Here is a 57277-nt window from a genome sequence, read left to right on the forward strand (position 1 = left end):
CAGCGTGATCAGGCAGGTCAGATAGCACAGCATGGCCGCTGTGTTCACCAGCACGGCGCGGTGCGTGAGAACGGCGCGCCATTCCTTCGGCACTTCTCGCGAGTCGGGCGCCGCGCGTTTCGGATCGCGCAGCACGCGCGCCATGACCACGGCGAGCAACAGGCCCGGCAGCGCGACTGCCGCGAACACGTAATGCCAGCTGGGCATCACCTTGAGCAGGCCGATGGCGATCACGGGACCGAGCCCCAGGCCGACAAGCGGCTGCGCCGTCTGCTGCAGGCCCACGTTCAGTCCGACGCGAGCCGGCTTCGACGCATTCACCGTCGCGACAATGCTGGCCGGCATATACGCGCCTTCCGCGAGCCCCATGACGGAACGGATGACGAGCAGGCTCACGAGGCCCGTCGCGAAGCCTGTCGTCGCGACCAGCAGCGAAAAGATCACCATGGCGGGCACCAGCACCCGTGCGGGACCTACGCGATCCGTGAGCCGGCCGCTGAGAATCGACGCCAGTCCCCAGGTTAGTGCAAGCGCCGCGGAGATCAGGCCCAGGTCCTGGTAACCGAGCCCGAGTTCCTTCTGCATCACCGGGAACAGCGGATTGATGATGAAGCGGTCGAGTCCGACCATTCCCAGGCCGAGTGCGAGCACGCTGACGGCCTTGAATTCGTATTTCGGATCGGGAACTGCGGCGGTTTGCGGTTGCATCGGGGCGTCTCTCCAGTGTCATGCAGGATGGTTGTTGTCGGATTGCGGGCAAAGTTCGCCCCTGCCGCGTCTTGCGCAGCATGTGGATCGTGGTGAGGAAAGGGCGGAGCTGCGCCCTGCGGACTTAGCGCTCCCGCATCACGGGCTTTGCTTCTTGCGGACGCCGCGGCGTCCCGCACCGCCAGACGTCGCGTCGTCGTTGAAGGCGGCCTTCAGGATGATTCCCGTGGTCGCCCAGAAATGCTCGCCGAGCAGCCGGGTCGCGAGTTCGGCGTCGCGGGCCATCGCCGCATCCATCAACTCGCGATGTTCCTTCATCGCGTCACGGTTTTTCTCCGACGTGTGTTGCTCCGCCAGGTTGCGATAGCGCTCCGACTGGTCGTGTAGCAGGCGGCACAGGCGCAGCGTCCAGGGCGACGCGCATCCCGCCACGAGCGCCTCGTGAAACTGCCGGTGCACCGTCGCCCACGCTTCGTGCAGTTCTGGCGAGCTGGGCGGTGGCGTCCTCTGAAGACGGTGGAAGGCGGAGAGCACGTTGGATTCCCAGTCGACACTGCCGCGCGCGAGCGCCAGACGCAATGCGCCGCATTCCACCTCGACGCGCGTCTGCGTGAGGTCCATGAGGTCTTCGCGCGAAACCGGCGTGACGCAGAAGCCGCGCTGATCCTCGGAGTCGACGAGGCCGTCCGTCACAAGGCGCGAGAGCGCCTCACGGATGGCGGTCGCGCCAATGTCGTAGCGCTCGCTGAGCACCTGGATGCGCAGCCGTTCCGCCGGGCGCAATTGTCCGGAAAGGATATCCCCGCGTAAGCGGTCAACGGCAAGCGACGTCAGGCTTTTCCCGCCAGGAGATGACACGGTGTTTTGCATGAAATGAACGATTCCAGGGTGATGAGGCTTGCGACGATTCTCGCCTCGGCAATCCATGTTCGTCAAGATTATGGAATTCCCTATGTTTTATCGATTTTATTTTAGATAATCTTCGATTGTAGATTTTGTAGATTTTATCGGGTGCCGCGGCGCGACGCCGAAGCGGACGTCCCGGTTGACAGAAGAAGGAGACTCTTTCGTGATTACAGTGCAAGACATTGCCTTCGTGCGTTATCAGGTCACCGACCTCGATCGCATGGAGGGCTTTCTGCTCGACTTCGGCCTGCATCGGGCCGCGCGCACCGAAGGCGCGCTCTACATGCGTGCTGCGGGCACCGCCCATCACGCGCATGTGAGCGAACTGGGGGCGGGAAATGCGACCGTCGGCTTCGGACTTTATGCACGCGACGCGGCGGACCTGCAGCGTCTTGCTGCGCATCTCGGCGTGCCGGTGGAAGACAACCCCGAGCCGGGCGGCGGCTGTCGCGTGCGTTTTCGCGACCCGGACGGCTTCGTCATCGACGTTCTGCATGGCGATGCGCGGCACGCGCCTTTGCCCGTGCGTGAGCCGGTCGCGATGAACTTCGGCGGCACGCGGCAGCGTCTGGGGGAGACCGTGCGTCTGACGCCGCGCCCCAGCGCTGTCATGAGGCTCGGGCACGTTGCGCTTCAGGTCCGCGACTTTCCGGCAATGCTGGCGTTCTATCGCGACGTGCTGGGCTTTCGCGTTTCGGACACGTATTGGGCCGGCGCCGAGCAGAACACGATCGCCGCGTTCATGCACTGCGGACTCGGCGGCCAGTGGACGGACCACCATACGGTCGCCCTGATCGCCGCGCAGGACGGCCGCGCCCGCTTCGACCACGCCGCCTTCGAGGTGATGGATATCGACGACGTCATGCTCGGCGGCGAGTACCTGAGGTCGCGCGGTTACCAGCATTCCTGGGGCGTGGGCCGCCATGTCCAGGGCAGCCAGATCTTCGACTACTGGCGCGATCCGTTCGGAAACAAGATCGAGCATTGGACTGACGGCGACCTCGTCAACGACAGCACGCCGGTCGGGCATGCCCCGATGTCTCCCGACGAGTTGCGTCAATGGGCGCCGCCCTTGACGCCCGAATTCTTCGCATGAACCCCATTCCACGACTTTTTCCGTAGGAGCGCTCTGTATGAAACTTGCCCGCTACACCCTTGGCGGTGTCACTACCATCGGCGCCGTTGCCGGCGACCGCGTTGTCGCGTTGACGGAGCTCGACCCCTCGGCCCCCGGCACGATCCGCGAAGTGCTGGCAGCTGGGCCCGCATTGCTGGACCGTCTCGAGCGGGCGCTTGCCGATGCGCGCAGCGGTGTACCGCTTGCGGACGTGAAGCTCGAAGCGCCGATTCCCGATGCCCAGAAGTACCTCGCCATCGGCATGAACTATCACGATCACGCTGAAGAGGCCGCGCGTGCCGGCATACCGGTTCCGGCGCACCAGTTGTGGTTCAACAAGCAGGTGACCTGCATCAACGGGCCGTTCGATCCGATCTGCAAGCCCAAGGTGTCGGACAAGATGGACTACGAGGCGGAACTGGGCGTCGTGATCGGCAGGCGTTGCCGCTATGTGAGCGTCCAGGATGCCGCCAGCGTGGTGGGCGGCTACTTCGTCGCGAACGATGTGACCGCGCGCGACTGGCAGTTCAAAAGCCCGACCTTCACGCTGGGCAAGTCGTTCGACACTCACGGCCCGATCGGACCGTGGATCACCACCGCAGACGAGATTGCCGATCCTCACGCGTTGCAAATGAAGCTGTGGGTGAATGGCGAACTGCGCCAGAGCGCGAGCACGGGCGGCATGATCTACAACATCTGGGAGCAGATTCACGAGCTCTCGCAGGTGATGACGCTCGAGCCCGGCGATCTCATCGCCACGGGCACCTGCGCGAACGTGGGCATTGCGCTTGGCAAGTTTCTCCAGCCCGGCGATGTGGTTCGGGTCGAAATTGACCGGCTCGGTCATATCGAGAACACAGTCGCCGCCGAATCCGTTTGAACAGCAGATACGGCGCATTCCTTAAAAGACAGGAATCCATATAAATGGCATACGAAGTCAATTTGCTGATAGACGGAAGGGTGGTGCCGGCTTCGTCCGGCGCGACCTTTGAGCGCCGCAGTCCGCTTTCCGGCATAGCGGTATCGCATGCCGCCGCGGCCAGCGCGGAAGATGCAACGGCGGCGGTCGCCTCTGCGGCAACAGCGTTTCCGGGGTGGTCCGCTCTCGGTCCCGGCACACGACGAACCCTGCTGACGGCTGCGGCCGCCGCACTGGAGGCGAGGACCGCGCAGTTCGTCGCGGCGATGGCCGCCGAGACGGGCGCGAGCGCCGCATGGGCTGGCTTTAACGTGCAGGTCGCCACGGCCGCGTTGCTCGAAGCCGCGGCGCTCACTACCCAGGTGAGTGGCGAGGTGATCCCATCCGACGTGCCCGGCTGCCTTGCGCTGGCCATACGGCAGCCGGCCGGCGTGGTGCTTGGCATGGCGCCCTGGAACGCCCCCGTGATTCTCGGCGTGCGCGCGATCGCGGTGCCGCTTGCATGCGGCAACACGGTGGTGCTTAAAGGCTCAGAGCTCTGTCCGCACACGCATTGGCTGATCGCCGATGCGTTCCGGGACGCGGGCTTTCCGGCCGGTGCGGTCAATTTCGTCACTCATGCGGCTGCCGACGCAGCGGCAGTAGTTGAAGCGATGATCGGCCACGCGGCGGTGCGCCGCGTGAACTTCACCGGTTCGACGCGAGTGGGGCGCATCGTTGCGTCCACGTGCGCCAGATATCTGAAGCCGGTGGTGCTGGAACTTGGTGGCAAGGCGCCGCTCGTCGTGCTGGACGACGCGGATCTCGACGCCGCGGTGAACGGCGCGGCATTCGGCGCATTCGCCAACTCGGGACAGATTTGCATGTCGACCGAACGCATCATCGTCGACGAAACGATCGCCGATGAGTTCGCCGCACGGCTCGCGACGAAGGCTCGCGCGCTGCCGGTCGGCGATCCGCGCGGCGAGGAGCCCGTGGTGCTGGGATCGGTCATCGACATGAGCACCGTCGAGCGCTGCAACGAGCTCATCGACGATGCGCTGGCGAAGGGCGCAACTTTACTGTGCGGAGGCAAGGCCGAGAACACGCTGATGCCCGCGACGCTGCTCGATCATGTCACACCCGCAATGCGGATCTACAGCGAGGAATCCTTCGGCCCCGTCAAACCCATCGTGCGTGTACGGGGCGTGGAAGATGCAATCGCCTGCGCCAACGACAACGAGTACGGCTTGTCGGCAGCGGTATTCGGCCGCGACGTGGCCCGTGCTTTCGACGTGGCGAGGCGCATCGAGTCGGGCATCTGCCATGTCAACGGACCCACGGTGCACGACGAAGCGCAGATGCCTTTCGGCGGCGTGAAGGCAAGCGGCATGGGGCGCTTCGGCGGCCGGGCCGGCGCGCACGAGTTCACCGAGTTGCGCTGGATCACCATGCAGACCACCCCGCGTCACTACCCATTCTGACCTTTCGATCAAACAGAAGGAGCTATCCGATGACAGTTGAGTTCAAGCCCGGTGTGCGCTATCGCATGCCCGCAGTGTTCGGTCCCGCCCCCGGACCTCGCCAGAAAGCGGACGGCACGCCCTGGAAACCCGAGGAAACGGGCACCATGCACGCGCAATGGATGACGGTGAGCTACCTCACGCACCGCGCACAACTCGAGCGCATTCTGCCTCCGGGCTTCGAGCTGCGCGGCGAGCCTCACGTGCATGTTTCGCTCGCGTATTTCGACAACCTGTATTGGCTGGCGGGCAGAGGTTACGGCATTGCCATGGTCGAAGTGCCGGCCGTCTATGCAGGCAAAGACGAAACGATCGACGGCGCATTCTGCCCCGTCTTGTGGGAAGGCGTACCGGACGCGATTCTGACCGGGCGCGAGGAGTTGGGCTTTCCAAAGCTGTTCGCCGACATTCCCATGCTGCGTGTCGATCACGACGCGGGCGTGGCGGGCGGCGAGGCTTCATGGTTCGACTTCAGGTTCTTCGAGATCGAGCTCGAAGGTCTGACTGAGACCGGCGGCGAAAAAAAGCTTCCCGGACCGGGCGGTGCAGCGCTTTTCTACAAGTACATGCCGCGCACCGGAAGCTTCGGAAGCGGCGGCTGCGATATCGCCTACACGACGACGTCGCAGCCCGTGCAGCAGGCAGCGGGCGACGCCTCGCCGGTTAAATTCAGCGACGCGAACTTCAAGAGATGGAAGGGCAAGACCGGTGCCGTGAAATGGCACCGCGCGACGTTCGAACAACTGCCCACCACGTTTCATGTTGTCAATGGACTCGCGGACCTCGAAATTCTCGATTATGTGGGTGTCGAGATGGTCGAGTTCAGCGCACCGGGCACTGCGGTATCGGCCAATGTGATTCGCCCCGTCGAGCCGATACGCTGAAGCACGGGTTTGCTAGCGCGCCGATGCGCCGCGGTTTGGCGAAGAAACCCGGCGCACGGTTCGTCGCGCGAGCATTGTAGTTGGATCAATACTATTACTACGTTGGAGATAAAGATGCGTCGACGGATTTATGGTTTTCCATTAGGTATCCTGATGTGTTCGGCAGCGTATGCGCAAAGCAGTGTCACGATCTACGGCCTCATTGACGGTGGCATTTCGTACGTATCGAATCAGGGTGGGCATTCGGTCACGAAATTCGATGACGCGATCTATACACCGAACCTGCTCGGCATCGAGGGCACAGAGGATCTCGGCGGAGGAACCAGGGCCATCTTCAAGCTCGAGGATCAGTTCCAGCTCGGTACGGGGGGAATGCTTCAGCAGGGGATCTTCGGCCGCAATGCTTATGTCGGGCTGAAGAACGAGCGATTCGGCCAGTTGACTTTGGGGAACGTGTACGACTTCATGTCCATTTCGCTGACGCAGAAAGGAGACAGTCCGAGTGTGTTCTCTGGCGGGCTGTACAGTTTCGCCGCCGGGCCCTTTCAAAAACTCGGTATTCCGCAGAACGCGACCGGCTGGTTCGACTGGAGTAGAACCAGCGGCATTCCGATGAATAACTCCGTGAAATACGAGTCACCGGTTTTTGCAGGGGTTTCCTTCGGTGCGTTGTATGCGCCGGGCGGCGTGGCGGGATCGTTTGGTTCGAATTCGGCCATGAGTTTTGGCGTGAATTATGGGGCCGGGCCGTTCGGCCTTGGCGCGGCCTACACGGAGAAAAAATATCCCGGCTCGTCCGGCGGGTCGCCGCAGATCCCGATCCGGAACTGGGGAATCGGCGCGCACTACGTTCTTGGCGCGATCTACATGGTTGCAGACATCGTAACCGTCCGCAATCTGTTGTCCGGCGCCGGCGCGTGGGCCGCACAGGCCGGCGCCAGTTGGCATATCACGCCCGCATGGTCGCTCGGCGCGAGCTATATGTATATGAAAGGCAACGAGGTCCTCGACGACAACCACGCGCATCAGATAGGTGCAACGATGAATTACTCATTGTCCAAGCGAACGATGGTGTATGTCGAAGGCATCTATCAACGCGCCAACTCGGGAGCACAGGCTGCGATCAACGGGATCATGGAGTCCTCGGGATCTTCGAGCAACGCTTCTCAGGCGATTGCGCGAATTGGGGTCCATACTGTGTTCTGACATGCGGGGCAGGCGGGCGCTCGTGGCGATTTGCAACCGCCGTTGCCCGCGATAGCTCGCTAACTTCGCATTGGAGAGTAGCTATGGCCAAGCAGGCAGTCTTCATACTCAACAAATTGCTGCTGAGGATACCGACATTTACTCCTCGGACGGCCTTGTCTGATACCGTCAAATCAGTCTGACGGTATCGGCTAAATGGTCGCCCCCGCCGCGAGACTCTGGTCATCCGCCGATCCGATGCTGCCGTTGCTTAAGCCCTGCGACGCCTGGCACCTCTTCCTTCGATGTCGATAGAATTGGACACCTGATCTCGCTACCGCCCTCATCGACGCTTCAGAACTGATCGCCTCAGTCTGACCGCTCAACGCCCTCTAGAACGCCTGAACGATTCCAACCTGTAAGCCCTTGGCAGCCGCACCCGGGTAGGCAAGCGCAAGCCCCGCATTGGCGGCGCCAGCCAGACGATATTGCGCGCGGCGTCGATTGTCCAGCCACGAGAGCGCCGTGTAAACGCTCGTGCGTTTGGACAGCGAGTAGTTGAACATTGCGCTGTACTGGGCGGCTTCATTGCTGCCGTTGCGATCCTGCAAGAATGTATAGCCCAGCGCAACATAGGCGAACGGCGAGAAACTCCAGCGGCCCGAGACTTCGTAGCTGCGGATGTCGATACGTAGATCGTCCCAACTGGCCGAAGCGTAGCCTGCGTAAAGCCGCACCGCGCCGAAGTCGTACGAGCCGCCGGCGAAGGTAGAGCGTTCGGTACTGGTTGCAGTGGCATTGCGAACGCCCTGCATGGCGTACACAGCGGAGATCGCCTGGTTGTCATAGGTCAGCGCGAACTGGTAATTCGATCCGCCTGAGCGAAAGCCGCCAGCATCGCCGAGACCAATATAGCCACTCGCCTGAAAGCCAGCAATTTTCGGCGAAAAGTATGAGACGGTGTTGCTCGTGCGGTAGGTGTACACACTCAGGTTATTGATACCCGAGGCCTGAGTCGCGCCGCCGAACGCGTCGAGCCGGCCCTCATTGAGGAACAGCAGTGAATTCTGCCGCCCTGCGCGCACGCTCCCCCAGTTTCCCGAAGCGCCGATCCACGCCTGGCGGTTGAACATCGAACCAGGCGTGGCGAACGTGCCATCGTTCGAATTGAAGCCATTCTCCAGCGTGAAGTCGATCTTGTTGCCGCCACCCATGTCTTCCGATCCGCGAAAACCAATGCGTGTGCCGTACTGGCCACTGCTGTTCATCGCGGCAGTGTAGCCGTTGCCCGTATTCACGTATTGAACGAAGGTATCGACAATGCCGTACATCGTGACGGACGATTGCGCGTGTGCGGTAGACGCAATCAGGAATGGTAGCGCGAGTAGTGGGGAAAAGTGTTTCAAGTTGTCTCCAGCGATTTTTTAGTATAGGAATGCGAAATATAAAAAACCATGACATCCATAGTGGGCCATGGCGTGGATCAGCGGTGAATCAGTCGGTGGTGGGCGAGAATTGCGTCCAATGTCCTGGGCGGCTCGTTTGTTGCTGATAGGTTTCGACGCAATCGGCCGCAAGTCCAAGCACCTGCTCGGCGCGCTGTCCGCGCCCGCCGAGGTAGGCGTCGAGTTCGGCGATGGCATCGCTCAGTGCTGCGTAGCCGCGGGTGAGTACCGCAGAGGTCATTTCGGTCGCGGCCGCGCCGGCTAGCAGGAAGCGTGCGACATCGAGCCCGTTGCGCGCGCCATTCGTCGCGATGAGAGGAAACGTCGTGCCCACGCGGCGCCGCGTGAGCGAGATCCAGCGTGCCGTGAGCGGCAGCGCCCAGCCGCCGCCGACTGCGGCGTTCGTGCCGAGCACAGGACGTTGCGTGTCGAGATCGGGCAGGAAACCCATGAAGCGGCCCATCAGAATGACGGCGTCCGCGCCGCCCGCCTGCGCGGCAACCGCGATTCCCGCGACGTCTTCGCTCTGGCCGGTCAGCTTGATCCATAACGGCAGCGTCGTGCTCGCGCGTAGCCGCGCGACGATGCGGGTAATGCGCTCGGCGTCGCGCTCCAGCCGGATCGCCCCTTGTGCCGCTTCCTCTCCGTGCGGCGCGCCGATGTTCACTTCGAGCACGCGCAGCCCAGCCTGCTCGATCTGCGCGGCAAAGCGCGCGCATTGCTCGAGATCGCTCAGAATCAGGCTCGGAATCACGTAGCTGTCGCTTGCGCGCGCCTCGCGATCGAGCGCGGCAAGCTCGTCGACCCAACCGTCGAAGCTGCGTTGCAGGAGGCCCGAGCGACAAAAGAGCGTGGCGTCCTGCGAGTCCGCTTCATGCCACTTCACCGGATTCCAGTGCCCGTCGAGCAGCGCGTAGTCAGTGCGGTCGAGCTGATCTTTAGCGGCTTGCGACTCGTTCGTCGATTTGGCGACAACCGCGCCCGCGCCATGGCGCAGTGCGGCGCGAATGGCGTCGCCGGTCATCGTATGCTCACCGGCGCCACAGATCACGGGGTTCTTGAGGGCGAGCGCGCCAACGCGGCTCTCCAGTCGGTTGCTTGTCATGCTTTGGGCTTGTTCCCTTTCTTGCGATGCGCCGCGAGCGTGTGTTCATACGCATCGCCGTTCATGCGTGCGCTGAGTGCGGCGGCGGCGGTCTGGACGTGCTGGAGCATCGTCGGGTCGGGCGGCGACACGACCTCGCCGCTCGATCCCACGATACCGATCGTACCCAGCACCACGTTGTTCATGCCGAAGATCGGGCAGCACAGCGCGTTGATGCCGAACGTCACTTCGCCGTCCGCGTCATCGTAGAGGCGTGCGCGAATCAGTTTCAGACGGGCGGCGAGCTCGGCAGGGTCGGTCATCGTGTTCGGCGTAAGCCGCAGCATCTTGCGACGCATCACGCGCTGCTGACTCGCTTCGTCGGCGAACGCGAGCACGATACGGCCCTGTGCCGAGCAATAGGGCTGCACGCGATTGCCCGGCTTCACCGAAATGCACACGTTCGCTTTCGACTCGACCGTCGCGACGACCAGTGCCGTGTCGTTCGTCGCGACCGAAAGCAGGGCGGTCTGGCCCGTCGCGTCGCGAATCTGCGTGAGATACGGATCGGCGAGCGTGCGCAAGTCGAACTGCTCACTGGCGGCCGCACCGTAAATCACAAGCCGTGCGCCGAGCCGGTACTTCTCGCTGACCGGATCCTGCTCCACCACGCCGAGCTGGCGCAGCGAAGCGAGATGCCGGTACACCCGTGGCTTCGGTTCCTCGACGATCTGCGCGAGCTCGGTCACGCCCATTGGCCGGCGCGCCGACGACATCTCGTCGAGCAGCCTGAATACGATCCCGACCGATTCCAGCACGGCCGGACCTTCGCTCGCTTCCTGAATGCCTGCCTTCTGTGTTGCCATTGATTGATTCTCCGGTTGTGGCCCGGGGCGGTTCAGATTCCCATCAGCCGGGCGGCGTTGCCTGACGTCATTTTACGGATGTCCGCCTCGCTGTAGCCAATGTCGAGCGCCGTGCGTATCACGCTGCGGAACCCGTCACCGATGGTCGGGTTGCCTTTCTGTCCCAGATCGGAGCCGAGAATCGTCAGATCGACCGTGCCTGCCTCGATCACCTGACCGAGGAAATCGGGATCGTAGAACTTGAATTTCGAGCCCGGCACCCACATGCACATCGAGTGTTCCATAAAGACACTTTCGCTCGCGAGCTGACGCATATGATCGAGTGTGGCGTCGACGACGTAAGTTGGGTGGTTCACGAGCAGACGTTTCACGCCGCGTTTGCGGGCTTCCTCGAACAGCGGAAAGATCTCGGCAATGTTGAGGTGGCCGCCCGAGAGCACGACATCCGCTTCGGCGATCAGGTCGAGAATCGCAAGCACTTCGTCCTTGAGCTTGCCGTCGTCGTCGAGCACCGTGAGCGGAATCGGCTGTAGCATGCGCTGCGTCGTCTGGGGAAATTTCTGGTCGAACTGCTTGTCCTGATGATGGTGCGCGATGTGGTTCTTCGACGAGAACGTGGGCATCCACACGAGATTCGCGCCGAGCTTCAGGCCGTGCTCGACTGCGTGCACGTTCAGACCGCCGACTGCATTGTTAAGCGGTACGCCCGAGAGCACCTGCACGCCGGAGTCGGCGAAATGCCTGTTGAGCAGATACGAAACCGGTGTGCACGAGTAGTAGTGATCCTTCAGCAGCACGGCCCTGAGACCGGCAGCGGATGCTTCGCGGATCGCCTCGACGTGATCGAGATAGCGGGCCATTACGGACGGCCCGCTATGGCAATGCAGATCGATCGCTCCTTGCATGAGGCGGTCGATTTGCGTGTCCTGTTCAGTCTTGTCGAGTTCAAGCGTGGTGTCGTTCATGGGAATTCCTTTCAGAGTGCGGCGCGCACGGCCTGTGCGGCCTGACGCCAACCGGCGCGCATCATGGACTGATCCGAGCCGATAATAAAAAACGAGGCGCCCGCAGCGCGCCATTCGGGCACGCTCGCGACATCGCCGAGAAAGAGGCCGCCGGCCTTGCCGGCGCCGCTGGCCGAGCCGAGCGCGGCGCGGGTGGCTTCGGCTACGGTGGAGTCGTCGAGATCGAAAGTGCGCAGCGAGACCGAGAGGTCGGCGCGCCCGACGAACAGGCAATCGACCCCGTCCACGGCCGCGATGGCATCGAGATGCGCGAGTGCATCCTCGTCCTCGATCTGGCAGATCACGCTCACCGCTTCGTCTTGCCGCGCGATGTGCTCGCGCATCGGCACGGCGCCGTAATTGCCGGCACGCGCCGAGTTCGAGAAGCCGCGCACGCCGCGGGCATAACGCGTGCAGGCGACGATTTCGGCGGCTTGCGCGGCGCTCTTCACGTGCGGCACGAGAACGCCTTCTGCCCCCATGTCGAGCACTTGCAGCAGCGTGGCGGCGCGCGTATCCGGTACGCGCACAAGGCCCGCCAAGCCCGCGGCGCGGCACGCCATCAGGCAGGCGTCGAGGTCGGCGGCGCTGAACGCTGCGTGTTCCGCATCGATCACGACCGCGTCGAGACCCGCCGCGCCCGCCACTTCCACGGGTTGATAGTGGCCGGTCTTGATGAATGAACTGACGAGCAGTGAGCCCGAACGCAGGCGACTGCGGAACGTTTCAGCGCTCACGCCGATTCCCCCGTCTGGGCGGGCGATTTTGCAAACTCGCTCGCCTGGTAATCGACCAGATGACGATAGTCTTCCCGCAGCGGCGCGAATACGTCGAGATTCAGCACGACTTCGCCGCCGATCGGCTCCGCGTAGTGCATGACGTGCGGCGGGATGCGGATCATCGTGCCGGGGCCGCCTTCGATCACGTCGTCACCGAGATGAAAGCGCACGCGACCCTGCACGATCAACACGAGCTGCTCAAACGTGTGGCTGTGCGGGAACACCTGCATGCCGGGCGTGAGCCAGTTCATCACGCACATGACGTCGTCACCGCGGAAGCCCACGCGTTCAACACCCTTGCGCACCACCTCGCGCGGCAGATCGTTCCAGTTGTGAAGCAGATCCTGGTAGTTCATCGGAGCTTGTCCCCTGCAAGTTGGAGTAGCGCGCATTACGGTTTTTGCGCTCGCTACCGTTTCGATTGAAAGAACATATTTTCGATGGAGAGAATCGTAGATCGTGTTCCGTGCAACGGTCAAGCAGTCTTGTTCGCAAAAGACGCCGGGATTTCCACCTGGTGGCAAGTGCTTGACATGGTTCGAATCCTACGTCTAGGATGTGTCGTTGAAAAGAACATGGTTTCTTTCAAGAAAACACGGCATCTAATGAAGAACGGTGGTCGGAAGACCCCGCAACCAGGACGCAAGATGATTTTGAATACTCCTTTACTGATCGACGGCACGTGGCGCGCCGGCACCCATGCGCAGCGTGCAACGGTGCGTGACCCCGCGACAGGCGCGGCGCTGGGCGAACTCTCACTCGCAAGCGAACAGGACATGGTTCTCGCGCTCGAAGCGGCAAAGCGCGGATTCGACATCTGGCGCAAGACCTCGGCGTATGAGCGTGCGAAAGTGCTGGGCCGGGCCGCCGACCTGCTGCGCGAGCGTGCTGAGACGATCGCGCAACTGATTACGATGGAGCAGGGCAAGCCGCTTGCCGAGGCGCGGATGGAAGCGGGCGGCGCGGGCGATCACGTCGACTGGTATGCGGAAGAAGGGCGGCGCGCTTATGGCCGGGTGATCCCGCCGCGCCAGCGCGGCGCGCGTCAGATTGTCCTGCGCGAGCCGGTCGGGCCGGTCGCGGCGTTCAGCCCGTGGAACTTTCCGGTCTCGCAGCTTGTGCGCAAGATCGCGGGTGCGCTAGCGGCAGGCTGCTCGATTATCGCGAAGGGACCGGAAGAAACGCCGTCGTCCTGCATTGAAATGTGCCGCGCGTTTCATGACGCGGGCGTGCCTGCTGGCGCGCTGAACCTGCTGTTCGGTGTGCCCGCCGAGGTCTCGTCGTTTCTGATCCGCTCGGACGTGATCCGCAAGGTGTCATTCACGGGCTCGGTGCCGGTTGGCCGCTCACTCGGCGCACTTGCCGCGCAGCACCTGAAGCGCTGCACCCTCGAACTGGGCGGCCACGCACCGTTCATTGTCTGCGACGACGCGGACATCGCGGCGGCCGCTGCACTCGGTTCGGGCCTGAAGTTCCGGAATGCGGGCCAGGTGTGTGCCTCGCCGACGCGCTTTTTCGTGCAGTCCGGCGTCTATGACGCGTTCGTCAGCGCGTTCTCCAGCCAGACCGCGCAGCTCGTGGTCGGCGCGGGTGCGGCGGTTGAGACGCAAATGGGCCCGCTCGCGCACGCACGCCGCGTCGACGCAATGGCCGGGTTCGTCGCCGACGCGCGCGAATGCGGTGCGACGGTGCAGGTGGGCGGCGAGCGCGTTGCGGGCACAGACGGCTTCTTCTTCCAGCCGACCGTGCTCACCGACGTGCCCGACCACGCACGCGTGATGCGTGAGGAACCGTTCGGCCCGATTGCAACGGTGCTGCGCTTCGACACGCTCGACGAAGTCATCGCGCGGGCCAACGCGTTGCCGTATGGGCTCGCCGCCTTCGCGTTCACGCGTTCGATCGCCACGGCCACGCGTCTTGCCGACGATCTCGAGTGCGGCATGGTTTCGATCAACCACTTTGGCCTCGCCGCACCCGAAACGCCGTTCGGTGGCTGGAAAGATAGTGGCTATGGCAGCGAGGGCGGCAGCGAAGGGCTTGATGCCTACCTGCAACCGAAGTTCGTCAGCCAGATCGGCGTCTGACCGGGAACGCGATGGAGACGTTCGACTACATCGTGGCGGGTGGCGGCTCCGGCGGCTGCACGGTCGCAAGCCGTCTCGTCGAGGCGGGCTGCAGCGTCCTGCTGCTGGAAGCCGGCCCGCGCGACAATCATCCGTTCATCCACATTCCGGGCACCTTCATTCGCGTGCACGGCACGCGCCGCACCTGGATGTACCGTACGGACGCGCAGGCGCACGTGAACGGCCGCGAGGTGTTCATCCCGCAGGGGCGCACGCTCGGCGGCGGCAGTTCCGTGAACGCGATGATTTACATCCGCGGCCAGCAACAGGATTACGACGATTGGGCTGCGGCGGGCGCGAAGGGGTGGAGTTGGGCCGATGTGCTGCCGGTGTTTCGCCGCGCCGAAGGCAACCGGCGTCTGGGTGCGCCGCTGCATGGCACTGACGGTCCGCTGAAGGTCAGCGACGGCACGCATCGCCATCCGCTGAGCGTCGCGTTCGTGAACGCAGCAATGGAAGCGGGTGTGCCCTATACGGAAGATTTCAATGGCGCGGCCCAGGAGGGCGTCGGCTACTACCAGACCACGACCGACGCAGGGCGCCGTTGCAGTGCCGCCGTGGCGTATCTGGGCCGCGTGCGCGAGCGGCGCAACCTCAGCGTGCGCACCGGCATGGAGGTCGAGCGGCTCGTCTTCGAGGGGCGCCGTGCGGTGGGCGTGATCGTGCGTGCCGACGACGGCAGCCGTCACGAATTCCGCTGCCGTGAAGAGGTCGTACTGAGCGCGGGCGCGCTCGCCACGCCGAAGATCCTGATGCATTCCGGTGTGGGCGATGGGGTGCATCTGCGCGAACTCGGGCTTGGCGTGCTGCACGATCTGCCCGGCGTCGGGCGCAACTTTCAGGACCACCTCGCGGCGTCGGTCTATGCGCGTACGCGCGAGCCGATAAGCCTGCTTGGACACGATCGCGGCATGAAGGCGTTGCGGCATGGCCTGCAGTATGTCACCGCGCGGCGCGGCCTGCTGACGTCGAACGTGATCGAGAGTGGGGCTTTCGTCGATGCGACCGGCTGCGGGCGTCCCGATGTGCAGTTCCACGTCGTGCCCACACTGGTTGGCGACGTCGACCGCGCGCCGCCCGAAGGCCATGGTCTCTCGCTGAATCCGTGCGCGTTGCGCCCGAAGTCGCGCGGCACGCTGCGCCTGCGCAGCGCCGACCCGCACGACGGCTTTGCACTCGACGCAGGTTTCCTCTCCGACGACGACGATCTGCGCGTGCTGGTGGCAGGCGTGCGTTTCGCCCGACGTATCATGCGCGCGCCTTCGCTGGCCTGGTATCTCGACGGCATGCTGATGCTCCCCAATCTCGACGATGACGCGATTCCGCAGCAGGTCTACGAGGACTACGTGCGCTCGGTGGCGAAAACGGTATTTCATCCGGTCGGCACTTGCCGGATGGGCGCCGATCCGCTCGCGGTTGTCTCGCCTGAACTGCAGGTGCGTGGGCTGGATGGACTGTGTATCGGCGATGCCTCGGTCATGCCGCTGATTGTGAGCGGCAATACCAACGCGCCGACCATCATGATCGGCGAACGTTGCGCCGACTTCATGCACGCGCGGCGGCAAGCACGCGTGCGGCGCGCGGCCTGATACGAGACGCGGAACGGACGCGGCCGGAGAGCCGCGCCGCCTGCGGCAATGAGCCATCGCTCATTGCGCAATACCTTCAACACCAATAACAGCACACTATGCAGTCCAGGAGACACCATGAATCTGCTTTCCCGCTCGACGTTCGAGTCCGCGCGCGACTGGGCGCTCTATAACCGGATCGCCCGCCGCATCCTGCCGTTCCTGTTCGTTCTGTACATCATTTCGTTTCTCGATCGCGTCAACGTCGGTTTCGCCAAGCTGCAGATGGCCGCCGACATCGGTCTGAGCGATACCGCGTTCGGCTTCGGCGCGGGCGTGTTCTTCATCGGCTACTGCCTGTGCGAGATTCCCAGTAACCTGATGCTGCAGCGCCTGGGCGCGAAATTCTGGATCGCGCGCATCATGGTTTTATGGGGAATCGTGTCGTCTTGCATGCTGTTCGTGCATTCTCCGAATTCGTTCTACGTGCTGCGCTTCCTGCTCGGTATTACCGAAGCAGGGTTTTATCCGGGCATCGTGCTGTATCTCACGTACTGGTTTCCGGCTTACGCGCGATCTCAGGCGATGGCGTATTTCAATCTTGGCATCGCACTCGCCGGCGTGCTCGGCAGTCCGCTTTCGGGCTGGATCATGCAGACTTTCGCGGGCGTGTGGGGACTCGCCGGCTGGCAGTGGCTGTTCCTGCTCGAAGGATCGCCTGCGATTCTGTTCGGCGTCGTCACGTACTTCTATCTCGACAACGGCCCGGGCAAAGTCCACTGGCTGAGCGCCGAGGACAATGCACGCGTGACCGGGCAACTGACGGCAGAGCGTGCGTCGAGCGAACGCGACGGCGCGCGCCACGATTTTCGCGCGGCGTTCTCGAACGTCGGCATCTGGTGTCTGATTGTCACGAATTTCACGCTGCTGTGCGGCACATATGGCGTGTCGTTCTGGATGCCGCAGATCGTGAAGAACCTCGGTATCCGCAACCTCATCACGACGGGCCTGCTCGCCGCCGTGCCGTTCGCCGTGGCCGCGGTCGTGATGATCATTGTGAGCAAGCACTCGGACCGTACCAAGGAGCGCCGCTGGCACGGCACGATTGCCACGCTGCTGTCGGCGGGCGGCCTCGCGTTCAGTGCCTGTTTTCACGCGCAGCCGTGGCTCTCGTTAATCGGCCTGAGCGTGGCGATGGCGGGAGGGCTTTCCGCGTTCTGCGTGCTGTGGGCGCTCCCGGGCATTCTGCTGACCGGCCAGGCCGCCGCTGCCGCGATCGCTCTGATGGCGATGATCGGCAATCTGGGCGGCTATGCGAGCCCATTTCTGATCGGCTGGCTGCGCGACCGCACCGGGCACCTCGAAAGTGGACTCTATGCGCTGGCCGCGGCGACGCTCGTCGGCGCGATTACGATGGCATGCGTGCCGCAACTGCGGCAGCGTCGGCGCGCGTCGGGGAACGCAAGGTTCGGCGATACGCCGGTTTGAGTTGACTCCGTGAGTCGACTCCGTGCTTCGGCTCGACCGTCTCGCAAGCGCGGATGCGCTCGCGAGGCATTCAGGTTTTAGCCGGCCGGCCGGTTTGCGCCTGTTGCAGATCGCTGCCCTTGTAACCGAGATTCCACGAGATGCGCAGGGCGGTGCGCACGAGTGGATCGACGATGGCCGCAGGCGGCGCTTTCGGAATGTACTGGATGCTGCCCACGAGTGCGAGCGCGCCGACCGCGCACGCCGTGCTGTCGAGGATCGGCGCCGCGACCGCGCTGATGCCAAGCGTTTCCACTTCGAAGGCGACGGCGTAGCCTCGCTCGCGTGTCTTGCGCACGATGGCGTCGAGTTCGGTCTGCGCCGTGACGGTGTGCGGCGTGAATGCCTTTAACTCCTGCTTCTTCAATTGCGCGCGCAGCTCCGCATGACCGAACGCGAGCGCGACATAGCCCTGCGCGTTGGCGTGCAGCGCGAGGCTCGTGCCGGGCCGCACACCGATCTCGAGCGCGGCTTTGCCGACCACCGTAGCGAGCACGGTCAGCTCGCGCGCACTGAGCCCGGAAAGCACGACCGACATTCCCAGCTCTTCGCGCAACTCGCGCATGGACGTTTCCGCCGCGCCCAGCAGGTCGATGCGCGAGGCCGCGGCCCGGCTCAGCAGATACGCCTTCATGCCCGGACGATAGCGCGACGTCGCCGGATTCTGCGCCAGATAGCCCAGTTCCAGCAGCGTCTGCAGATGGCGAAAGACCGTGGCCTTGGTCGTTTTCAACTGCACCGCCAGTTCGCTCACACCGATCTCGTCGGGGGCGCCGACGACGCCCTCCAGAATGTCGAACGTCATTTGCACCGACTTGACGCCGCTCTTGGTTTTTTCCTCGTCCATCTTTAGATCATCCCTTCGCGCCGCGCCTTTGCGCGTACGCCAATGCCTGTTTCGTGAAGGCCGCCGCCCAGCGTGAAACGGCGGCCATTTTGCCATGCACATATATCACATCGGCTCTGCCGGCGGGCAGAGCGATCAGCCTCCAAAGCGGGTTCGCGCTGCGTGATGCTGTCACGGAAGCAGAAACATTTTTGTGCCGCTATTAGAAACATGGTAACGTAAAGCGAAACGACGGGTGATCAACCCAATCCCTTATTTCCTGTCACGGAGACTCCAATGAGCACGTTGAACCAACTCGATATCGACCACCATCTGCATCCGCAGACAAATCTGCGTCAGCATGAAGAAGTAGGACCCCTGATCATTGAGTCAGGCGACGGCCCTTATGTCGTCGATACAGACGGCAACCGCTATTTCGAAGGCATGTCGGGACTCTGGTGCGCTTCGCTCGGCTTCAGCGAAAAGCGTCTGGCCGACGCCGCGCACCGGCAGATGTCGAAGCTGCCGTATCAGCAGACGTTCGCGCATCGCAGCAGCCGGCCCGTTATCGAGCTCGCCGCGCGCCTGCTCGAACGCGCACCCGTGCCGATGTCCAAGGTGATGTTCCAGAGTTCGGGCTCCGAGGCGATCGACACGGCGATCAAGCTCGTCTGGTATTACCAGGCAGCCTCGGGGCGGCCTGGCAAGCGCAAGATCATCGGCCGCCGGCGCGGCTATCACGGCACGACAGTCGCCGCCGCAAGCCTCACTGGCTTGCCGAACATGCAGACGGGGTGGGGCCTGCCCCTGCCGGACATGCTGCACGTGACCTGTCCGCATTTCTATCGGGAAGGCCGCGCAGGCGAAACCGAGCAGGCATTCAGCGCGCGGCTTGTTACCGAACTCGAACAACTGATCCTCGCGGAAGGCGCGCAGAACATCGGCGCGTTCTTTGCCGAGCCGGTCATGGGCACGGGCGGTGTGGTCGTGCCGCCGCAAGGCTACTTCGAGGGCGTCCAGGCCGTGCTGCGCAAGCACGACATTCTGTTTATTGTCGATGAGGTGATTTGCGGCTTCGGGCGCACCGGCCATTATTGGGGCTCACAGGCGTTCGGCCTCGTGCCCGACATGCTGGCGTGCGCGAAGGGCCTGTCGTCGGCGTATCAGCCGATTTCGGCGCTCATGCTCAGCGACACGCTTTATCAGGCCATTGCGAGCCAGACGAACGCGCTCGGCGGCTTCGGCCACGGCTTCACTTACGGCGGTCATCCGGTGGCGGCGGCGGTCGCACTCGAAACGCTCCATCTGTATGACGAATATCGGATTCTGGAGCGCGTCGCGGCCACGGGTGCGTTGCTGCAGGCCGGTCTGCACCAGTTGGCGGAGCATCCGCTGGTGGGAGAGGCACGCGGCATTGGCCTGATGGGCGCGCTCGAACTCGTTGCCGACAAGGACACGCGCGCGCCGTTCGATCCGCAATTGCAGGTGCCCAAGCGCGTGACGGACGCGTTGCAGCGGCGCGGCTTCCTGTTGCGGGCGCTTGGCGCCTCGGTGCTGTTCGCCCCGCCGCTGATCAGCACGCCGGCGCAGATCGGAACACTGCTGGCGGCGGTGCGGGAGTGTCTCGACGAAACAGTGCGCGGGCTCCACGATTGAGCGATGTGGCAAGAACCGATTGACACGGTGTTTTTGTCAACAGACGATGGATCACGTAGAGAAACGATGTAACGCCTATCGAAACGATGGGCGGATGACTCAGACGGTGACTTTGACGCCGTGCGCGCGTGCCACATCGTGCGTGAGCGCCCCCAACTACCCATGGTAATCGCATGAAACTTTTGAGCCGCGCCGGCTTTGAACGCGACCGGGACGATGCGCTGTACAACCGGATTGCGTCGAAGCTGCTTCCGTACCTCGTTCTGCTTCTCGTCGTGTCGTTCGTCGACCGGGTCAACGTCGGTTTCGCCAAACTGGAGATGGCGGGCGACATCGGCCTGAGTGACCTCGCGTATGGCACAGGCGCGGGCCTGTTCTTTCTCGGCTATTGCGCCTTTGAGATTCCCGCGAACCTCATTCTCCAGCGTGTGGGCGCGCGCCGCTGGCTCGGTGCAATCATGCTCGTATGGGGCGTGATTTCGGCAGGCATGGCGTTCGTCGCCAACACCCACCAGTTCTACGCGATGCGCGTGCTGCTCGGCATCGCCGAAGCGGGCTGCTATCCCGGTGTCATGCTCTATATGACGTACTGGTTCCCCGCGCGTTTGCGTTCACAGGTGTGCGCCATTTTTTTCCTCGGGTTGACCTTCGGCGGCATGCTGGGCGGTCCGCTCTCCGGTTGGATCCTGCAGACGGTGCCGCAATGGGGCGGCCTGCATGGCTGGCAGTGGCTCTTCATCATGGAGGCGTTGCCTGCAGTCGCGCTCGCGTTCTTCACGTTCGCGTGGCTGCCGAACGATCCGCTCGACGCGAGCTGGCTTAGTGCCGAAGAGCGGCGTTACGTGCACGCGTCGGCGCGCGGCGCAGACGGTGCGCAAACCGCTGCAGTACTGCCTGGCCGCGTGGTGGACGCGCTGTGCAGTCCTACGGTCTGGCTGATGGCGCTAGCAAACTTTGCGCTTCTCGGCGGGGCGTATGGCGTGAGCTTCTGGTTGCCGCAGATTATCCGTAGCGCGGGGATCGCGAATCTCCTGCATGTCGGCCTTCTATCCGCGCTGCCGTACGTGTTCTCGGGTGCCTGCATGGTGCTTGTGGCGCGGCATTCGGATCGTTCGCAGGAGCGCCGCTGGCATTCGATTCTTCCGATGCTGCTGTCGGTCGTCGGTTTCTGGCTGGCGGGTGCGACTTCGGGGCACCTTGCTTGGGGGCTGATCGGCCTGATCCTCGCGGTAGTTGGCGCGCAGACCTCGTCGGGCGTACTGTGGTCGGTGCCCGCGACGCTGTTCTCGGGCTCCGCGGCGGGCACAGCGCTGGCGATGGTGACGATGGGTGGAAACCTCGGCGGTTATGCGATTCCCTACATGATTGGTTACGCGCGCACCCTCGCCGGCGGTTTCGCGCCGGGCTTCTATGTCCTGTGCGCAGTGCAGGTTCTCGGCATCGCAGCGCTGCTGCTGGTCCCGTCGAACCGGTTCAGGATGAGCGACGTGTCGCGAGATACGCGCGCATTATCGTCAGACATGAATGCCGCATCGCCCCGCAACGTCGCATAAGGACAAACAGACAATGAAAGTCTTTTATTGCGAGAGCCAGCGCGAGCACGATCCCGGACCGGTTGTCGTGCACGGCCGCACGACCGCCTATACCGAGCAATCTGCGCGCGCCGACGTGCTGCTCGCGGCCGCGCTCGCCGCGGGCTGCGTGGCGCACGTTCCCGACGATTTCGGATTGAGTTCAGTAGAACCAGTGCACACGGCGCGCTATCTCGACTTCCTGCGCGATGGACTCGATACGTGGCGGCGCGCCACCGGCGTCGCGGGTCCGATGGTGCCAAGCTTTCATCCGTTCGGTGAGGCGAGTGTGTATCCGGATTCGATTGTCGGCCGTTGCGGGTTTCATGTCGCGGATACGACGTCACCCATCTCGGATGGCAGCTGGCGCGCAATCTTGCGCAGCGCACACGCGGCGCATCACGCGGCGCGCGCGGTGCTCGACGGCGATGCCGTGGCCTACGCGTTGTGCCGGCCGCCCGGGCATCACGCGGAGCGCGAGCGCGCCGGTGGATTCTGCTACGTGAATAACGTGGCGGTTGCCGTCGAGCAGTTGCGCACACGCTTTCGGCGCATCGCGATAGTGGATGTCGACGTGCATCACGGCAACGGACAACAGAGCATCTATTATGCCGACCCTGACGTGCTGACGATCTCGCTGCACGTTGATCCTGTCGTGGCGTATCCGTTTTTCAGCGGCGGGGAATCCGAGCGCGGCACTGGCGCGGCGCTTGGATGCAACCACAATTACCCGATGCCGAAAGGCACAACCGACGGTTTATACCTGGCGGCACTCGATGTGGCTTGCGCCGAGATCGCCGGGTTCGCACCTGAGGCGCTTGTTGTGGCACTCGGCCTCGATGCATCGAAGCACGACCCGTTTGCGTATTTCCAGATCACGGAGAGGGGTTTTTCCCGCATCGGTGCGCGCCTCGCGAAACTGCGCTTGCCTACCGTGCTCGTGCAGGAAGGGGGCTATCTTGCGCCTGATCTGGGCGAAAACCTGCGCGGCTTTCTTCGAGCCTGGTTCTAGCATCACGATCTGGCGCCATTCATGCCGAACAGTCCAGTGAATTAGTCTGATTAATATGTAATCCAAACCAAATGTATCGCAAGGAGTCGGAGATGAAGAAAATGACATGGTCGGCCGCGGCGGCATCCGTGCTGATGCTCGCCACCACGGCCGGCGCGGCGCTGGCAGGCGAGACGGTGACCTTTGCCGGGTACGGAGGCGCGTATCAGAAGGGCATCGTCGAGGCGCTCGCGCAACCTGCGGCGGCTCGGCTCGGATTGTCGCTAGCGCAAAACACCACACCGGGTCTCACTGCGGTGCGCGTGCAGGTGCAGTCCGGCAGTCCCGCGTGGGACATCGTGAATCTTGGTTCGGATGAGTGCGCGGCGGGCAGTACGCAAAATCTTTTCGAGCCGCTCGATTACCGGCAGATCAAGACCGACGGCATGGCGCCGAACGCCTGGGCGAAGGACTGGATTGCGAGCAACTACTACAGCGTCGTGCTCGCGTATCGCAAAGACAAGTATCCGGGTAATCCGCCTCGTACGTGGCAGGACTTCTGGAACGTCAGCAAGTTTCCGGGTCGCCGCGCGATGTCCGACGCACCGATCGAGTCGCTTGAAATCGCGCTGCTCGCCGACGGTGTCCAACCAGACAAGCTTTATCCGCTCGATATGGATCGCGCCACCCAGTCGATCCAGAAACTCAAGCCCGCCGTGAGTGTCTGGTGGTCAAGCGGCGCTCAATCGGCGCAACTGATCGAAAGCGGTGAAGTCGACATGGAGATGATCTGGGGTAGCCGCCTCACGCCCGTGTTGCACGACAACGCGCCGGTCGCGTATTCGAACACTGAGACCATTCTGGGCATGGGCTGTCTCGCGATTCCGAAGGGCGCGCGGCACGTGGCTGAGGCGCAGAAGATGATCGCGCTGATGATGTCGCCTGAGTACCAGGCGAACATCCCGCACGCGCTCGAAGGCTACGGCCCGGCCAACGCGCGCGCGTTCGACGTGAAGCAGTTCTCGCCACAGGAGTTGGCCGAACTCAACTCCAGTCCACAAAACCTCAAGAACGCGGTGAAGATCGACGGCCGCTGGTGGGGCACCGGCGACAACCAGAAAACAGCCACCGCGCGTTACAAGGCCGCGATTTCTCGTTGAGGCGACGATACAGGTGCAGACAATGAAGGCGACAGTTTCGATCAGGAACGTCAGCAAGTCGTATGGTGCGACGACGGTGCTCGACAACGTTTCACTCGACATCGGCGCGGGCGAATTCCTCACCCTGCTCGGTCCGTCCGGCAGCGGCAAGACGACTTTGCTGATGGTGCTGGCCGGATTTACGCGAGCGAGTTCTGGCTCGATCAGGGTGGCCGGCGTTGAGTTGCTGACGATGCCGCCACATCGGCGCGACGTCGGCATGGTATTTCAGAACTACGCGCTCTTTCCGCATATGAACGTAGCCGAGAACATTGGCTATCCGCTCAAGCTGAGAGGCGTCGACGGTGCGACGCGACGCCGGCGCGTCGAAGAAATGCTCGACGTGGTGCAACTCACGGGATTTGGCGGGCGCAGCATCACCGCGCTTTCGGGCGGCCAGCGGCAGCGTATCGCACTGGCACGCGCGTTGATCTTCGAGCCTCGCATCCTGTTGCTCGACGAACCGCTTTCGGCACTCGACAAACAGTTGCGCGATCGCATGCAGATCGAGATCCGGCGGCTGCACGAACGCTTCGGCACCACGACGATCAATGTCACGCACGACCAGCAGGAAGCGCTGACGATGTCCGATCGCATCGCCGTCGTCAACGGCGGCGCGCTCGCGCAGGTCGGCACGCCTGAGGAGATCTACCGGCAGCCGCGCAATCGCTTCGTCGCGCAGTTTATGGGCGAGACCTGCATGGTGCCGCTACGCCGCGATGCACGCGCGGCCTGGTTCGGCGACACGTGCATTGCTGCAGCACCTGCGTGGACGAGCGAGGCGGATGGCCTGTGGATGGCGCTGCGCCCGGAATCGCTGAGCATCGTCGAGAAGGCCGACGCCGATAACCTGTGCTTCGACGCTGTGGTAAAGGATCAGGTCTACCGCGGCGACGCGCAGATCGTCTATGCAGACCTCGCCGAAGGCCACGAAGTGAAGGTCCTGATGCCGCCCGGTGTTTCGCTTGCCGAGCGGCGGCGGTTCGCACCGGGCGATCGTGTCAAGGTCGGCCTGCCGCGCGAAGCACTCGTATTGGTCGGGGAGGGCGCGTGAATCTCACCTCGAACGAAACCGCCATCGTCGGCCGACGCCAGCGCGAAAACGAAGTTGCGCTGCGACGCCTCGAAATCGCCGGACGTCTGCGGATGGTTTTGCTGGGCATGCCGGGGCTCGCCATCGTCGGCTTGCTGCTGGTGATTCCTTTCGCCTGGCTTGTCGAAAAGTCGCTGCAGAGCGATACCGGACAATGGTCGCTGGCCAACTATATGGCCCTCCTTGATCCGGTGTCCCTGCACTCGATCGTGACGACGCTCGAGGTCTCGCTCGCGGTCACGCTCGGCGCGGCGCTGATCGGCTATCCGGTCGCTTATCTGATTTCGCAGTTGCCGCGCCGTATCGCAGGCGTGCTGCTCGTGGCCGTGGTGCTGCCGTACTGGACCTCGACGCTCGTGCGCACTTACTCGTGGCTTGTGCTTCTGCAGCGCAACGGTGTGGTGAACGACCTGCTGGTCGGCAACGGTCTGATCGCATCGCCCCTCCATCTGGTGAACAATTTCGCGGGCGTTGTGATCGGCATGGTTCATGTTATGACGCCCGTGTTGATCATGCCGCTCTATAGCGTGATGCGTGCGATCGACCCGAGCCTCGTAAGAGCTGCCGCGAACTGCGGTGCGTCGCCGCGCGCCGCATTCTGGCAGGTATTCTTTCCGCAGACGCTTACGGGGCTCGCGGCGGGCATCGTCATGGTGTTCGTGATCTCGCTCGGCTATTACGTGACACCGGCCCTGCTTGGTGGTGGCAACGTCAATGTAATGGCGATGCAGATCCAGACCACGCTCGCCACCGAGGGTGACTGGGGGCTCGTGAGTGCGTTCGGCGTAGTACTCGTGCTGATCGCGCTGTTTGCGTCGTGGCTGGTGCAACGCATCTGTCGCGCGGTCACGCCACGGGAGGGCCATTGAGATGCAAATGATTGCCACTGATACGCAGATCACGCACGCGCAGCGAGCATGGCTCTATTTCTTGGGCGCATTGGTGCTGGCGTTTCTGGTCGTGCCATGCCTGCTCGTCATTCCGATGTCATTTTCAGCAGAGAGCTTCCTGCACTTTCCGCCGCACCACTTGAGTCTGCGCTGGTATCGCAGTTTTTTCGCCTCGGATGACTGGCTGCGTGGTGCATGGGTCTCGCTGGAAGTGGCGCTCGCCACTGTGGTGTTCGCCACGGTGCTCGGCACCGCGGGTGCGTACGCGATACGTCACCTCGGCGGCAAATTCGGCGGTGCCGTGCGCGCGGTTTTCATGCTGCCGATGATCGCGCCCGTCATTCTGATCGCAGTTGGCGTGTTTTTCGTCTATGCGCGGCTCGGCCTGAACAACTCGCTTACCGGGCTCGTGCTTGCCCATACGCTGCTCGCGTTGCCGTATGTGGTGATCACGGTGAGCGCCGGGCTCGAAACCTGCGATCTCACCCACGAGATGGTGGCACGCAGTCTGGGCGCGGGGCGCATGCGCGCGTTCTTTGAGATCACGCTGCCGCAAATCGCACCGTCGATCTATTCGTCGCTGTTGTTCTCGTTCATGACGTCTTTCGACGAAACGGTGATTGTGCTGTTCATCTCGGGCGGCGACACGTCGACGTTGACGCGTCTGATGTTCGAGAATATCCGCGATCAGCAGGACCCGACGATCGCTGCGATCTCCACGCTGCTCATTCTGATTTCGACGGCGGCGCTCGTCGGCGCGCAGTGGCTGTCGAGGAAAAAAATTAATACCTGACGTCCCTGGCCGGCCGCGAGAGACGGTCGGTCATTTTTTTATTCCGCTGTATTCCAACCACTCGCTTACTACTTATTTTCATCATGAAACTTAGGACTACATTTTTGTTACTTGCAGCCTGTTACGCGAGCGTCGCCCATGCGCAATCGAGTCTCACGCTGTACGGAATCGTTGACGAGTTCGTGCAGTACGTCAACACGGGCAACGGCTACACGGCGGCGATGGGGTCGAGCGGTCAATGGGCGAGCCGTTTCGGGTTGCGCGGCAAGGAGGATCTTGGTGACGGATATACAGTCAACTTCGTGCTCGAAAATGGTTTCCTGCCAACCACTGGCGCATTCGCGACTGCGGGCAGCCTGTTCAACCGCCAGGCGTGGATCGGTTTGTCCAGTGACTGGGGGCAGGTGCGCGTGGGCCGGCAGAATTCGCCACTTTTCATCGACGAAGGCCGGATGGACGCATTCGGCGCGGTCACGCAGGCCTCGGGACTCGACAACATCACGACCTACGGCATCCGCACGAGCAACACGATTTCGTATCTCACGCCGTCGTTTCATGGGCTGAAGGGCAGCGTCTATGTCGGTCTCGGCAATGCAGGCGGTTTGCGCGGCACGGGTGCGAGCTATCAGTTCGACGTCACCTACGATCAAGGACCGTTTTCCGCATTCGTGGCCGGGCAGGCACTGCGCAACACGGATGGCGCACCGACCGATCGCACGATTCTCTCGGGTATTTCATACGCTATCGGCAAGTTCACGATCTATGGCGCGTACACATGGGCGAAGTGGGACGAACTGGCGCTGGATGCGAACACCTACGGCGTGTCGGTCGGGTACACGATCAATCCGTTCAACTATGTTGCGCTCGGATGGGCACAGTTGACGGATCGGACGTCTGCGGGCAACGGCGCGCGCCAGTTCAGCGTGATGTACAACCACGATGTCTCGAAGCGCACCAGTCTCTACGCTGCCGCGTCGTTTCTGCAGAATCGCGGGCAGGCCAGCTATACGCTGGCCGGCGCTGCGAATGCCGGGCTCGCGCTGGCCTATCCCGGTGCGGAGGCGCGCGGCGTCCAGATCGGTCTCGTACATCGCTTCTGATCGGTGTATCCGTAGCGCCCGCGCGGAAGTCCAGGGTTTGCGGATGGAGGTGGGGTGATGAATCGCCACCCTTATTGAGCATGTATTATTGACACATGCTTAAGACGATCACTCCATTCTCTGCTGGTCCGCGCGGCTTGCCCCGTGAGGAATTGCGTAGCCACCTCGTTTCCCGCATCGACATTTTTACGCTCCGGCTGTTTCTTGCGGTGGTCGAAGAGAGCAGTATTGCGCGCGCGGCGGATCGGGAGCACGTAGCGCCGTCGGCTGTCAGCAAGCGCCTGGCGGACCTCGAGCAGATGATGCACGTCGCGCTGCTCGAACGCCATCGACGCGGTGTTTCGTTGACGCCGGCAGGGCAGGCATTGCTTCGTCATTCGCGTCGCATTCTTCGCGATCTTGAGGAGCTCGAGGCCGAGATAGGAGAGTTCACCTCGGATTCACAAGGCGCGCGTGGACATGTGCGCGCGCGTGCGAACGAGTCCGCGCTGTTCGGTTTTTTCCCGGATGCGCTCAGTCGTTTCATGGGGGAGTACCCGAACATCACCGTCGATCTGCGGCCGGATACCAGTACGGGCGCTGTGCAGGCGGTCCGTGATGGCGCCGCAGACTTCGGCATTTTCTGGGGCGATCAGCCTGTCGACGGCATGACGGTGATTCCGTGCTACGTTGACCGATTGGTCGTCGTGGTGCCGCAAGGGCACCCGCTGGCAGGGCGTCGCAACGTCAGCTTCGTGCAGCTGCTCGAATTCCCGATGATCCTGCAGGAGCCGATGAGTTCGATTCAAAACCTGACCGACCGCCTCGCGAGCGAGGCGGGACAAACGTTGAAATCACGCATCCGGGTGGCCGGCTTCGACGCGGTGTGCCACATGGCGCAGGCTGGGCTGGGAATCGGCATCGTGCCGGATTACTTCGTCAGCGCTCGCGCTTCGGCAATGCATATAGCAGAGGTACCGCTCGACGAAGCATGGGCCAGTCGTCTGCACAAATTGTGCGTGCGCAATAGGGACGAAATGCCCGCGGCGACGGGCCTGCTGGTCGAGTATCTCAGTCTCTGAGCGATCATTCCGGCCCGCTCATGTCGCATTACGTCGCATTAAGCCGCCTGAAGCTGCCATCGTTGTTCGCGTTGGCAGCGTTCCCAAATACGTCTTCTGCTGATTTTTGACCTTCCTAGACTTCACTCCATCGATCAACCGGTGGAGCATGCGTGTCTCAGGCAATCGCGAGTCGGGCCTCTCTTTTCGACAAGCTGTGGAAGCAGCATGTCGTCTACGAGCGTGACGACGGTCATACCCTTCTTTATATCGACCGGCACTATGTCGGCGACGATCTCCCGCGCGACACATTCGACGTGCTTGCCCGCAAAGGGCTGCGCGTACGCCAACCCGGCGCGACATTCGCGATGGCCGATCACTATGCGTCGACGCATGGCCGGTCGATCGCGGATGTCGTCGACGCCGATCGCCGCGAGCTCGTTCAGAAACTGCTGGACTTCACGCGCGAGCAGCGTGTCTCGATGTTTCCGCTCGACGATCCGCGGCACGGCATCGTGCATGTCACCGGGCCCGAGCAGGGGCTGACGTTGCCCGGCATGACGGTCGTATGCGGCGACAGCCATACGTCGACCCATGGTGCCTTTGGCGCGTTTGGCTTCGGTATCGGCTCATCCGAGGTGAGTCACGTTCTGGCGACACAAACGCTCTGGCAAAAACGTCCGGCCACCCTGGATCTCCACATTAGCGGAGCGCTTGCGGCCGGCATCACGGCGAAGGACCTCGTGCTCGCTCTGATCGCGCATCTCGGCGCGGCGGGCGCCACGGGGCATGTGATCGAGTATCGCGGCGCAGCGGTCGAGGCGTTGAGCATGGAAGCGCGCATGACGCTCTGCAATATGTCGATCGAAGCGGGCGCGCGCGGCGGAATGATCGCACCCGACGACACAACCTTCGCCTATCTGCGCGATCGACCTCATGCACCGACCGGCACCGCCTGGGAGGAAGCGCTCGCGCGTTGGCGCTCGCTTGGCAGCGACATCGGCGCGAAATTCGATCGGGCTGTGACCTTCGATGCCGGCACGGTCGTGCCGATGGTCACATGGGGCACCAGCCCCGCCGATGCCGCCGGAGTCGATGGCCGCGCCGGCGATCCCGCCGGGACCGACGACATGGTTGCGCGCCGGCGGATCGAGCAGGCGCTCGACTACATGGGTTTGCGCGCAGGGCAGCGCATAGCCGGTGTTCCCGTCGACCGCGTGTTCATCGGCTCGTGCACCAACGGACGCCTCGAAGATCTGCGGCTGGCGGCGTCCGTCCTCAAGCACGCCCGAGTGCGGGTGCCGACGCTAATCGTGCCGGGCTCGCGTGGCGTGCGAAACGCCGCGCAGGCCGAAGGCCTCGACCGGATTTTTATCGAAGCGGGCGCGGAGTGGCGCGAACCTGGCTGCTCGATGTGTCTGGCAATCAATGGCGACGAAGGGCGTCCAGGCGAACGCATCGCGTCGACCACCAACCGCAATTTCGTCGGCCGCCAGGGGCGAGGGGTTCGCACCCATTTGATGAATCCGGGCATGGCCGCCGCCGCCGCTGTCACAGGCAGCCTGATCGACTACCGGGAGGTCTTGCGCGATGCAGGCGTTCACGCGAATTGAAGGGATCGCGGCGCCCCTGTGCGCCGCCGACATCGACACGGACCAGATCGTGCCAGCCCGTTTCATGCATAAACCGCGCGAGAACTATGGCCGCTATTGCTTCCATGACCTGCGCAACGACGTGAGCTTCGTGCTGAACCAGACCGCCTTTCGTGACGCGCAGATCATCATCGCGGGGCCAAATTTCGGCTGCGGTTCGTCGCGCGAGCAGGCGGTTCACACGCTCGCCGACTACGGCATCCGCGCGCTCATCGGCACCAGCTTCGGCGACATCTTCTATTCCAACTGCCTGAAAAACGGCGTGTTGCCGGTTCGTGTGAGCGCGAAGTGGATCGCCCGGCTGTTCGATGCTATCGACGCCTCGCCGGGCGCGCGCGTGACTGTGGACTTGAACAGGCAGGAAGTGAGTGCATCCGGGCTTGAACCGGAACCGTTCGAGATTGACGCGTTCTCGAAGCAGGCCTTGCTGGCAGGCGAGGATGAAACCGACGTGACGTTGCGGCTTGGCGCCTATATCGATGCCTGGGAAATCGGGCATGGCATCGTGCCGCCATGCGAGGACGATCGTCGCGAGAATAGTTCGACTACGAGGAAATCATGAAGATTGCGGTATTGCCCGGAGACGGGATTGGCCCTGAAGTCATCGATCAGGCGATGAAGGTGCTCGACGTGTTGCGCCGCGAAGGCATGCCGCTGGAATGCGAGCGCGCGCTGATCGGTGGGTGCGCATTCGACGCGACCGGGCACCCATTGCCCGACGCGACACTCGCACTGGCGCGAAGCGCGGATGCAATACTGTTCGGCGCTGAAGGCGGTTTTCAGTATGAGTCGCTGCCGCGCGGCCTGCGCCCCGGTGACGCGTTGTTGACGCTGCGTCGCGAGCTCGATCTGTTCGCGAACTTCCGGCCTGTCGTCGCGTTTCCCGAACTCGGAGGTGCATCGCCACTGAAGGCGGCGCATGTCGACGGACTCGATCTGATGATCCTGCGCGAGCTGACCGGCGATCTGTACTTCGGCGAGCCGCGCGGCATTGTCGTGGAGGCGGGCGTACGTGTCGGCATCAATACGATGCGTTACGACGAAAATGAAATCCGCCGCATTGCGAAAGTTGGATTCGAGACCGCACGCAAACGCCGTCGCCGTCTGTGTTCCGTGGATAAGGCGAACGTACTCGAGTCGATGGAGTTGTGGCGCGAAGTCGTCGACGAAGTGGCGCGCGATTATCCGGACGTCGAACTCGAGCATCTCTACGTCGATTCCGCCGCGATGTCGTTGCTGCGTGCACCGAAGCAGTTCGACGTCATCGTCACCGGCAATCTGTTCGGCGACATCCTGTCCGATGAGGCATCGATGCTGGTCGGCTCGATCGGGATGCTTCCTTCGGCTTCCCTCGGAGCGGAGAGGCGCGGGCTGTACGAACCGGTTCACGGTTGCGCGCCGGACATCGCGGGTCGGGATATCGCCAATCCGCTGGCGTCGATTCTCTCGGCGGCCATGATGCTGCGCATGAGTTTCGACGAGCACGCTGCCGCCGACCGTATCGAACGCGCGGTGCGCCGCGTACTCGCGTCCGGCTACCGGACCGCGGACATCGTCGAGCCGGGTACGCGCCGCGTCGGCACGTCACAGATGGGTGACCTCGTTGTGGCCGCGCTGTCGTGATCGCGGCCGCCGGTCATCTCCTCATGTCCTGTTGAACGGAGTCATGTCATGAACGATTCCCGCCGAACGCTGGTCCGCTTTCGCAACGTAGGAAAAACTTACGACGGCGTCACGCCCGTGGTCGACCGTCTCGACCTCGATATCTACGAAGGCGAGTTTCTATCCTTGCTGGGGCCCTCCGGCTCGGGCAAGACGACTTGCCTGATGATGCTCGCCGGCTTCGAATCGCCGACGTCGGGCGAAATCTGGTTAGGGGAAACGCTGCTCAACACCACGCCGCCGCACAAACGGAACATCGGCATGGTGTTTCAGAACTATGCGTTGTTCCCGCATATGACGGTCGCGCAAAACGTCGGCTATGCGCTAACAGTGCGCCGCACGCCGGCTGCTGAAAAAGCCGCGGCCGTTGCGGCCGCGCTCGACATGGTGCGAATGGGCGAATTCGCCGGCCGTCTGCCGCGGCAACTATCGGGTGGGCAACAGCAGCGCGTGGCGCTGGCTCGGGCCCTGGTCTTCAATCCAAAGCTCGTGCTGATGGACGAGCCGCTCGGTGCGCTCGACAAGCGGCTGCGGGAGCATATGCAGATCGAGCTGAAGGAGCTGCATCGCGAACTGGGTGTGACCTTTGTGTACGTCACCCACGATCAGAGCGAGGCGTTGACGATGTCGGATCGGGTCGCCGTATTCGATGCCGGGCGAATTCAACAGATCGATCGCGTCGATGCGCTGTACGAGACGCCGTCGAACAACAATGTCGCGGGCTTTGTCGGCGACAGCAATACGTTTATCGGCGAATTGCTGTCGATCGATGGCCAGCAATGCGAGATCGCACTAAGTAACGGACAGCGGCTACGCGGGCTCGCGGTCGGCGAGTTGCGCATCGGCGCCGAGGTGCGCGGCTGCGCGCGTCCGGAACGGCTGGCCTTGCTGGACCCGCTGCAGACGCCGGCCCCGGGCGGTGCGCTGAATGTGCTCCGGGCGCAGTCCGAAGGGGCGCTGTATTTCGGCGATCACATGCGAGTGCGTTTCTCGCTGCCGGGACAGGAAACGGGTTTCGTGAAGGTGCCGCTGGATAACACGATGCTTCAGCGGTGTCGTGCCGGGGACACAGTCTGTCTGGCCATTTCCGCAACTCATGTGCGCGTGTTCGCGCACGAACCATCCACATCTCACGGGGTCCATCATGCGCATTAAGTATCTGGTTTTTGCCGCTGCCGCGCTTGCCTGCAGCCAGGTTGCCTTCGCGCGACCGCTGTCTGTCATCAACTATGGCGGCACGCTGGCCGACGCACAGCAAAGCGCGTTCATCGAACCGTTCAGGAAGGCGACCGGTCTCGATGTCGTCGCGACATCCTATTCGGGTGAGCAGGCGAAAGTGAAGGCGATGGTCGACGCGCATCAGGTGACCTGGGACGTCGTCGAGGTCGAATCGACGGATGTCGGCCGCGGCTGCGATTCCGGCATGTACGAACGGATCGACTGGCATGCGGTCCCGGATCAGCCCATGCTCGCTCCTGAAGCGCGGACTGAATGCGGCGTTGGACTGTTCGCCTGGGCCAATGCATTTGCCTACAACACGAAACTGACGAAGAACGCGCCGCAAAGCTGGGCGGACTTCTGGGACACGGCAAAATATCCAGGCAAGCGCGGCATGCGCAAATCGGCACGTGGCAATCTGGAGTTCGCGTTGATGGCCGACGGTGTCAAGCCCGCCGACGTCTACAAGGTTCTCGCCACGCCGGCTGGCGTGGATCGCGCGTTCAGGAAGCTCGATGCCTTGCGGCCGCAGATCCAGTGGTGGGACGCCGGCGCCCAGCCCGCGCAGTTCCTTGTAGCTGGCGACGTCGTGATGTCGACGGTGTTCACGGGCCGCATCATCACGGCGCAGAAAGCAGGGCAACCGCTCGACATCGTCTGGGATGGCGCGATAGCCGACTATGACTACTGGGTGATTCCCAAAGGTTCGGAGAACAAGGCGGATGCCATGAAGTTCATCAACTACTCGATCGGCGCGCAGCAGCAGGCGGACTATCTGGCGCGACAGCCAGGCGGCCCGGCCAACACCGCAGCGCTCGCAAAGATGACGCCCGAACAACTGAAGAATCTGCCGAACACACCCGAGCATCGGAAGGTTGGGCTTCCGAATAGTCGTGAATTCTGGGACGAGCACGGTGACGATCTCGATCAGCGATTCACCGCGTGGGCAACGCATTAGACGGCACGGGCAGATGGCGACCACATCTCGAACCGGAGCGCCGCTTGAAGGCGGCACGACAGCCAGCCGTGCGATGCCTGACGCACTGCGTGACAGCGGCCGGCGGGTTCGCCGGGGGCATGTCCGCGGCGACGTGCGCGGCGCCCTGTGGCTGATTGCGCCGCTGGCGATTTTCATGCTGGTGTTCTTCGTGATGCCGATCGCCAGCCTGCTCAGCCGCAGTGCATGGGATCCCGTCGTCCTGCATGCGTTCCCCGCCACGGCGGAAGCGCTAAAGGGCTGGGCCGGCGACTCGGTGCCAGCGCCCGCGACGTTCGCAGCGCTCGCGCACGACATTGAAAATGCCGACGCTGCCGGGACGCTAGGCGATGCGGCGACGCGGCTGAATCAGGATGCACCGGGCATGCGGGCTCTTCTGATGCGTACGCGCAGGCAACTGGCCCACGCAAACGCCGCGGACACGCCGCCGAAACTGGCGACTGTCGATAGCCGCTGGGGGGAGGTGGCGACCTGGAAAACGTTGTCGCGCTCGCTCAGCCCGCTGACCGCGAGCTATCTGTTGCGCGCGGTGGACCATGCCGAAACATCCGACGGCCATGTCGTCGCGCTTTCGTCGGAAGAGGGCGTGTACGTCGGCGTTCTGGGACGGACGCTCTGGATGAGCGCTGTCGTCACGTTACTGGTCACGCTGCTCGGCTTTCCGCTCAGCTACTGGCTTACCGGTCTGCCCGAGCGACACCAGCAGCGCGCGATGATGGCGATCCTGATCCCGTTCTGGACTTCAATCCTGGTACGTATCGCTGCATGGATGGTGGTATTGCCGAGAGAGGGGCTCGTGAACGAGGTACTGATGTCGGCTCACCTGATCGATTCGCCGGTCGCGCTGCTATACAACCGCACCGGCGTCTATATCTCGATGGTGCACATCCTGATCCCGTTCATGGTGTTGCCCGTGTTTGCCGTGATGCGCGGTATTCCGCGCAGCTACCAGATGGCGGCGATCTCGCTAGGTAGTCATCCGTTCGGCGCGTTCTGGAGGGTCTACGTGCCGCAGACGCTGCCCGGTGTCGCGGCGGGAGCGATGCTGGTATTCGTTAGCGCGCTCGGCTACTACATCGCGCCTGCGTTGCTCGGGGGCGCTGGCGACCAGATGCTCAGTTACTACATTGCGTACTTCACGAACACGGCGATCAACTGGGGATTCGCGGCGGCCCTCAGTGCTTTGCTGCTGGTTGCGACGGGCATGCTGTTCGTCGTGTACCGGATGCTGGTCGCGGTCCTGCCTGCACACAAGGGAGCGTGAGATGCGGCTTGTTCCTGTTTTCGAATCGCATGCCGGCTGGCCGGAGAAATGTTGGTACGTGGCGCAACGCGTGTTGTGCTACGGCCTGCTGATCTATCTGGTTCTGCCGATCGTCGCGCTGGTGCCTTTGTCATTCAATGCGAATGCGTTTCTCGTCTATCCGATTTCGCATCTTTCGTTGCACTGGTACCACGTGCTGCTGACGTCGGACACGTGGTGGCGCGCGATTCGCAACAGCTTCATCATCGCGCCTTTCGCGACCGTCATCGCGACGGTGCTCGGCACGCTGTGCGCGTTGGGACTGGACCGCGCGGAGTTTCCCGGAAAGCGGATCCTGACCGCCGTGATTCTGTTGCCGCTGGTCGCGCCGCTCGTGGTAGTGGCCGTTGCAATGTATCTGTTCTACATGAAGCTGGATCTTGCGGGTACCTATACGGGGCTTGTGATTGCGCATTCGCTGCTGGGGGCGCCGTTTGTGGTGACGACGGTGAGTGCGACGCTCAGGGGTTTCAATCACACGCTGGTGAAAGCTAGCCGCAGCCTCGGCGCGGGCCCGCTGGAAACCTTTTGTCGCGTGACGTTGCCGCTGATTCTCCCAGGCGTCGTGTCGGGGGCGTTGTTCGCGTTTGCTACGTCATTCGATGAAGTCGTGATTACGCTGTTTCTCGCCGGACCGTCGCAGGTGACGATTCCGCGCCAGATGTTCAGCGGCATTCGCGACAGCATCACGCCAACCATCGTGGCCCTCGCGACGATTCTCGTCGTGTTCTCGACACTGATGCTGATTGCGGTCGAGCAGGTTCGTCGCCGGGTTGCGGCGCGCAGCTAGGCACGCGGAAATTCAAACCTCGCCGGAGCGCCGGACCGCCGGACCACCCGGTCCGTTTTTTGAAGGATACCGATTCATGCTTCAACCGACCGCCGCTGAACTGGCGGCCTTGCTGCCATTCGAGCGCCTCGTACCTGCTCTCGCGCAAGCGTTTGAGGCCGGTGCGCAGGTTCCATTGCGGCATAGCCACACCATCCAGACGGGCGATGACACCGGCACGTCGTTGCTGATGCCCGCGTGGGACGCTGAGGGTTTTTACGGTGTGAAGATCGTCAACATTTTCCCGGGAAACCGGAACAAAGGCTTGAAGGGGCTGCATTCGACGTACCTGCTTTACGACGGCCGCACGGGTGTGCCGCTGGCGATGCTCGACGGCGACGTGATCACGTCGCGTCGTACCGCGGCGGCTGCCGCTTTAGGCGTATCGCTGCTGGCCAAAGCATCCGCCAGGAGCCTTCTGGTATGTGGCGCGGGACAGGTCGGCAGCCTGGTGGGACCGGCGATCGCGAGCGTGCGTGCGCTGGACCGGATTGCGGTATGGAACGTCAACGCCGATGCGGCACGCCGCTGTGCGGCGCGCTGGCGGGATGAGGGATTGCCAGCTGAAGCGGTGACGGATCTGGAATCGGCCGTGCGCAATGCGGACATTGTCAGTTGTGCCACGCTTGCCACAGAACCGTTAATCCACGCCGAGTGGCTCGAGGAGGGCAGTCATCTCGATCTGATCGGCAGCTTCACGCCACAGATGGTGGAAGCCGCGGCCGGGTGTTTCCAGCAAGGCGACGTTTGGGTGGACACGCAGGAGGCTCTCCTGAAAGCTGGAGATTTGCTGAAAGCAATTTCTGCGGGGGTGTGGAGTGCGGATGCTGTGAAGGGGAATCTCACGGAGCTGTGCAGGAACGTATGTCAACGACGGACAAACGATAGGCAACGAACGGTTTTCAAGGCGGTTGGTTCGGCGCTGGAGGATTTGGCGGCGGCGCGTCTTGCGTATCGGTTTCTTGCGGGACAGCGGGCTACATGACCGTAAAAAGGTGCGTAGTAGACGGTACGCAAGTGCGAAGTCAGTTTTCTCCAAAGGCGTATGAGCGACCACCGTCATCGCACCGATCCCTGACTGCTGACCAGCAGCCGTTGGCCGATGGTCCGGTCGTCTGCGGTTGCATCAAGCATGACCCGCGCCACATCGGCACGGGAGACTCTGGGCAGGCCTGAGACTTTCTGTACTTGCGTCATCGGCCGCACTTCGACAGCATCCGAGGGCGTCCCGTCAGTCAGGATCACTGGGTAGATGCCGGTCCATTCCAGTCCAGAGTCAGGTAGCAATCGTTCCGAGAGATCCTTATCTTGGAACACGGGGGCCGCGACCAGTCGGTAGGCAATGCGTGCGATGAGCGAGGCTGTGTGCGCGGTATCGCCCACGCCATAGGCGGACAACAGCACCAGTCGCAGAACACGGGCTCCCTGCATCGCCCGGATGATGAGCGGCAGGCTTTTCTGCATCAGATCCACGTTTTTCTTCTCGTGGGTGCCCAGGCAGCACAGCACCGCTTGGGCACCGCTCATGGCGGCTCGCATGGCGCGCGTATCGCCTAGCTGTCCTGCGACGATCTGCACACCCGGCCTGACTTGAATGCCCGCGGGATTGCGCACATAGCAGACAACGTCATGGCCTCGCTTCAAGGCTTCTTCAGTGACCAGACGGCCAGTTCCGCCGGTGGCTCCCAGTACGACGATTCTCACGGACGCTCCTTTCGTTTCTTCAGTAATGACAACCTGTTTGGTTTGATCTGCCCGGCATCCGTGCAGGTGGACGCCTCGAGCGTCCGTATGCACAGATTGACCACCGATTCGCGGTCGATGCCGGGCTCATCAGCTATTTCCCTGGACAGGGTTGTCACGAAATCCAGCCAGCCATTGATGGCGCCTCGAATCAGCGGGTCGTCGGCCAGCGCCAGGAGTTTCACGACTCTTTGCGTTAGAACGGCGTGATTGGCCCTGGTCACTTCACCGACCAGTACCGGCTGTACGTCCGCCTGCAACTGGAGGTTGATGGCCCGATCTCGCGACTGCGAAAAATGTTCCAGGTAGGCGCGCACGGCCGCGCGGATGTTGTCCAGTGGCGACAGATGCAAATCGAAGTCCGTAGCCGCCAGAAGCGCATCCGATTCGCTCTGAAGAACGGCTTCGAACAGGGCGGCTTTCGTGGGGAAATAGTGATAGACCAGAGCGCGCGTCACGCCGGCTTCAGCAGCGATGCTGGCCATCGAGGCGCTGTCGTAGCCGTTGTGGGCAAAGTGTGATGCGGCGATCCGAATGATCTGCGCCTGGCGATCATCGGGCTCCATACGGGTGGGTTTTGCGCTCTTTGACATATGTAAAATAATATGCAAACATTGGTTATTATGCAACTGTCAAATAACCGTATCGGATTTTGCTTGGCAAGCCGGTGATGTGAGCCGAGGTGGTCATTGAGCGGTGCAGCCCACGCATCCGGACCGTCAGGTTGTCGTTCCCTCTCTGAGTACAAAAGGAGTCATTCGCATGTTGAAAACCGCATTGTTCGTTCGCCTCGAAGCTAAGCCTGGCAAGGAAATGGACGTTGAAGAGTTCCTGAAGGCCGGCCTGCCTGTCGTTCAGGAGGAGCCTGCCACTATTGCCTGGTTCGGCATTCGCCTTGGGCCAAGCACGTTTGGCATCTTCGACGCTTTTCCCGATGAGGCTGGACGCGAAGCTCACCTGACCGGCAAGGTGGCTGCGGCCCTGATGGCCAAAGCAGGCGAATTGTTCTCCGAGCCGCCGAGCATCGAAAAGGTCGACGTGCTCGCGAGCAAGCTGCCTGCCTGAATTGCCTGCGATGCTGCGGGCGATCGGAGCGGATGTCGTCATTTGGTGACGTCGTGCAGAGTCACGTGGTGAGGTCTGAGATTCGGAGGGGCGGCAGACATAGGGCGGGGGGCGTCGAGCATGGATCAGATGACGTCGAACGTGAAGCGGAACGCCGACAGCGCCGAGCAGGCGGCCCAGTTCGCACGCCATGCCGCCGATGTCGCGACGCGCGGCAGCCGCGTCGTCGGCGAAGTGGTTCGCACGATGGGCGCCATCACGGATAGTTCGCGGCAGATTGGCGACATCATTGGCATGATCGACGGCATCGCGTTCCAGACGAACATCCTGGCGTTCAATGCTGCGGTCGAAGCTGCTCGCGCAGGCGAGCAGGGCCGCGGCTTCGCGGTCGTCGCGGCCGAAGTACGAAGCCTCGCGCAGCGCTCAGCGACTGCTGCGAAGGAAATCAAGGAGCTGATCGAAACGTCGACTGCAAGTGTCGAAGATGGCGCCTCGCTCGTTGCGAATGCCGGCTCGACGATGACGGAGATCGTTGCTTCGGTAGGCCGTGTAAGCGAAATTCTCGAGGAGATCAGCCAAGCGTCCCGTGATCAGAGCGCAGACATCGCACAGGTGAATCGCGCCGTCGGTGAAATGGACCTGGTCACGCAGCAGAATGCTGCCCTTGTTGAACAGGCCGCTGCTGCCGCGCACTCGTTGAAAGACCAAGTCGGTGAACTGCTTGAGGCCATTTCGAGATTCTCGCTGCCGGCCTGAATTCCCATCTCCAATCGCGGCACGAATGGTGCCGTGCTCATTGCAAGAATAGAGCATGCTTACTGTCCATCATCTCGAGAATTCACGCTCCCAGCGTGTGCTGTGGTTGCTCGAAGAGCTCGGTCTGCCTTATAACGTGCAGCGTTACGATCGCGACAAGCAGACGATGCAGGCGCCATCGGAGTTGCTGAAAGTGCACCCGCTACGCAAGAGTCCGATCATCACAGATGGCGACGCTACGGTGGCCGAGACCGGTGCTATCGTTGAATACCTGGTCGATCAGGCCGGTGGTCGTCTGCGCCCGATTGCCGGCTCCCCCGAACTGCTGCGCTACCGCTACTGGCTGCACTTTGCCGAGGGTACGGCGATGCCACCACTGGTGATGAAGATGGTGTTCGATCGCGTCGTCTCGTCACCCATGCCCTTTTTTGTCAGGCCAGTGGCGCGCGGCATCGCCAGTAAGGTGATGGCCGCCATGGTTGCACCCAACCTGTCGCGTCAGCTCGACTTCATGGAAGCCGAGCTGAAAGGCCGCGACTGGCTCGCCGGAAACGAGTTCAGCGCCGCCGACGTGATGATGAGCTTCCCGCTCGAGCTTTCCGCGCTGGGCGGCGGGCTCGACGCCTCGCGGCCGCGGCTGCAGGACTTACTGCAGCGCATCCATGCCCGGCCAGCCTACCGCAGGGCGCTGAAGCGTGGCGGGCCCTATGCCTTAGTACAACAGTCGTAGCTCTTCGGGTTGGCGCGCAGCCGGATGAACGGCGTCTCAGGAGTGGTGAGTTTCCGCCGGCTTACGCCAACGTACGCACTGAACGTCCTGCCGGCGCTGTTTCGCTGGCTGGTGGAGCAGCACTAGGTGCTCGCGAATCCATTCGCCGGCCTCAAGGTCAAGCGCCATGCGCCGCGTGCGGGATTGAACGTGCCGCCGGGCTTCTCGAAGATGAGTGGTTGCTGATCCGCTCGCTGGAACTCAGCGACGCCGCTTGTCGCGAGTCTCGAGGATGACGGCGCACGCATCGAAAGCACGCGACTCTGGCACGTGTTACGGCGGTTCCTTGTGCTGGTCGCAGACGCGATTCAGGACGAGCGGCCCGCGACGGCGGAGAAGCTGCGCCGTGCGAGCCCGCATTGGATGCGGCACACGCACGCGTCACACGCGCCGGCCCAGGGCCCCGAGCTGATCATCGTGCGCGACAATCTGCGCCATTCGTCGATCTATCTGCACAGTGACGAAGTGCAGCGAGCCCGGCAGTTCGATCAAGCGTTCGTCGTACGCGAGCGCAAGCGGTAGCTCGTTTATGTCGATTCACGGATAAGCGCAAGAATTTTTTAACTCCAAGGCTTATGACAGGACATTGCGCTTACCCTGTTCATCCCCCAAGTAGCGACCGACATTCGCCTGCGTTGCCTCGTCGCTCACGGTTTCCGGATCGCATAAACGGAGGAACTGCAACCCCTCGCACAGGCTGAGCAGGCCGAGTGCCAGACTTTCTACCGATGCGCCCAACGGCATACCAGTCTGATTTGACAGGATGCCAATATAAGCGCGGATCTGCTCAAGTTTCTGGCCGCACAATGCATTGAAGTCGTCCCTCATGTGGGTCTCACGCATGGCGAGTAACATCGCGTCGACCCACAGTGGAAAACAGTCTGAGTCGTAGATAAACCGGCAACAGTCCGTGACGCATCGTGATTCAATTCCTGCGCGAGTACTGTGCAATTGCTGGATCGCGTGTAGATGGGCGAGAGTCCGATCGTGATCACGACGCAGCAACTCGAGCAGTATGGTCGCTTTGTTGCCGAAGCTCGAGTAAAACGCGCCGCGCGTGTAGCCGGCGGCCTCGACGATGTCCTGCACGCTTGCAGATGCAAACCCTTTCTCGATGAATACCTCTCGCGCTGCCGCGAGCAGGCGCTCTCGAGTCAGGGACTTTCTCTGTTCATGCGATTCGTGTTTTCGTTGCATAGCATCAACAAGCTATTCGCAAAGTCAGGTCCGCTTCCTGCCTGACAGGGCTACTTCGATGGGACGTACACGTTCAAATTCTTGTCGTTCTCCAACAGAGCCATCTTTGCGCCGTAAACCTTGCCATGGTCCGGATCGAGGATAGTTCGACCTGCCCATCGCACACACCGACGATGTGTTTCGTTGACGACCGTGCACCCATTGTCATGAGGCGTTTGCTGAACTGGAAATCCGCATGGGGGCACCACGGTGGTCGTGCGCGTCATCTACCCGAGCATCACCGTTGCCGTTTGCTCGAAGACAATTGCTCCAACTGACGCACGAATGCGTCGATGAGGATCTTGATACCGAAATCGAACTCGCGGGCGTGGTCAAGCCGGCTAAGGTACGGCGCGGCAAGTGCAACGTGGGGAAGACCGGTTTCGACAAGCGTTGCCTCCCGCGGACCGGCGATCTCTGGGTCGTCGGCACCGAGCGTGAGGCCGGCTGATGCCTCGCGAAGCAAGGTGCCGGTCATATAGGCCAGCGTAGTCCGTACCGCGTGCACGGCCCATTCCGGCTCCGCGCCGGCGCCCATGAATGCTGCGAGCGTTACCTCAAGCGGGGCGAGATTTTCGAGTGATTCAACTGGCCGACTGAGCACGAGTACTGCGGCCTCCCGGTGTGACGAGAGGGCGGCGATCCTGAAGGCATGCGCGATTGCCATGAGGTCCGTGCGCAGGTCACCCGCGAGTGCGGGGACGACCATCCGGGAAAGGACCTGTCCCGCAACGGCGTCGAGGAGAGCTTCCTTGCTCTCGATGTGGTTGTAGAGGGCCTTCGCGTCTACCCCAAGCCGGCGTGCGACAGAGCGCAAGCTCACGGCTTCGATACCCTCGGCATCGATGACCTCGACAGCGGCCTGCACGATCGCATCCCGGGATAACGTGGATGAACCGGCGGGAGGACGCCCACGGCGGGCCGGGGCGGCAGTTGGGCGCAAGCGGGGGCGAGGGGTTGATCTGGTCGTCATGAATTAGAGTATGCCTCGTCTTGACAATTAAATCCACGCCGTGGTTTTATGTGAAAAACCCACGGTGTGGATTTATTAAATAAAGACTGATTCAGGAGACCGCGATGACATTGCTCAACGCCCCCCCAACGTTCAACTGGACGCCAGCCACCCTCACTGACCTGCCGACAGTCGGCGAGCCGATCAGGTCGCTCGATAGGGACGTAGAGGGCGGCCCGGGTGCGCGATTGCGTGCTGCCCGCGAGGCAGGGCTGCGTTTCCGTTCGGAGTTCGCGACATCCGGTGTGCCCGCGAGCGTCGTGACGTGCGACCTCGTCACGCTTCCCTATCCGACACGGTTTGGTCTCTTCCGGGCGACGAAGGCGCTCGCTCCGTTTCTGTCGATCACGAACCGGATGCTCGTCATACGTTGGAACGACAGTGATGGCCGCCCACGCGTCCTTCTGTTCGAGCCGAGTGATGTCGAGCTCGGCCGCAAGACGCCGTACTTTGCCGAGCTGCTTCGTCGCACGCCCAAGCCGGTCGCGGAGATGGTGACCACGATCCACGGTACGGTCCTCGGCCACCTCACGCGCCTTGGCATCAGACCTGAGGAGGTCGATTACATTCTGTTCGATCACCTCCACACCCAGGATCTGCGCCGCTGGATCGGAACGACAGCATTCCAGGACGATCTGGGCAAGCACACCGAAGCGATCTTTCCGAATGCGAAGGTGATCGTTCAGCGCGACGAGCTTCTCGGTATGGCGAATCTCCATCCGCTGCAGACACCGTGGTATCAACCCGCCGCCTACCGCGACGTGCCACTCGAAGCGTTTCTTCCCATCGACGGCTCAGTCCTGCTCGGTCCGGGAGTCGCGATCATCAAGACGCCCGGGCACGTGTTCGGCAACCAGAGCCTCGTGCTCAACACCTCAACCGGAATCTGGGTGAGCAGCGAAAATGTCATTGCCGCCGAGTGTCTGACGCCCGAGCACTCCAGGCTTCCGGGTCTGGCCTCGTGGAGCCGGTCGTGGCAGCAGGAGGTCATTCTCAATGCAAACACGATCGAGACGACAGCCGATCAGTACAACTCGATCATTCTCGAAAAAACCATTGCAGACAGGGCCCAGGCCGATCCTCGCTTCCTCCAGTTTTTCCCCTCAAGTGAGTTGACCCCGCTGTGGACGAACCCCGGGACGTCGCCAACGTTCCGCCACTTTGCAATTACTCACTCTGCCTGAAGAGGGCACATCTCCATGAGCCAACGCACGATGCCTACGCCCGAGATCCTCGCCGCACGCGAGAGACTCGTACTCGACCACTTCAACGACGAAGTCCTCCAGCAGTGGGATGACGTTCTCGCGACCTTCCCGCATCCGCACTACGAAATCATCGCGACAGTGACGGTTCACGACGGTAACAAGGAGGTGCGCGGCTACTATCACGACACACGCGTTGCTTTCCCGGACCAGGACCACGAACTGATCTCGCTGCGGCACAGCCACGATGCGGTTATCGCGGAGTTCTGGTTGCTTGGGACACACCTCGGTCCTCTGGGCGCAATCCCGCCTACCGGATCCCGATTTCGCGTGCGGATGACAGCGTTCTTCATCTTCGACGAGAACGAAAACCTCATCATCGAGCGGATCTACTTCGACACCCTGACGATGCTCAAGCAGCTCCTTGGCGGCGCCGGCCTGAAGAATCCGAAGAACTGGCTGCTCGCCATCAAAGCGCTGCGGGGGCTGCTAAAAATGTCCGGCGAGCCTGACCGCCGCCTGCTCACAACGATTCCCCCGGACCTGGCGCACTGAGCCAGACCACTGGATTCATCTCATCGACACCCGCATCTTCAACACTCAAAAGGACTTCCGATCATGACCATGCGTGCCCTTTTCGGCGGCACCGGACCCGACTGGGTCCTCAAGCGTGACGCCGCCATCCCTGCCCTGAGTCTCGGCGCCGTCCGTGTCCGCATCATGGCGGCGGCCCTCAACCGGGCCGACCTCTACATGCTGAAAGGAACGTACAACCCGAAGCTCAAGCCTGGTGATGTATACCCCGCCGGCATGGAGTTCGCTGGTGTCGTCGAGACATCGAGCCCGCTTGCTCCGTCTATGCCGGTCGGAACGCGAGTCATGGGAGTCACGATGGGGGCGTTCGCGGACTATGCGCTGTGCGATCCCCGGATGCTGCTGCCGGTCCCGGACGGCATGACGTTCGAAGATGCCGCCTGCCTGCCTATCGCGCTCGCAACGGAGAATGACGCGCTCGTCACACAAGCCGGGTTCACGGCGGGTCAGTCAGTGCTCGTCGTCGGCGGGACCACGTCGATCGGGTTGCTGGCCATCCAGCTGGCCAAGGTCCTGGGCGCCTCGACCGTCATTGCGACGACGTCGTCAGAGGCCAAGCGCTCGGCGCTCCTCGAGGCCGGCGCGGACGTCGCGATCAATACGGCAACGGAATCGCTTGTCGATCTGGTGCTCGCCGCAACCGACGGAAAGGGCGTTGACGTGACGCTCGACCACGTGGGTGGCGCGCTGTTCGCGTCCCTGCCGGCCGCGACGAAAATCCAGGGGACGATAGTCAACATTGGCCGCCTTGCCGGAGCGGCAGCGAATCTTGATCTGGACGCTGTGTCGTTCAGGCGGCAGCGGCTCATCGGGACCACCTTCAGCATCCGCACGTCCGAGGAGCTTGGGCAGGTCTGCATGGCACTGCACGGCGAGGTCATGCCTGCAGTGGCTGCGGGGAAATTTACGCCGCGGATCGATTCGATCTACCCGGCCGAAGAGGCACTGACAGCCGCTAATCGCCTGCGGGATAACGCCGCGCTCGGCAAGATCCTTCTCTCCTTCGGGGATGCGCCCGAGCGTCCCGTCAACCGTGCGCCGATTCACAATTTCTTCGGCTCGATTAACCAGTTGGGTTACGTCGTGCGAGACATCGACGCCTCAATCGAGGGATTCACTCGGTGCGGCATCGGCCCATGGTTCCTGCTGCGTGGGGTAAAACCGGAGAACTTCACGTACAAGGGAGCGCCAAGCGACATGGCGATGGACGTTGCGGTGGCGAACAGTGGCGACATTCAGATCGAGATCATATCGCCGGTCAATGACGAGCCGTCCATGTATCGCGACTTCCTCGAAGCAGGACGCGAGGGGCTACAGCATTTCGCCTATTGGTCGAAGGACTATCAGTCGCTCTACGAGCGGGCATTGGCCGCAGGCTTCAGCGTCGGTCAGGAGGGGCAGCTTGGAGGTCCGACCGGCCGCTTCGCTTATCTCGAGACCGAGCATCACGCGGGTACGTGCGTCGAAATCTCTGACCTCGGAGGTGCCAAGGCAGCGCTGTTCGACTATGTGAAGAAGGCGGCCGCACACTGGGACGGCTCGAACCCCGTCACTGTCATTGACCCGGCGATGCTCGCGGCACGCTGATTGCGAAAGGATTATCGGACATGAAGATCCATCACCTCAATTGCGGCACGATGCACCCGATCGGTGCGCCGTGCGGGCTCGTTTGCCATGTCCTGCTTCTCGAAACTCCGGGTGGGCTCGTACTCATCGACTCGGGTCTGGGATTGCTGGATGCCTCCCAACCCGGTCGACGGTTTGGGCCGTCACGCGCCTTTGTGCGGCCCGTGTTCGACGCGCGAGAAGCGGCGATCGTGCAGGTGGAGCGCATGGGGTTCGATCCGCACGACGTGCGGCATATCCTGCTGACCCATTTCGATGCCGATCACGTTGGCGGGCTGGCTGACTTTCCGTGGGCGTCCGTACACCTGACGTCGGCCGAGGCATTCGCGGCACAGCATCCAAAGACGCTCGTCGAACGCGGCCGATACCTGCCCGCGGCGCGCGAGCACGGCCCGTACCTCGTCGAGCACACACCTCGCCAGTCGGAGTCGTGGCGTGGCTTCGCTGCTGCCACACCGCTGTCCGAAGTCGCCGACGGCATTGTCCTTGTCAGTCTACCTGGACACACGCGCGGGCATGCGGCGTATGCGATCGATGCTGGCGATCGCTGGATTCTGCACGTCGGAGATGCGTTCTACCACCATGGCCAGATTGACGGCACGGGCGGCGCGCCGCTTTCACTGACGCTCATGGAGCGTCTGATCGCCCACGACTGGGCACGTGTCAAGGCTAACCACGAGCGGCTCTCGGAGCTGTATGCAACAGGTTCGTCTGATCTGTCCATCATCAATGCCCATGACCCGGCGCTGCTCGAAGACGCGCGGCGTTCCATCGGACCGGAGTCTTCTGACAGGGTCAAACTGAACTGATCCCAGTGCGCACCAACATCGGATCGCCTCGAACCGAGCGCTGATTCGATGTTGCATCAATCGCATTCAGCCTTATCCCGCTTCATATAAACATAGTAGAACTACTTAATGGAGACGACTTTGAAACGAATTATCCTAACCGTCCTGCTGTGGGCCGCGACCTGCCAGATTTCATTCGCGCAATCCGCCGGACAACTGGTTCTCAACACGGGATGGCTTCATATCGCCCCGCAGAGTTCCAGTCAGCCAATTTCCGTCTCTGCACTGGGAAATACGGCCGTGGAAACTGGGACCGGCTCATCCGTGGGGAGTTCGGATACCTTTGGCCTCACGGCAACTTACTTCGTCACCGATCACATTGCCATGGAAACCATACTTGGTGTTCCACCCACGTTAGATCTATACGGCACTGGAACGATCGCCAGCTTCGGCAAGATCGGCAGTGCGCGCACCTGGAGTCCGGCGGTTATCGCTCAATACCATTTCGGCTTACCGGATGCGCGTATCAGACCATACCTGGGATTAGGGGTTACGTACGTCTGGTTCAGCCAGGTCAGACTGAGTAATACGACGCAGTCCGGTCAATTCCTAAACTCGCCAACGTACGGCAGCGCGCTGGAAGGACCGACCACGGCGCGGCTAAGCAGTTCGTTCGCGCCTATCGTCAACGCGGGCTTCACATACAACTTTAACGCCCATTGGTCCGCCGGCTTGTCTGTGTCGTACATCTGGCTGGCCACCCATGCCACCCTGACGACGCAGTCGGCGCTCGGCACGATAACGAGCCGAGCCAAAGTGACCATCAATCCCATTGTGACATTCCTGTCAGTGGGGTATCGCTTTTAGCCGCGAACGATGAGCTGACTCGTGTTTTCACATCCCATGAAGGGCAAGTATCGCGCCGAGGCCAATGCCTTGACGGCGTAGCGCATAAATGTTCCATCCAACACTCGGCAACCGTCGGTGAAACGCCAGCGACTCATCGATGAGCAATGCGAGCCCGGTTCTAGTTGATTGCGTTAATCTAACCGATTAAGCAGGGTGCGCCGCTGACCCGACTGATTCGCGGGGAGGAGGCGGCGCGTTCTGCAACTTCAGAATCGGTGTCGCATGCCAAGACGAGCGGCGGTTTGATGGTTGTTAGCCGAAGGTGTCTGGCCCGTGATGTACGCGACGGCTGGTTGATTCAGCGAATCCGTGCCGGCAACGTGTTGATAGACAACGATCGCATATACGTCCGTTCGCTTGGACAGGGAGTAGTCTGCGCCCATCGAACCTTGCTGATACGTTGCGCCGGAACGTTCATCTGCTCCAGAATTGCGCGTATAGCTATAGGCGACGCCGAGCAGAAAGGACGGCGTTACCTGGTATTTCAAGTTCGCTTCAGCGCTGTTAAATGTGGCATTACCGCGGTAACCGAGCGGATTCGGTCCCGACGCACTTGTGTTGCCCAAGCCGCGAAACTGGGTGTTTGAATATGTGGCTCCAAGCGTTGCGGCACCGAATTGATAGGCAGCGCCGGCCGCCGCGATCTGAACCGTACTGGCGGACGCGTAGCCGGCATATATCGGGTTTGACTCGGCTGTCGTCGCACTTCCCGACGAGCCAATGTTGTTGCTTGTTAGCGTTGTCCCTGCCGACGGGTTGGTTCCGTAGAAGCCGAAATTTGGTGTTCGCGCATTAAGGTACGCGGCGCCTGCCGATAAGTGACCGTTCGCGTAGCCAACCCCGGCCGACCATACCTGGTTCCTGCCGACGCTACCCGGCACGCCCCCGAAGCTATACAAGCCGGTCACCGACAATCCGTGATAGTCGGGACTCGAATATTTGATCGTGTTATTGATGCGCCGGGTATTCAGGAGGTTGTCGACGTCGCCCGCATGGGAACTCATGTAGCCACCCCATTGCGCGGCTGCAGAAAATGGTCCGACGGTCGTAGCGACGGAATCGTATTGTCTGCCCAATGTCACGGTACCCGCGTTCGACTTGAGTCCGACGTAAGCCTGGCGACCGACTCCGGCGCCTCCCTGTCCCAGTGCCCCTGTGTTGATGGCAAATCCACTTTCGAGCCTGAAGATGGCGCTTAGCCCGCCGCCGAGATCCTCGCTTCCAAGCAGTCCCCAACGACTGCCGTTCTGGCCGCCGCTCACGCCGTCTTGAAAGGAGTATTGCGAGTGGCCAACCAATGCCCCTCCGCTCCGGCCGGTTTGCACATTGGTCGTATAGTTCAAGCCTGCATCAATCAACCCGTAAAGGGTTACGCTGCTTTGTCCAAACACAGACGCGGTGCCTAGCGAACAGGCCGCACACGTGGCAGATTTGAAGATCGCTGATTTCATAGTCTCCTCAGTTTGAATAAAAAAAATCGCGTCAAAAATATGTGTTTATGTTCGTATAACTAATTTATGTAATTTGATAAAAACACTCTGTTTTTTTGACAATATGGCGAATAATTCTTCGGTAAGGTATTGCCGGTCGGTGTCGCGAATCATGTTTCTCGCGATTGCCAGTTGCTGGATTTGCGTCGTGCCTTCGTAAATACGGAAGAGGCGAACATCACGGTAAAATCGTTCTATCGCGTACTCGGAAACATAGCCCGCACCGCCGTGAATCTGCACCGCGCGGTCCGCGACACGATCGCACATCTCGGAGGCGAAGAGCTTGCAGCACGAAGCTTCCGTCGACACATCTTCGTTGTTGTCGCGGCGTCGAGCACCATCGAACGCGCCGCGTAGATTTCCGCGCGGCTAGTCGCCGAGGGCCTTCCTGAATGCTACGCAACGACCAGCGCGTCCTGGGACAGTCTTTCGACAATGGGGGCGGCTGTCAGTGGCGCCGCGCCCGAATTCGCGCCGTCAGCGACCCGGTCTGGCGCAGACGTTGACTCTGGCGTCACCTTGAGCCGCCATCTGCGTTCGGCCAGCATGGTTCCCCGGCAGTCCGGCGAGCCGCAGTGGCAGGCGTACCGCTGCCGCAACTGACGGGTGTACCGGCCTTCCACGAAAAGCGCGTAGTCGATGCTGAGCTCTTCGCCGATTCGTATCGGTCGCACGGTCTGTATGAATATCCGGCCATTGCGATCTTCCGCTTCGCAGTTGGGGCGGCACGCATGATTGATCCACCGGGCGCTGTTGCCGCCCACGGCACCGTCTATGACGGTGCCGTCGCCGATGTCGAAATAGAAGGTATGGTCCGGATGCACAGGATCGCGGGGGTGACGGAGCAACGCCTCGTCCCAGAGAATACGCTCGCCCCTGTATTCACATACCTGTTCGCCCGCGGCAAGTGCGCGCGCGGCGAATACACCCCTGCCGTGAACCGGTGACCGGCGAACAGCGAACCGCTTGCGACGACGTGTGGTATCGGCTGGCGTCCGCGCAACAGTATCGGAATCGTTCTTCAAGGGCATGGTCGGTACGGTTGCTGAGCGGAGGAACTGGATCAGGCAGCCGGGATAGAGTGCCCCGGCAAATTTCCTTTTTCAAGCGATGCAATTATTTTCACGCCAGCGACACAGTCGTAATGACATACCGCCAGTACGACGCGACGGGTGTCGCGCAGGAGACGAGCACAGCTTGGAGGGCCTACAGGATCCTCATGTACCGGATTCTACCGATCTGGGGCGAGCGTTCCAGGATCATGTCCGCAATGAATTCAGGGAGCAGGGCGCGCGGAATGTTTGCAGGAACATTGTCGACCAGTTGCGAGGCGACGCGCGCGATGAAGTCATCGGGCGAGCTTGCCAGACTGTGCTCATAACTCACGCGGTATTCCATGATGCACGATGCTCTGGGGCGGCTTTCTGATCGAGAAATTCTACCAGCGGCCGGGGCGGTGCGCGGTACGCGTCGATGGCTCGGGAGGGGGTATCTGCCTTTCGGGGCACCGGCAGGAGCCTGCAGGCGGTGATTCGCGTGCCATGTGTGTGACGTTACAGGGGGAAAGGATTTTGCCGCAAAGGAATGGTTGATGGGATCCCAGCCACCAGCATGGGCAAATCCTACCGATGCTTTTGTGTGTGATTCGCAGACATCGTTTCAACTAAAATGAAGCGATGGACCGCGAGATTGCGACTCGATTACGTTGGGTGATGATGTATCCAGAGACCGGCAACGCCAGTCTCGTATGTGCGCGCTGTGGCATCTCGAGACCGACTCCGCTCAGAAGGGACGAGGCAGCAAACTGCACTGCCATCGTCCCACCGGAGGGGACACACGCCATGAACGGTATCGAAGACGCCGCCGCCGGCCGACCACCTGCTACCGCGTCAGCGGTTTCGTTCAACGCGGGTTATCACAGCGCCTATGCGCCAATAAACGCAACCTTGAAGGGTGGCGTTATCAGGGTTGGAAGGGCGCAAAAAATGCGCCAGCACACCTTCGCGGCGCCGGTTCTGGCGGGGCAAGGACGGGCGGCCAGTCTCCCGCCAACTGCTCCTTGCCTGGTTTTGCGGTCGCGCGTCGCTGGCACGGACCACATCTACATTAACGGTGACGTTGAGCCGCCTCACCACGAAACGTAGGCGGGCAACGCCACGATGTGAACGAGCCCTGGTGCAAAGGATGCGGGTCTGCGATCGGCCAATGGTATAGATATTTCCCTTGCGTTTTCATCCGGAAAGCTTTCGCCGGAATTGCCTTTTCATTCCCGGGTATGCGTTGGCTTTCGAACCGGGCCGCTACTGCCGGTGAGCTGCGAAAGCAGCTGTATTCCGTACGGCCATGTGCCGAGTTGGTTGTCGGACCCCAGATGACCGGCGCCGGGCAAAACGACAAGTACGCTTCCCCACATCTTCGCGAGAAATGTGCCTCGCTCGACGGAAATGAAGCGGTCGGCCGAACCCATCACGACGATCGACGGAAAGGGGAGTTTTGTGATGGGCATCGGTGCAAAGCCATGCGTGCCGGCCGGAAATGTCAGCGCTTCGGTATCAGTCGGCGCGACAAGCAAGGCGCCACGAATGCGGCGTTTTGTCTGAGCAGCCCATTTCGCTGTCATGCAACACGCAAGGCTATGTGCGGCGAGAACGATGTCGTCTCCGGTGCGCTCGATCTCCGCATCCAATGCGGCGATCCATTCAGCAACGTCAGGAGTGTGCCAGTTTTTCTGATTCACACGTCTGACACCTTCGAATTCCATTTCCCATCTGGACTGCCAATGATCCGGGCCGGAGTTGTACAGGCCTGGAACCGTCAATACGGATACCGTCATTCATTCCTCTTCTTCGGGTGATGCCAGTGCGTCGATGCTGCGTAAAAGCACGGTGCTTCGTTAAATCCGAAGATTAAACTAGACAGACAGACTTGTCTATTCTAGGATGCGATCAACGGCTGGTTCATGCGCATTGGCGTATCGATCTCGCTGATCCGGATGTGCGCGGCCGAACGGATGGACGCGTCATTTACAGGGGAAGGAAACGATGGAACATGGGCCGCTCAGAGGAGTAGTTGTACTCGACTTGTGCCGTGCGATAGCCGGCCCGTTTTGCACGATGGTGCTTGGCGACCTCGGCGCGGATGTGATCAAAATCGAACTGCCGGAAACCGGCGACGAAACGCGTCGCTGGGGGCCGCCGTTCGTCGAGGAGTGCGGTGCCGCATACGTTGGGTTCAACCGGAATAAACGCAGCGTCGCCATCGATCTGCATACCGACGAAGGACGCCAACAGATACTCAAACTCGCGGCTCACGCTGACGTCGTCGTTGAAAACTTCCGGCCCGGGACGATGAAGCGCTTCGGTATCGAAGAGTCGGTGCTGAAGACTATCAATCCGGATTTGATCTATTGCGCGATTTCTGGCTACGGGCAGCACGGTCCGCTCGCGAAACACGGCGCGATGGATCTGATCATCCAGGCGATGAGCGGACTGATGTCGCTTAATGGCGATCCCGACGGTCGCCCGGTGAAGGCAGCCGTTCCGGTTGCGGACTTGCTGGGGGGATTTGCCGCAGCATTCAGCGTACTGGGTGCCTTACTCGGCCGCGCGCGCGGAATGAAAAGCGACCGGATGCTTGACATCAGCATGCTGGACGTATTGATAACGATGCTTGCGCAACCGATCGTCGCGTATCAGATGTCCGGTGTTGAACCGAAGCGGCATGGAAATGCGCATGAGTTGATGTCACCGTACACGTCGTTCCGTACGCAAACGCGCGATATCGTGGTATCGCTGGCCAATCAGAAACGATGGCGCCAGTTGTGCTCGATCAGTGAATTCTCGGCGCTTGGTGCGGATACGCGTTATCAAACCCAGGAGTCGCGTAACGAACACCGTGTCCTGTTGGGTGACGACCTTCAACGGATTCTCGTTTTGCAACCGGCCGAATACTGGATCGAGCGTTTTCTTGCACTTGGTTTGCCCGCGGCGCCGGTCAATTCCGTTCCCGAAATCCTTGCCGATCCGCACCTAACGCAGCGGCAAACGCTAATCGACCTCGAGTATCCGCCGGGCAGCGGCAATCGCGTCGCCGTGCCGGGCATGCCATGGCGCGATGTGTCGTCGCGCATGCCTATCCGTAATCCGCCGACGTTGGGACAGCACACCGAAGAAGTCTTCTCGCAGTTTGGCCTCACGCAATCGCACCAGTCCGGCCTGCTGGTGGACTAGCGGCCGTTATCCGTTCCTGTACGCCGCGGCGGAAAGGAACGTCTCACAACTGAATGGGAGCACCGCCGTGTCAACTACGAATCATGCGACAGCCGCCTCGGCCGCTGTTGAGAAGTCCAGTGCCTGGTCCTCATATTCCCGGGGCGTTATTTTCTGCCTGCTTGCGACACTGTCTTTCGGGATCATGTTTCCGGTCATGACGAGTGCGCTGACCCGCATCGATCCTTTCACATTCACTTCGTTGCGCTATCTCGTCGCCGGGACCGCCTTTCTCGCGCTGCTAGTCGCGAGAGAAGGGCGTCAGGCGCTAAATCTGAAGGGTGAGCGCGTATGGTTTGCCTGGTTTCTCGGTTCTATCGGCTTTGCCGGTTTTGGATTCTTCGTCTTTCTGGGGCAGCAGCTCGCCGGACGTGACGGCGCGCTTACCGCATCGATCATGATGGCGACTCAGCCGATGCTTGGCCTCCTTGTCAATTCGATTGTGCGCCGCATTTTGCCGCCCTTGTACTCGTTTCTCTTCATTCTGATGTCCTTCTGCGGCGTCGCGCTGGTCGTCACGAAAGGCAATATCGGCGGCCTGCTAAGCGAACCGCAAAGCTATTCGGCCAATGCTCTCATCGTGCTCGGCGCGCTGTGCTGGGTGATCTACACGTTCAGCGCAATGTTTTTCCCAAAGTGGTCGGCGTTCAAGTACACCACCGTGACGACGTGGCTGGGACTGACCACGATTGTCGCGGTCAACCTGGTATTGTTCGCGCTGCACGCGATCCCGGTTCCGCGCAGCGCGGATCTTGTCGCCATTGCTCCGCACCTCGTCTACATGGGCATCATCGCCGGCTTCGGTGGCATTCTGTGCTGGAATCTCGGCAACAAGATTCTTACGCCCTTGAACGGGGTGCTCTTCATGGACGTGGTGCCGATTACGACGTTCATCGTGTCGTCGATCGAAGGTGTCATTCCGACGAATATGCAGATTGTCGGCGCATGCATGACGGGTGCGGCGCTGATTTTCAACAATGCGTACCTGCGTGCGCGTGCGCGCAAACAGGCAGTCAAGAAGTGAATGTTGCGATTCACTGGGAACACTGCGGGTGCTATGGGCACCTGCATGGTATTTTTTTGAATTGCTTATACGGACAGGTCCGTATATATTATGCGAAATAGGGTACATCTGTTGTCGCGGTCACGTACGTACGCGGTTTTGACGTACTGAGCAGCATCGCTGGAGGTTGCTTTATGCTACAGAAAAGGCAGGACATCATAGAGACGGCATTGCGTCTATTTGAGCTTCATGGATATCGCGCTGTCGGTATCGACCGGATCATTGCTGAGTCGGGCGTCGCGAAAATGACAATGTACAAGCATTTCCGCTCTAAAGACGATCTGGTTGTCGAAGTGCTGAGGGAGCGCGATCGGCGGACGAGGGAGTCTCTCGCAGCGTTCGTGACGCGCAGCAAGGGCGCCCGAAATCGCGTGCAGGCGATCTTTCAATGGCTTGATCGCCGGCTTAAATGTGCGGAATTCAACGGTTGTATGTTTGTCAATGCGGTGTCTGAGTATGGTCAGGACAGCGGCGAAATACTTCGCACCGCGTCCGAGCACAAGTCGAGCATGCAGGCCTATTTTGCCGCCATACTGAGCGAGGCCGTCAGCACAGAGGCTGAACCACTGTCTCGCCAATTGATGATGCTGATCGACGGGGCAACGGTGGCGACGCAGGTTTCTGGCCGCTCGGACAGCGCAATGGCCGCATGGGAGATTTTCTCCAAGCTGCTGCCGAAGAGCGACGAAGCCACCGGAAAATCCGCTCCACGTCGGGTGCCGAAACCGGCTGCGGCTCGCGCGTAGCGGCGAAGGCCGCGGCCTCCCACTAGCCTGTCGTTTCAGTCGCGGCGAATTCTGGTGCCCAGAGTCAGGTCGCGTCGGGCTGATTGACCGGCAGCGCTGCGTCGAATGCGGGATGTTGGAGGCAACGCGTGGTGATTCGCGTGATATGGGCGAGATGCTCGAGATCGACGCCGTAGGCTTTGGCCGACAGGACTTGTGGAACTAGAAAGACGTCCGCGAGTGTAATCGAGTCGCCATGCGAATAAATGCCGGTGGCCGGCGACTTCGACAACTGCTCTTCTATCGCGGTTAATCCGTCGTGGATCCAGTGCCGGGTCCACTCGAGCCTTTCTTTTTCGCCGATATCGAAGGCGTGCGCCAGATATTGCGTCACGCGAATGGTATGCAGGGGATGAATATCCGCCGCTAACGCGGCTGCCAATCCGCGAACGCGCGCCTTCGCAGAGGCGCCCGCCGGCAGCAAAGCCGGCGACGGACGCGTCTCCTCCAGATATTCGCAGATCGCAAGCGACTGCGTCAGCACGCTTTCTCCATCGATCAGAGTCGGAAGTAGCCGTTGCGGATTCAGACTCCGGTACGCCTCCGCATGCTGCTCCCCGTCGCCGCGCTGCAGGTGAACGGCTTCCGTGTCGAATGGAATGCCCTTGAAGTGCAGCGCGATACGTACCCGGAATGACGCTGTCGAGCGATGAAACGAATATAGTTTCAAGGTTTTCTTCTCCGTTGAGATGAGGTTGGCGATGCGCTTGTGCCGCCTTACTTATATGCTGCATCTAGGAGGCGTTCGTCTTCGGCAGGTTGCGTCGGTGCGTCGTTACTCGACACCGCTTGCGAAGAGATCAATTCGAACAGTCTGCTGATGCACACGTCGGCGTCCCTGGTGAGGCGGGAATATCGGCCGGGCCTCGGCAATTCCTGCGTGTAGTAATGCGGCCCCTCGACCAGATAGCCGATTGCCCAGAAATCCGGCTGACTGCGGCCGTCCCGGTCCACTACGTTGTTGTTCTGGTCGATGTCGATTCCGCCCGGATGGTATTCGCCGTTGTAGTACGGCCGGATCGAACCGCTCTGCAGCAGGTTTTGCATCAACGCCGATCCGTCATTGAGCGGACTGAACACGTCGATACGCGACAACACCAGCACATCCGCCGACCGGCGTTCCACCGTTTCGCCAAACCGCGTGTCGATTACGAACTTCGCGCTGGCTGGATCGACATCGGTTGTTGCACGCGGGCCGCCCGCGAGCTCGACGACACCCGCGTGTAGCAATGCAACGAGCTCCGCGTTCCGATGTCGCGGAGGGCCGAACACGATGCGATTCAACGTCTGTACGAATTCGCCTGCGAAAACCTTGTGCGACTCGGCGGTGAATCCCGTGTACTCGGCCGCCAACCGGAAAGTCTCCCGCAGATCGCGGAGCACGTCCGTTGCAGCTTTCACCGGACCGTGTACGTTGCCCTTGTCGATTTCAGCGAGGTCGTCCAGCAGAAAATCGCGAAAGAACGTCTCGAACGCCAGGAAGTTGTCGAAGCTCGCGTCGTGCAGAGGATCGAGAATCTTGTCGATCGCGGCG

Annotated in this window: 54 protein-coding genes and 3 pseudogenes (2 of these 57 cut by a window edge); 37 read left to right on the plus strand and 20 right to left on the minus strand. The window is 61.7% G+C overall.

Going from position 1 to position 57277, the window contains the following annotated elements; genetic code table 11:
• Nucleotides 1-708: the 5' portion of an MFS transporter gene (locus DSC91_RS32905; RefSeq protein WP_115782678.1), read on the minus strand. Its footprint begins 537 nt before the window's first position; the window shows 708 of its 1245 coding nt (coding positions 1-708); its start codon is at nt 706-708; the stop codon falls past the left edge of the window.
• A gap of 138 nt (nt 709-846) precedes the next feature.
• Nucleotides 847-1578, minus strand: a complete 732-nt coding sequence (locus tag DSC91_RS32910) for a GntR family transcriptional regulator (RefSeq protein ID WP_115782679.1) — start codon at nt 1576-1578, stop codon at nt 847-849.
• 199 nt (nt 1579-1777) lie between these two features.
• On the opposite strand from DSC91_RS32910, the gene DSC91_RS32915 reads away from it, so the two are divergent.
• From DSC91_RS32915 to DSC91_RS32935, 5 genes are all read left to right on the plus strand, one after another.
• Complete coding sequence (locus DSC91_RS32915; RefSeq protein WP_167470536.1) at nt 1778-2710, plus strand: VOC family protein; 933 nt, start codon at nt 1778-1780, stop codon at nt 2708-2710.
• Between the two features lie 37 nt (nt 2711-2747).
• Nucleotides 2748-3611 (plus strand): fumarylacetoacetate hydrolase family protein, encoded by an 864-nt coding sequence (locus DSC91_RS32920; protein ID WP_115782680.1) that lies wholly within the window; start codon nt 2748-2750, stop codon nt 3609-3611.
• 44 nt (nt 3612-3655) lie between these two features.
• Nucleotides 3656-5113, plus strand: coding sequence for an aldehyde dehydrogenase (locus DSC91_RS32925; RefSeq protein WP_115782681.1), 1458 nt, complete (start codon nt 3656-3658; stop codon nt 5111-5113).
• A 29-nt stretch (nt 5114-5142) separates the two neighbouring features.
• Nucleotides 5143-6036: an acetoacetate decarboxylase family protein gene (locus tag DSC91_RS32930; protein WP_115782682.1), complete on the plus strand. Its 894-nt coding sequence runs from the start codon at nt 5143-5145 to the stop codon at nt 6034-6036.
• A gap of 114 nt (nt 6037-6150) precedes the next feature.
• Nucleotides 6151-7242: a porin gene (locus tag DSC91_RS32935; protein WP_115782683.1), complete on the plus strand. Its 1092-nt coding sequence runs from the start codon at nt 6151-6153 to the stop codon at nt 7240-7242.
• Nucleotides 7243-7613: 371 nt separating this feature from the next.
• Here DSC91_RS32935 and DSC91_RS32940 read toward each other — a convergent pair whose 3' ends face one another.
• The 6 genes from DSC91_RS32940 to DSC91_RS32965 all read right to left on the minus strand — a co-directional run bounded on the left by DSC91_RS32940 (nt 7614) and on the right by DSC91_RS32965 (nt 12755).
• Entirely contained in the window at nt 7614-8627 is a 1014-nt protein-coding gene (locus tag DSC91_RS32940) for a porin (RefSeq protein ID WP_229758109.1), read from the minus strand.
• Between the two features lie 88 nt (nt 8628-8715).
• Nucleotides 8716-9771, minus strand: a complete 1056-nt coding sequence (locus DSC91_RS32945) for a beta/alpha barrel domain-containing protein (protein ID WP_115782685.1) — start codon at nt 9769-9771, stop codon at nt 8716-8718.
• A complete protein-coding gene (locus tag DSC91_RS32950; protein ID WP_115782686.1) occupies nt 9768-10616 on the minus strand; it encodes an IclR family transcriptional regulator in 849 nt (282 codons plus the stop codon). The genes DSC91_RS32945 and DSC91_RS32950 overlap by 4 nt, the downstream gene beginning before the upstream one ends.
• A gap of 32 nt (nt 10617-10648) precedes the next feature.
• Nucleotides 10649-11581, minus strand: coding sequence for a DUF6282 family protein (locus tag DSC91_RS32955; RefSeq protein WP_115782687.1), 933 nt, complete (start codon nt 11579-11581; stop codon nt 10649-10651).
• An 11-nt stretch (nt 11582-11592) separates the two neighbouring features.
• Nucleotides 11593-12357 carry an HpcH/HpaI aldolase family protein gene (locus DSC91_RS32960; RefSeq protein WP_115782688.1) on the minus strand — a complete coding sequence of 255 codons (765 nt, stop codon included), beginning with the start codon at nt 12355-12357 and terminating at the stop codon, nt 11593-11595.
• A complete protein-coding gene (locus DSC91_RS32965; protein ID WP_115782689.1) occupies nt 12354-12755 on the minus strand; it encodes a cupin domain-containing protein in 402 nt (133 codons plus the stop codon). Before DSC91_RS32965 ends, DSC91_RS32960 begins: the two co-directional genes overlap by 4 nt.
• Nucleotides 12756-13046: 291 nt before the next feature.
• Between DSC91_RS32965 and DSC91_RS32970 the strand changes: the two genes are divergently transcribed.
• The 3 genes from DSC91_RS32970 to DSC91_RS32980 all read left to right on the plus strand — a co-directional run bounded on the left by DSC91_RS32970 (nt 13047) and on the right by DSC91_RS32980 (nt 17578).
• Nucleotides 13047-14483 carry an NAD-dependent succinate-semialdehyde dehydrogenase gene (locus DSC91_RS32970; protein WP_115782690.1) on the plus strand — a complete coding sequence of 479 codons (1437 nt, stop codon included), beginning with the start codon at nt 13047-13049 and terminating at the stop codon, nt 14481-14483.
• Nucleotides 14484-14494: 11 nt separating this feature from the next.
• Entirely contained in the window at nt 14495-16111 is a 1617-nt protein-coding gene (locus tag DSC91_RS32975) for a GMC family oxidoreductase (RefSeq protein WP_115782691.1), read from the plus strand.
• 117 nt (nt 16112-16228) lie between these two features.
• Nucleotides 16229-17578 carry an MFS transporter gene (locus DSC91_RS32980; protein WP_115782692.1) on the plus strand — a complete coding sequence of 450 codons (1350 nt, stop codon included), beginning with the start codon at nt 16229-16231 and terminating at the stop codon, nt 17576-17578.
• 70 nt (nt 17579-17648) lie between these two features.
• Here the strand turns inward: DSC91_RS32980 and DSC91_RS32985 are convergent, their stop codons facing one another.
• A complete protein-coding gene (locus DSC91_RS32985; RefSeq protein ID WP_115782693.1) occupies nt 17649-18464 on the minus strand; it encodes an IclR family transcriptional regulator in 816 nt (271 codons plus the stop codon).
• A 276-nt stretch (nt 18465-18740) separates the two neighbouring features.
• Here DSC91_RS32985 and DSC91_RS32990 point away from each other — a divergent pair, with 276 nt between their 5' ends.
• The 17 genes from DSC91_RS32990 to lhpI all read left to right on the plus strand — a co-directional run bounded on the left by DSC91_RS32990 (nt 18741) and on the right by lhpI (nt 37422).
• Entirely contained in the window at nt 18741-20099 is a 1359-nt protein-coding gene (locus DSC91_RS32990) for an aminotransferase (protein ID WP_115782694.1), read from the plus strand.
• A gap of 173 nt (nt 20100-20272) precedes the next feature.
• Entirely contained in the window at nt 20273-21652 is a 1380-nt protein-coding gene (locus DSC91_RS32995) for an MFS transporter (protein ID WP_115782695.1), read from the plus strand.
• 13 nt (nt 21653-21665) lie between these two features.
• A complete protein-coding gene (locus tag DSC91_RS33000; protein WP_115782696.1) occupies nt 21666-22682 on the plus strand; it encodes a histone deacetylase family protein in 1017 nt (338 codons plus the stop codon).
• Between the two features lie 92 nt (nt 22683-22774).
• Complete coding sequence (locus DSC91_RS33005) at nt 22775-23821, plus strand: ABC transporter substrate-binding protein (protein WP_162831491.1); 1047 nt, start codon at nt 22775-22777, stop codon at nt 23819-23821.
• 22 nt (nt 23822-23843) lie between these two features.
• The gene (locus DSC91_RS33010) at nt 23844-24914 is read left to right on the plus strand and encodes an ABC transporter ATP-binding protein (protein WP_115782698.1); all 1071 of its coding nucleotides are present in this window, start codon (nt 23844-23846) and stop codon (nt 24912-24914) included.
• The gene (locus DSC91_RS33015) at nt 24911-25822 is read left to right on the plus strand and encodes an ABC transporter permease (RefSeq protein ID WP_115782699.1); all 912 of its coding nucleotides are present in this window, start codon (nt 24911-24913) and stop codon (nt 25820-25822) included. Before DSC91_RS33010 ends, DSC91_RS33015 begins: the two co-directional genes overlap by 4 nt.
• Nucleotides 25823-25829: 7 nt before the next feature.
• Nucleotides 25830-26636 (plus strand): ABC transporter permease, encoded by an 807-nt coding sequence (locus DSC91_RS33020; protein WP_229758108.1) that lies wholly within the window; start codon nt 25830-25832, stop codon nt 26634-26636.
• A gap of 104 nt (nt 26637-26740) precedes the next feature.
• Complete coding sequence (locus DSC91_RS33025) at nt 26741-27736, plus strand: porin (protein WP_229758107.1); 996 nt, start codon at nt 26741-26743, stop codon at nt 27734-27736.
• A 95-nt stretch (nt 27737-27831) separates the two neighbouring features.
• On the plus strand, nt 27832-28797 hold the full coding sequence (locus DSC91_RS33030; protein ID WP_115782702.1) for a LysR family transcriptional regulator: 966 nt from the start codon (nt 27832-27834) through the stop codon (nt 28795-28797).
• 152 nt (nt 28798-28949) lie between these two features.
• The gene (leuC, locus tag DSC91_RS33035; protein WP_115782703.1) at nt 28950-30389 is read left to right on the plus strand and encodes a 3-isopropylmalate dehydratase large subunit; all 1440 of its coding nucleotides are present in this window, start codon (nt 28950-28952) and stop codon (nt 30387-30389) included.
• Nucleotides 30367-30990 carry a 3-isopropylmalate dehydratase small subunit gene (leuD, locus tag DSC91_RS33040; RefSeq protein WP_115782704.1) on the plus strand — a complete coding sequence of 208 codons (624 nt, stop codon included), beginning with the start codon at nt 30367-30369 and terminating at the stop codon, nt 30988-30990. The genes leuC and leuD overlap by 23 nt, the downstream gene beginning before the upstream one ends.
• The gene (gene leuB, locus DSC91_RS33045) at nt 30987-32051 is read left to right on the plus strand and encodes a 3-isopropylmalate dehydrogenase (protein ID WP_115782705.1); all 1065 of its coding nucleotides are present in this window, start codon (nt 30987-30989) and stop codon (nt 32049-32051) included. The genes leuD and leuB overlap by 4 nt, the downstream gene beginning before the upstream one ends.
• Nucleotides 32052-32099: 48 nt before the next feature.
• Complete coding sequence (locus tag DSC91_RS33050) at nt 32100-33245, plus strand: ABC transporter ATP-binding protein (RefSeq protein WP_115782706.1); 1146 nt, start codon at nt 32100-32102, stop codon at nt 33243-33245.
• Nucleotides 33235-34266, plus strand: coding sequence for an ABC transporter substrate-binding protein (locus DSC91_RS33055; protein WP_115782707.1), 1032 nt, complete (start codon nt 33235-33237; stop codon nt 34264-34266). Before DSC91_RS33050 ends, DSC91_RS33055 begins: the two co-directional genes overlap by 11 nt.
• A gap of 73 nt (nt 34267-34339) precedes the next feature.
• On the plus strand, nt 34340-35569 hold the full coding sequence (locus tag DSC91_RS33060) for an ABC transporter permease (RefSeq protein ID WP_115782708.1): 1230 nt from the start codon (nt 34340-34342) through the stop codon (nt 35567-35569).
• 1 nt (nt 35570) lies between these two features.
• Entirely contained in the window at nt 35571-36398 is an 828-nt protein-coding gene (locus DSC91_RS33065; RefSeq protein WP_115782709.1) for an ABC transporter permease, read from the plus strand.
• Between the two features lie 76 nt (nt 36399-36474).
• On the plus strand, nt 36475-37422 hold the full coding sequence (gene lhpI / locus DSC91_RS33070) for a bifunctional Delta(1)-pyrroline-2-carboxylate/Delta(1)-piperideine-2-carboxylate reductase (protein ID WP_115782710.1): 948 nt from the start codon (nt 36475-36477) through the stop codon (nt 37420-37422).
• Nucleotides 37423-37496: 74 nt separating this feature from the next.
• On the opposite strand, the gene DSC91_RS33075 is transcribed toward lhpI, so the two are convergent.
• Together DSC91_RS33075 and DSC91_RS33080 are read right to left on the minus strand one after the other, a co-directional pair.
• A complete protein-coding gene (locus DSC91_RS33075) occupies nt 37497-38141 on the minus strand; it encodes an NAD(P)-dependent oxidoreductase (RefSeq protein ID WP_162831492.1) in 645 nt (214 codons plus the stop codon).
• Nucleotides 38138-38746: a TetR/AcrR family transcriptional regulator gene (locus DSC91_RS33080; protein ID WP_162831493.1), complete on the minus strand. Its 609-nt coding sequence runs from the start codon at nt 38744-38746 to the stop codon at nt 38138-38140. Before DSC91_RS33080 ends, DSC91_RS33075 begins: the two co-directional genes overlap by 4 nt.
• A 196-nt stretch (nt 38747-38942) precedes the next feature.
• On the opposite strand from DSC91_RS33080, the gene DSC91_RS33085 reads away from it, so the two are divergent.
• The 4 genes and pseudogenes from DSC91_RS33085 to DSC91_RS33100 form a co-directional block, all read left to right on the plus strand.
• Nucleotides 38943-39245: a putative quinol monooxygenase gene (locus DSC91_RS33085; protein WP_115782713.1), complete on the plus strand. Its 303-nt coding sequence runs from the start codon at nt 38943-38945 to the stop codon at nt 39243-39245.
• A 108-nt stretch (nt 39246-39353) separates the two neighbouring features.
• Nucleotides 39354-40001: pseudogene (locus tag DSC91_RS33090) on the plus strand (methyl-accepting chemotaxis protein); the annotation flags it as partial.
• Nucleotides 40002-40056: 55 nt separating this feature from the next.
• Nucleotides 40057-40731: a glutathione S-transferase gene (locus tag DSC91_RS33095; RefSeq protein ID WP_115782714.1), complete on the plus strand. Its 675-nt coding sequence runs from the start codon at nt 40057-40059 to the stop codon at nt 40729-40731.
• A gap of 231 nt (nt 40732-40962) precedes the next feature.
• Nucleotides 40963-41292, plus strand: a pseudogene (locus tag DSC91_RS33100) (integrase); the annotation flags it as partial.
• 51 nt (nt 41293-41343) lie between these two features.
• Here the strand turns inward: DSC91_RS33100 and DSC91_RS33105 are convergent.
• Nucleotides 41344-41967 (minus strand): TetR/AcrR family transcriptional regulator, encoded by a 624-nt coding sequence (locus tag DSC91_RS33105; RefSeq protein WP_115782715.1) that lies wholly within the window; start codon nt 41965-41967, stop codon nt 41344-41346.
• A gap of 277 nt (nt 41968-42244) precedes the next feature.
• On the minus strand, nt 42245-42874 hold the full coding sequence (locus tag DSC91_RS33115) for a TetR/AcrR family transcriptional regulator C-terminal domain-containing protein (RefSeq protein ID WP_208645746.1): 630 nt from the start codon (nt 42872-42874) through the stop codon (nt 42245-42247).
• A gap of 209 nt (nt 42875-43083) precedes the next feature.
• Here DSC91_RS33115 and DSC91_RS33120 point away from each other — a divergent pair, with 209 nt between their 5' ends.
• The 5 genes from DSC91_RS33120 (at nt 43084) to DSC91_RS33140 (ending at nt 48095) form a co-directional block, all read left to right on the plus strand.
• Nucleotides 43084-44202 (plus strand): MBL fold metallo-hydrolase, encoded by a 1119-nt coding sequence (locus DSC91_RS33120; RefSeq protein ID WP_115782718.1) that lies wholly within the window; start codon nt 43084-43086, stop codon nt 44200-44202.
• Between the two features lie 15 nt (nt 44203-44217).
• On the plus strand, nt 44218-44775 hold the full coding sequence (locus tag DSC91_RS33125; protein ID WP_115782719.1) for an ester cyclase: 558 nt from the start codon (nt 44218-44220) through the stop codon (nt 44773-44775).
• Nucleotides 44776-44838: 63 nt separating this feature from the next.
• On the plus strand, nt 44839-46401 hold the full coding sequence (locus DSC91_RS33130; protein ID WP_115782720.1) for a zinc-binding dehydrogenase: 1563 nt from the start codon (nt 44839-44841) through the stop codon (nt 46399-46401).
• Between the two features lie 20 nt (nt 46402-46421).
• Nucleotides 46422-47249, plus strand: a complete 828-nt coding sequence (locus DSC91_RS33135; protein ID WP_115782721.1) for an MBL fold metallo-hydrolase — start codon at nt 46422-46424, stop codon at nt 47247-47249.
• Between the two features lie 120 nt (nt 47250-47369).
• Nucleotides 47370-48095: an OmpW/AlkL family protein gene (locus DSC91_RS33140; RefSeq protein WP_229758105.1), complete on the plus strand. Its 726-nt coding sequence runs from the start codon at nt 47370-47372 to the stop codon at nt 48093-48095.
• 248 nt (nt 48096-48343) lie between these two features.
• Here the strand turns inward: DSC91_RS33140 and DSC91_RS33145 are convergent, their stop codons facing one another.
• The 5 genes and pseudogenes from DSC91_RS33145 to DSC91_RS33170 form a co-directional block, all read right to left on the minus strand.
• On the minus strand, nt 48344-49588 hold the full coding sequence (locus tag DSC91_RS33145; protein ID WP_115782723.1) for a porin: 1245 nt from the start codon (nt 49586-49588) through the stop codon (nt 48344-48346).
• Between the two features lie 141 nt (nt 49589-49729).
• A pseudogene (locus DSC91_RS33150) lies at nt 49730-50004 on the minus strand (acyl-CoA dehydrogenase family protein); the annotation flags it as partial.
• Nucleotides 50005-50022: 18 nt separating this feature from the next.
• Nucleotides 50023-50658 carry an SET domain-containing protein gene (locus tag DSC91_RS33155; RefSeq protein ID WP_115782724.1) on the minus strand — a complete coding sequence of 212 codons (636 nt, stop codon included), beginning with the start codon at nt 50656-50658 and terminating at the stop codon, nt 50023-50025.
• Nucleotides 50659-50833: 175 nt separating this feature from the next.
• Complete coding sequence (locus tag DSC91_RS33160; protein ID WP_115782725.1) at nt 50834-51025, minus strand: hypothetical protein; 192 nt, start codon at nt 51023-51025, stop codon at nt 50834-50836.
• Between the two features lie 865 nt (nt 51026-51890).
• Complete coding sequence (locus DSC91_RS33170) at nt 51891-52460, minus strand: RBBP9/YdeN family alpha/beta hydrolase (RefSeq protein WP_115782726.1); 570 nt, start codon at nt 52458-52460, stop codon at nt 51891-51893.
• A gap of 208 nt (nt 52461-52668) precedes the next feature.
• On the opposite strand from DSC91_RS33170, the gene DSC91_RS33175 reads away from it, so the two are divergent.
• The 3 genes from DSC91_RS33175 to DSC91_RS33185 all read left to right on the plus strand — a co-directional run bounded on the left by DSC91_RS33175 (nt 52669) and on the right by DSC91_RS33185 (nt 55704).
• Nucleotides 52669-53856, plus strand: coding sequence for a CaiB/BaiF CoA transferase family protein (locus DSC91_RS33175; RefSeq protein WP_115782727.1), 1188 nt, complete (start codon nt 52669-52671; stop codon nt 53854-53856).
• A 67-nt stretch (nt 53857-53923) separates the two neighbouring features.
• Nucleotides 53924-54919, plus strand: coding sequence for a DMT family transporter (locus DSC91_RS33180; protein WP_268238801.1), 996 nt, complete (start codon nt 53924-53926; stop codon nt 54917-54919).
• Nucleotides 54920-55092: 173 nt separating this feature from the next.
• The gene (locus DSC91_RS33185) at nt 55093-55704 is read left to right on the plus strand and encodes a TetR/AcrR family transcriptional regulator (protein WP_115782729.1); all 612 of its coding nucleotides are present in this window, start codon (nt 55093-55095) and stop codon (nt 55702-55704) included.
• A gap of 64 nt (nt 55705-55768) precedes the next feature.
• Here the strand turns inward: DSC91_RS33185 and maiA are convergent, their stop codons facing one another.
• Together maiA and DSC91_RS33195 are read right to left on the minus strand one after the other, a co-directional pair.
• On the minus strand, nt 55769-56413 hold the full coding sequence (maiA, locus tag DSC91_RS33190) for a maleylacetoacetate isomerase (protein ID WP_115782730.1): 645 nt from the start codon (nt 56411-56413) through the stop codon (nt 55769-55771).
• A gap of 47 nt (nt 56414-56460) precedes the next feature.
• Nucleotides 56461-57277, minus strand: partial view of an FAD/NAD(P)-binding protein gene (locus DSC91_RS33195; protein ID WP_115782731.1) — the final stretch only. Its footprint extends 1049 nt past the window's final position; only the last 817 of its 1866 coding nucleotides appear in the window; the start codon falls outside the window, past its right edge; its stop codon occupies nt 56461-56463.

Origin of the sequence: Paraburkholderia caffeinilytica (assembly GCF_003368325.1) — a bacterium.
Lineage (GTDB): Bacteria > Pseudomonadota > Gammaproteobacteria > Burkholderiales > Burkholderiaceae > Paraburkholderia > Paraburkholderia caffeinilytica.

What these genes read in the sequence shown, in the direction of transcription:
- DSC91_RS32945 (WP_115782685.1), bottom strand. Translation starts at nt 9,771, where the DNA reads ATGACAAGCAACCGACTGGAGAGCCGCGTTGGCGCGCTCGCCCTCAAG.
- DSC91_RS32930 (WP_115782682.1), top strand. Translation starts at nt 5,143, where the DNA reads ATGACAGTTGAGTTCAAGCCCGGTGTGCGCTATCGCATGCCCGCAGTG.
- DSC91_RS33010 (WP_115782698.1), top strand. Translation starts at nt 23,844, where the DNA reads ATGAAGGCGACAGTTTCGATCAGGAACGTCAGCAAGTCGTATGGTGCG.
- DSC91_RS32950 (WP_115782686.1), bottom strand. Translation starts at nt 10,616, where the DNA reads ATGGCAACACAGAAGGCAGGCATTCAGGAAGCGAGCGAAGGTCCGGCC.
- DSC91_RS33095 (WP_115782714.1), top strand. Translation starts at nt 40,057, where the DNA reads ATGCTTACTGTCCATCATCTCGAGAATTCACGCTCCCAGCGTGTGCTG.
- DSC91_RS32980 (WP_115782692.1), top strand. Translation starts at nt 16,229, where the DNA reads ATGAATCTGCTTTCCCGCTCGACGTTCGAGTCCGCGCGCGACTGGGCG.
- DSC91_RS33170 (WP_115782726.1), bottom strand. Translation starts at nt 52,460, where the DNA reads ATGACGGTATCCGTATTGACGGTTCCAGGCCTGTACAACTCCGGCCCG.
- DSC91_RS32955 (WP_115782687.1), bottom strand. Translation starts at nt 11,581, where the DNA reads ATGAACGACACCACGCTTGAACTCGACAAGACTGAACAGGACACGCAA.
- DSC91_RS33085 (WP_115782713.1), top strand. Translation starts at nt 38,943, where the DNA reads ATGTTGAAAACCGCATTGTTCGTTCGCCTCGAAGCTAAGCCTGGCAAG.
- DSC91_RS33065 (WP_115782709.1), top strand. Translation starts at nt 35,571, where the DNA reads ATGCGGCTTGTTCCTGTTTTCGAATCGCATGCCGGCTGGCCGGAGAAA.
- DSC91_RS32925 (WP_115782681.1), top strand. Translation starts at nt 3,656, where the DNA reads ATGGCATACGAAGTCAATTTGCTGATAGACGGAAGGGTGGTGCCGGCT.
- DSC91_RS32990 (WP_115782694.1), top strand. Translation starts at nt 18,741, where the DNA reads ATGAGCACGTTGAACCAACTCGATATCGACCACCATCTGCATCCGCAG.
- DSC91_RS32985 (WP_115782693.1), bottom strand. Translation starts at nt 18,464, where the DNA reads ATGGACGAGGAAAAAACCAAGAGCGGCGTCAAGTCGGTGCAAATGACG.
- DSC91_RS33030 (WP_115782702.1), top strand. Translation starts at nt 27,832, where the DNA reads ATGCTTAAGACGATCACTCCATTCTCTGCTGGTCCGCGCGGCTTGCCC.
- DSC91_RS33125 (WP_115782719.1), top strand. Translation starts at nt 44,218, where the DNA reads ATGAGCCAACGCACGATGCCTACGCCCGAGATCCTCGCCGCACGCGAG.
- lhpI (WP_115782710.1), top strand. Translation starts at nt 36,475, where the DNA reads ATGCTTCAACCGACCGCCGCTGAACTGGCGGCCTTGCTGCCATTCGAG.
- DSC91_RS32965 (WP_115782689.1), bottom strand. Translation starts at nt 12,755, where the DNA reads ATGAACTACCAGGATCTGCTTCACAACTGGAACGATCTGCCGCGCGAG.
- DSC91_RS33020 (WP_229758108.1), top strand. Translation starts at nt 25,830, where the DNA reads ATGATTGCCACTGATACGCAGATCACGCACGCGCAGCGAGCATGGCTC.
- DSC91_RS33060 (WP_115782708.1), top strand. Translation starts at nt 34,340, where the DNA reads ATGCCTGACGCACTGCGTGACAGCGGCCGGCGGGTTCGCCGGGGGCAT.
- DSC91_RS33005 (WP_162831491.1), top strand. Translation starts at nt 22,775, where the DNA reads ATGAAGAAAATGACATGGTCGGCCGCGGCGGCATCCGTGCTGATGCTC.
- DSC91_RS32995 (WP_115782695.1), top strand. Translation starts at nt 20,273, where the DNA reads ATGAAACTTTTGAGCCGCGCCGGCTTTGAACGCGACCGGGACGATGCG.
- DSC91_RS33185 (WP_115782729.1), top strand. Translation starts at nt 55,093, where the DNA reads ATGCTACAGAAAAGGCAGGACATCATAGAGACGGCATTGCGTCTATTT.
- DSC91_RS33135 (WP_115782721.1), top strand. Translation starts at nt 46,422, where the DNA reads ATGAAGATCCATCACCTCAATTGCGGCACGATGCACCCGATCGGTGCG.
- DSC91_RS33155 (WP_115782724.1), bottom strand. Translation starts at nt 50,658, where the DNA reads ATGCCCTTGAAGAACGATTCCGATACTGTTGCGCGGACGCCAGCCGAT.
- DSC91_RS32975 (WP_115782691.1), top strand. Translation starts at nt 14,495, where the DNA reads ATGGAGACGTTCGACTACATCGTGGCGGGTGGCGGCTCCGGCGGCTGC.
- DSC91_RS33160 (WP_115782725.1), bottom strand. Translation starts at nt 51,025, where the DNA reads ATGGAATACCGCGTGAGTTATGAGCACAGTCTGGCAAGCTCGCCCGAT.
- DSC91_RS33080 (WP_162831493.1), bottom strand. Translation starts at nt 38,746, where the DNA reads ATGGAGCCCGATGATCGCCAGGCGCAGATCATTCGGATCGCCGCATCA.
- DSC91_RS33000 (WP_115782696.1), top strand. Translation starts at nt 21,666, where the DNA reads ATGAAAGTCTTTTATTGCGAGAGCCAGCGCGAGCACGATCCCGGACCG.
- DSC91_RS33145 (WP_115782723.1), bottom strand. Translation starts at nt 49,588, where the DNA reads ATGAAATCAGCGATCTTCAAATCTGCCACGTGTGCGGCCTGTTCGCTA.
- DSC91_RS33120 (WP_115782718.1), top strand. Translation starts at nt 43,084, where the DNA reads ATGACATTGCTCAACGCCCCCCCAACGTTCAACTGGACGCCAGCCACC.
- DSC91_RS32910 (WP_115782679.1), bottom strand. Translation starts at nt 1,578, where the DNA reads ATGCAAAACACCGTGTCATCTCCTGGCGGGAAAAGCCTGACGTCGCTT.
- DSC91_RS33130 (WP_115782720.1), top strand. Translation starts at nt 44,839, where the DNA reads ATGACCATGCGTGCCCTTTTCGGCGGCACCGGACCCGACTGGGTCCTC.
- DSC91_RS32935 (WP_115782683.1), top strand. Translation starts at nt 6,151, where the DNA reads ATGCGTCGACGGATTTATGGTTTTCCATTAGGTATCCTGATGTGTTCG.
- DSC91_RS33175 (WP_115782727.1), top strand. Translation starts at nt 52,669, where the DNA reads ATGGAACATGGGCCGCTCAGAGGAGTAGTTGTACTCGACTTGTGCCGT.
- DSC91_RS33055 (WP_115782707.1), top strand. Translation starts at nt 33,235, where the DNA reads ATGCGCATTAAGTATCTGGTTTTTGCCGCTGCCGCGCTTGCCTGCAGC.
- leuB (WP_115782705.1), top strand. Translation starts at nt 30,987, where the DNA reads ATGAAGATTGCGGTATTGCCCGGAGACGGGATTGGCCCTGAAGTCATC.
- DSC91_RS33050 (WP_115782706.1), top strand. Translation starts at nt 32,100, where the DNA reads ATGAACGATTCCCGCCGAACGCTGGTCCGCTTTCGCAACGTAGGAAAA.
- DSC91_RS32920 (WP_115782680.1), top strand. Translation starts at nt 2,748, where the DNA reads ATGAAACTTGCCCGCTACACCCTTGGCGGTGTCACTACCATCGGCGCC.
- DSC91_RS32970 (WP_115782690.1), top strand. Translation starts at nt 13,047, where the DNA reads ATGATTTTGAATACTCCTTTACTGATCGACGGCACGTGGCGCGCCGGC.
- leuD (WP_115782704.1), top strand. Translation starts at nt 30,367, where the DNA reads ATGCAGGCGTTCACGCGAATTGAAGGGATCGCGGCGCCCCTGTGCGCC.
- DSC91_RS33105 (WP_115782715.1), bottom strand. Translation starts at nt 41,967, where the DNA reads ATGCAACGAAAACACGAATCGCATGAACAGAGAAAGTCCCTGACTCGA.